Annotated in this window: 55 protein-coding genes and 2 riboswitches (2 of these 57 running past the window's edge); of the genes, 12 read left to right on the top strand and 43 right to left on the bottom strand. The window is 55.3% G+C overall.

The genetic code is table 11. From position 1 onward, the window contains the following. Positions 1-787, bottom strand: the 5' end (the start) of a protein-coding gene (locus WMW72_RS16805; protein WP_341416675.1) for an efflux RND transporter permease subunit. Its footprint begins 2327 nt before the window's first position; 787 of the gene's 3114 nt are visible here — the first part of the coding sequence; it begins with the start codon at positions 785-787; its stop codon lies beyond the left edge, outside the window. 336 nt (positions 788-1123) lie between these two features. On the opposite strand from WMW72_RS16805, the gene WMW72_RS16800 reads away from it, so the two are divergent. Next, positions 1124-1381 (top strand): hypothetical protein, encoded by a 258-nt coding sequence (locus WMW72_RS16800; protein ID WP_341416674.1) that lies wholly within the window; start codon positions 1124-1126, stop codon positions 1379-1381. A 124-nt stretch (positions 1382-1505) separates the two neighbouring features. On the opposite strand, the gene WMW72_RS16795 is transcribed toward WMW72_RS16800, so the two are convergent. The 19 genes from WMW72_RS16795 to WMW72_RS16705 form a co-directional block, all read right to left on the bottom strand. Further along, complete coding sequence (locus WMW72_RS16795) at positions 1506-2753, bottom strand: hypothetical protein (protein ID WP_341416673.1); 1248 nt, start codon at positions 2751-2753, stop codon at positions 1506-1508. Between the two features lie 236 nt (positions 2754-2989). After that, positions 2990-4369 (bottom strand): sensor histidine kinase, encoded by a 1380-nt coding sequence (locus WMW72_RS16790; protein WP_341416672.1) that lies wholly within the window; start codon positions 4367-4369, stop codon positions 2990-2992. Further along, positions 4366-5043: a response regulator transcription factor gene (locus tag WMW72_RS16785; RefSeq protein ID WP_341416671.1), complete on the bottom strand. Its 678-nt coding sequence runs from the start codon at positions 5041-5043 to the stop codon at positions 4366-4368. Before WMW72_RS16785 ends, WMW72_RS16790 begins: the two co-directional genes overlap by 4 nt. An 82-nt stretch (positions 5044-5125) precedes the next feature. Continuing rightward, the gene (locus WMW72_RS16780) at positions 5126-5665 is read right to left on the bottom strand and encodes a chromate transporter (RefSeq protein ID WP_341416670.1); all 540 of its coding nucleotides are present in this window, start codon (positions 5663-5665) and stop codon (positions 5126-5128) included. A gap of 18 nt (positions 5666-5683) precedes the next feature. Next, a complete protein-coding gene (locus WMW72_RS16775; protein WP_341416669.1) occupies positions 5684-6325 on the bottom strand; it encodes a chromate transporter in 642 nt (213 codons plus the stop codon). 344 nt (positions 6326-6669) lie between these two features. Further along, positions 6670-7854 carry an MFS transporter gene (locus WMW72_RS16770; RefSeq protein WP_341416668.1) on the bottom strand — a complete coding sequence of 395 codons (1185 nt, stop codon included), beginning with the start codon at positions 7852-7854 and terminating at the stop codon, positions 6670-6672. Positions 7855-7926: 72 nt separating this feature from the next. Continuing rightward, positions 7927-8415, bottom strand: a complete 489-nt coding sequence (lspA, locus tag WMW72_RS16765) for a signal peptidase II (RefSeq protein WP_341416667.1) — start codon at positions 8413-8415, stop codon at positions 7927-7929. 102 nt (positions 8416-8517) lie between these two features. Next, the gene (locus WMW72_RS16760) at positions 8518-9354 is read right to left on the bottom strand and encodes a carbohydrate ABC transporter permease (RefSeq protein ID WP_341416666.1); all 837 of its coding nucleotides are present in this window, start codon (positions 9352-9354) and stop codon (positions 8518-8520) included. 28 nt (positions 9355-9382) lie between these two features. Next, on the bottom strand, positions 9383-10264 hold the full coding sequence (locus WMW72_RS16755; protein WP_341416665.1) for a carbohydrate ABC transporter permease: 882 nt from the start codon (positions 10262-10264) through the stop codon (positions 9383-9385). A gap of 70 nt (positions 10265-10334) precedes the next feature. Further along, the gene (locus WMW72_RS16750) at positions 10335-11681 is read right to left on the bottom strand and encodes an ABC transporter substrate-binding protein (protein WP_341416664.1); all 1347 of its coding nucleotides are present in this window, start codon (positions 11679-11681) and stop codon (positions 10335-10337) included. 175 nt (positions 11682-11856) lie between these two features. Then, positions 11857-13452: a response regulator gene (locus WMW72_RS16745; RefSeq protein WP_341416663.1), complete on the bottom strand. Its 1596-nt coding sequence runs from the start codon at positions 13450-13452 to the stop codon at positions 11857-11859. Continuing rightward, a complete protein-coding gene (locus WMW72_RS16740; RefSeq protein WP_341416662.1) occupies positions 13445-15256 on the bottom strand; it encodes a cache domain-containing sensor histidine kinase in 1812 nt (603 codons plus the stop codon). The genes WMW72_RS16745 and WMW72_RS16740 overlap by 8 nt, the downstream gene beginning before the upstream one ends. 204 nt (positions 15257-15460) lie before the next feature. Next, positions 15461-15973: an ureidoglycolate lyase gene (locus WMW72_RS16735; protein WP_341416660.1), complete on the bottom strand. Its 513-nt coding sequence runs from the start codon at positions 15971-15973 to the stop codon at positions 15461-15463. A gap of 23 nt (positions 15974-15996) precedes the next feature. Continuing rightward, a complete protein-coding gene (locus WMW72_RS16730) occupies positions 15997-17025 on the bottom strand; it encodes an autoinducer 2 ABC transporter substrate-binding protein (protein WP_341416659.1) in 1029 nt (342 codons plus the stop codon). Between the two features lie 19 nt (positions 17026-17044). Continuing rightward, positions 17045-17986, bottom strand: a complete 942-nt coding sequence (locus tag WMW72_RS16725; RefSeq protein WP_341416658.1) for an ABC transporter permease — start codon at positions 17984-17986, stop codon at positions 17045-17047. Continuing rightward, positions 17983-18945, bottom strand: a complete 963-nt coding sequence (locus WMW72_RS16720; protein WP_341416657.1) for an ABC transporter permease — start codon at positions 18943-18945, stop codon at positions 17983-17985. The genes WMW72_RS16725 and WMW72_RS16720 overlap by 4 nt, the downstream gene beginning before the upstream one ends. Next, positions 18942-20456 carry a sugar ABC transporter ATP-binding protein gene (locus WMW72_RS16715; protein ID WP_341416656.1) on the bottom strand — a complete coding sequence of 505 codons (1515 nt, stop codon included), beginning with the start codon at positions 20454-20456 and terminating at the stop codon, positions 18942-18944. Before WMW72_RS16715 ends, WMW72_RS16720 begins: the two co-directional genes overlap by 4 nt. Further along, positions 20453-21391, bottom strand: coding sequence for a ribokinase (gene rbsK, locus WMW72_RS16710; protein WP_341416655.1), 939 nt, complete (start codon positions 21389-21391; stop codon positions 20453-20455). Before rbsK ends, WMW72_RS16715 begins: the two co-directional genes overlap by 4 nt. A gap of 2 nt (positions 21392-21393) precedes the next feature. Beyond that, complete coding sequence (locus WMW72_RS16705) at positions 21394-22248, bottom strand: BtpA/SgcQ family protein (protein WP_341416654.1); 855 nt, start codon at positions 22246-22248, stop codon at positions 21394-21396. Positions 22249-22510: 262 nt separating this feature from the next. Here WMW72_RS16705 and WMW72_RS16700 point away from each other — a divergent pair, with 262 nt between their 5' ends. Next, positions 22511-23104, top strand: coding sequence for a zinc dependent phospholipase C family protein (locus tag WMW72_RS16700; protein WP_341416653.1), 594 nt, complete (start codon positions 22511-22513; stop codon positions 23102-23104). 95 nt (positions 23105-23199) lie between these two features. Here WMW72_RS16700 and WMW72_RS16695 read toward each other — a convergent pair whose 3' ends face one another. Then, on the bottom strand, positions 23200-23928 hold the full coding sequence (locus WMW72_RS16695) for a GntR family transcriptional regulator (RefSeq protein ID WP_341416652.1): 729 nt from the start codon (positions 23926-23928) through the stop codon (positions 23200-23202). Between the two features lie 231 nt (positions 23929-24159). Continuing rightward, positions 24160-26154: a methyl-accepting chemotaxis protein gene (locus tag WMW72_RS16690; RefSeq protein ID WP_341416651.1), complete on the bottom strand. Its 1995-nt coding sequence runs from the start codon at positions 26152-26154 to the stop codon at positions 24160-24162. A 438-nt stretch (positions 26155-26592) separates the two neighbouring features. Between WMW72_RS16690 and WMW72_RS16685 the strand changes: the two genes are divergently transcribed. Next, complete coding sequence (locus tag WMW72_RS16685; protein ID WP_341416650.1) at positions 26593-27048, top strand: hypothetical protein; 456 nt, start codon at positions 26593-26595, stop codon at positions 27046-27048. 131 nt (positions 27049-27179) lie between these two features. On the opposite strand, the gene WMW72_RS16680 is transcribed toward WMW72_RS16685, so the two are convergent. The 6 genes from WMW72_RS16680 to WMW72_RS16655 form a co-directional block, all read right to left on the bottom strand. After that, entirely contained in the window at positions 27180-28112 is a 933-nt protein-coding gene (locus WMW72_RS16680; RefSeq protein WP_341416649.1) for a manganese-dependent inorganic pyrophosphatase, read from the bottom strand. A gap of 323 nt (positions 28113-28435) precedes the next feature. Next, complete coding sequence (locus tag WMW72_RS16675; protein WP_341416648.1) at positions 28436-29050, bottom strand: ABC transporter ATP-binding protein; 615 nt, start codon at positions 29048-29050, stop codon at positions 28436-28438. Then, positions 29040-29963, bottom strand: coding sequence for an ABC transporter ATP-binding protein (locus WMW72_RS16670; RefSeq protein WP_341416647.1), 924 nt, complete (start codon positions 29961-29963; stop codon positions 29040-29042). Before WMW72_RS16670 ends, WMW72_RS16675 begins: the two co-directional genes overlap by 11 nt. 45 nt (positions 29964-30008) lie before the next feature. Further along, positions 30009-30887, bottom strand: a complete 879-nt coding sequence (locus tag WMW72_RS16665) for an ABC transporter permease (RefSeq protein ID WP_341416646.1) — start codon at positions 30885-30887, stop codon at positions 30009-30011. Positions 30888-30941: 54 nt separating this feature from the next. Continuing rightward, positions 30942-32027: an ABC transporter permease gene (locus WMW72_RS16660; RefSeq protein WP_423227556.1), complete on the bottom strand. Its 1086-nt coding sequence runs from the start codon at positions 32025-32027 to the stop codon at positions 30942-30944. Further along, positions 32015-33631, bottom strand: coding sequence for an ABC transporter substrate-binding protein (locus WMW72_RS16655; protein ID WP_341416645.1), 1617 nt, complete (start codon positions 33629-33631; stop codon positions 32015-32017). Before WMW72_RS16655 ends, WMW72_RS16660 begins: the two co-directional genes overlap by 13 nt. 100 nt (positions 33632-33731) lie before the next feature. Continuing rightward, positions 33732-33925, top strand: a riboswitch (cobalamin riboswitch). A gap of 225 nt (positions 33926-34150) precedes the next feature. On the opposite strand from WMW72_RS16655, the gene WMW72_RS16650 reads away from it, so the two are divergent. The 4 genes from WMW72_RS16650 to WMW72_RS16635 are packed head-to-tail and all read left to right on the top strand — an operon-like array spanning position 34151 to position 36859. Next, positions 34151-34918, top strand: coding sequence for an energy-coupling factor ABC transporter permease (locus tag WMW72_RS16650; RefSeq protein WP_341416644.1), 768 nt, complete (start codon positions 34151-34153; stop codon positions 34916-34918). Further along, positions 34915-35268, top strand: a complete 354-nt coding sequence (locus WMW72_RS16645; protein WP_341416643.1) for an energy-coupling factor ABC transporter substrate-binding protein — start codon at positions 34915-34917, stop codon at positions 35266-35268. Before WMW72_RS16650 ends, WMW72_RS16645 begins: the two co-directional genes overlap by 4 nt. Beyond that, on the top strand, positions 35265-36023 hold the full coding sequence (gene cbiQ / locus WMW72_RS16640) for a cobalt ECF transporter T component CbiQ (protein WP_341416642.1): 759 nt from the start codon (positions 35265-35267) through the stop codon (positions 36021-36023). The genes WMW72_RS16645 and cbiQ overlap by 4 nt, the downstream gene beginning before the upstream one ends. Next, positions 36020-36859: an energy-coupling factor ABC transporter ATP-binding protein gene (locus tag WMW72_RS16635; protein WP_341416641.1), complete on the top strand. Its 840-nt coding sequence runs from the start codon at positions 36020-36022 to the stop codon at positions 36857-36859. The genes cbiQ and WMW72_RS16635 overlap by 4 nt, the downstream gene beginning before the upstream one ends. Before the next feature lie 76 nt (positions 36860-36935). Here WMW72_RS16635 and WMW72_RS16630 read toward each other — a convergent pair whose 3' ends face one another. The 3 genes from WMW72_RS16630 to WMW72_RS16620 form a co-directional block, all read right to left on the bottom strand. Then, positions 36936-38351 (bottom strand): MDR family MFS transporter, encoded by a 1416-nt coding sequence (locus WMW72_RS16630; protein ID WP_341416640.1) that lies wholly within the window; start codon positions 38349-38351, stop codon positions 36936-36938. Between the two features lie 138 nt (positions 38352-38489). Next, the gene (locus WMW72_RS16625) at positions 38490-40871 is read right to left on the bottom strand and encodes an ATP-dependent helicase (RefSeq protein WP_341416765.1); all 2382 of its coding nucleotides are present in this window, start codon (positions 40869-40871) and stop codon (positions 38490-38492) included. A gap of 232 nt (positions 40872-41103) precedes the next feature. Beyond that, positions 41104-41832 (bottom strand): polysaccharide deacetylase family protein, encoded by a 729-nt coding sequence (locus WMW72_RS16620; protein ID WP_341416764.1) that lies wholly within the window; start codon positions 41830-41832, stop codon positions 41104-41106. A gap of 171 nt (positions 41833-42003) precedes the next feature. On the opposite strand from WMW72_RS16620, the gene WMW72_RS16615 reads away from it, so the two are divergent. Then, positions 42004-43167 (top strand): hypothetical protein, encoded by a 1164-nt coding sequence (locus WMW72_RS16615; RefSeq protein WP_341416639.1) that lies wholly within the window; start codon positions 42004-42006, stop codon positions 43165-43167. 172 nt (positions 43168-43339) lie between these two features. Here the strand turns inward: WMW72_RS16615 and WMW72_RS16610 are convergent, their stop codons facing one another. Then, positions 43340-44071 carry an SDR family oxidoreductase gene (locus WMW72_RS16610; protein WP_341416638.1) on the bottom strand — a complete coding sequence of 244 codons (732 nt, stop codon included), beginning with the start codon at positions 44069-44071 and terminating at the stop codon, positions 43340-43342. Between the two features lie 54 nt (positions 44072-44125). Further along, complete coding sequence (locus WMW72_RS16605; protein WP_341416637.1) at positions 44126-44722, bottom strand: TetR/AcrR family transcriptional regulator; 597 nt, start codon at positions 44720-44722, stop codon at positions 44126-44128. Between the two features lie 319 nt (positions 44723-45041). Between WMW72_RS16605 and WMW72_RS16600 the strand changes: the two genes are divergently transcribed. The 3 genes from WMW72_RS16600 to WMW72_RS16590 all read left to right on the top strand — a co-directional run bounded on the left by WMW72_RS16600 (position 45042) and on the right by WMW72_RS16590 (position 46909). After that, positions 45042-45512, top strand: a complete 471-nt coding sequence (locus WMW72_RS16600) for an Lrp/AsnC family transcriptional regulator (RefSeq protein WP_341416636.1) — start codon at positions 45042-45044, stop codon at positions 45510-45512. Positions 45513-45669: 157 nt separating this feature from the next. Then, positions 45670-45903 carry a hypothetical protein gene (locus WMW72_RS16595; protein ID WP_341416635.1) on the top strand — a complete coding sequence of 78 codons (234 nt, stop codon included), beginning with the start codon at positions 45670-45672 and terminating at the stop codon, positions 45901-45903. Positions 45904-46048: 145 nt separating this feature from the next. Further along, positions 46049-46909: a VOC family protein gene (locus WMW72_RS16590; RefSeq protein ID WP_341416634.1), complete on the top strand. Its 861-nt coding sequence runs from the start codon at positions 46049-46051 to the stop codon at positions 46907-46909. Positions 46910-46998: 89 nt separating this feature from the next. Here WMW72_RS16590 and WMW72_RS16585 read toward each other — a convergent pair whose 3' ends face one another. The 7 genes from WMW72_RS16585 to WMW72_RS16555 form a co-directional block, all read right to left on the bottom strand. Next, positions 46999-47244 carry a hypothetical protein gene (locus WMW72_RS16585; protein WP_341416633.1) on the bottom strand — a complete coding sequence of 82 codons (246 nt, stop codon included), beginning with the start codon at positions 47242-47244 and terminating at the stop codon, positions 46999-47001. Positions 47245-47447: 203 nt separating this feature from the next. After that, positions 47448-47585, bottom strand: a riboswitch (cyclic di-AMP (ydaO/yuaA leader). Positions 47586-47679: 94 nt separating this feature from the next. Next, positions 47680-48294 (bottom strand): flavin reductase family protein, encoded by a 615-nt coding sequence (locus tag WMW72_RS16580; protein WP_341416632.1) that lies wholly within the window; start codon positions 48292-48294, stop codon positions 47680-47682. After that, positions 48291-48899 carry an alpha/beta hydrolase gene (locus WMW72_RS16575; RefSeq protein ID WP_341416631.1) on the bottom strand — a complete coding sequence of 203 codons (609 nt, stop codon included), beginning with the start codon at positions 48897-48899 and terminating at the stop codon, positions 48291-48293. Before WMW72_RS16575 ends, WMW72_RS16580 begins: the two co-directional genes overlap by 4 nt. A gap of 2 nt (positions 48900-48901) precedes the next feature. Next, positions 48902-49846 carry a ring-cleaving dioxygenase gene (locus WMW72_RS16570; protein ID WP_341416630.1) on the bottom strand — a complete coding sequence of 315 codons (945 nt, stop codon included), beginning with the start codon at positions 49844-49846 and terminating at the stop codon, positions 48902-48904. A gap of 56 nt (positions 49847-49902) precedes the next feature. Continuing rightward, positions 49903-50301, bottom strand: a complete 399-nt coding sequence (locus WMW72_RS16565; protein WP_341416629.1) for a DoxX family protein — start codon at positions 50299-50301, stop codon at positions 49903-49905. 89 nt (positions 50302-50390) lie between these two features. Continuing rightward, positions 50391-50840 carry a MarR family winged helix-turn-helix transcriptional regulator gene (locus WMW72_RS16560; protein WP_341416628.1) on the bottom strand — a complete coding sequence of 150 codons (450 nt, stop codon included), beginning with the start codon at positions 50838-50840 and terminating at the stop codon, positions 50391-50393. Positions 50841-50943: 103 nt separating this feature from the next. After that, positions 50944-51561 (bottom strand): hypothetical protein, encoded by a 618-nt coding sequence (locus tag WMW72_RS16555; protein WP_341416626.1) that lies wholly within the window; start codon positions 51559-51561, stop codon positions 50944-50946. A 565-nt stretch (positions 51562-52126) separates the two neighbouring features. On the opposite strand from WMW72_RS16555, the gene WMW72_RS16550 reads away from it, so the two are divergent. Next, positions 52127-52279: a hypothetical protein gene (locus WMW72_RS16550; RefSeq protein WP_341416625.1), complete on the top strand. Its 153-nt coding sequence runs from the start codon at positions 52127-52129 to the stop codon at positions 52277-52279. Positions 52280-52505: 226 nt separating this feature from the next. Here the strand turns inward: WMW72_RS16550 and WMW72_RS16545 are convergent, their stop codons facing one another. The 3 genes in view from WMW72_RS16545 to WMW72_RS16535 are tightly spaced (at most 30 nt apart) and all read right to left on the bottom strand, a layout consistent with a single transcriptional unit that may run on beyond the window. Further along, positions 52506-54239: a hypothetical protein gene (locus tag WMW72_RS16545; RefSeq protein WP_341416624.1), complete on the bottom strand. Its 1734-nt coding sequence runs from the start codon at positions 54237-54239 to the stop codon at positions 52506-52508. A 30-nt stretch (positions 54240-54269) separates the two neighbouring features. After that, positions 54270-55523, bottom strand: a complete 1254-nt coding sequence (locus WMW72_RS16540) for an efflux RND transporter periplasmic adaptor subunit (protein ID WP_341416623.1) — start codon at positions 55521-55523, stop codon at positions 54270-54272. Beyond that, on the bottom strand, positions 55510-57671 hold the 3' portion of the coding sequence (locus tag WMW72_RS16535; RefSeq protein WP_341416622.1) for an efflux RND transporter permease subunit. 1030 nt of this gene lie beyond the right edge of the window; the window shows 2162 of its 3192 coding nt (coding positions 1031-3192); its start codon lies beyond the right edge, outside the window — the gene reads right to left on this strand; the stop codon is at positions 55510-55512. Before WMW72_RS16535 ends, WMW72_RS16540 begins: the two co-directional genes overlap by 14 nt.

Genomic DNA, 57671 nt, shown 5'->3' with positions numbered 1-57671 from the left:
TCGACTTGACCTTGGCGATCTGAGACAGCTTGACGATGTCGCCCTTGGACGTCGTAAGCTCCAATTGCTCGAGTTCATACAGGCTGGAGATATCCCCCGTGACGCGGGTCATCTTATCATTGCCACTCAGCTTTACGCTGCCGATCGGGCTCTTGGTAACGGCCGCGCTGATCGCACTATTGACCTGCACCGGGGAGAATCCGAACGAGGCCAGCGCCGCGGCATCCAGCTCGATATCCAAGCTTGTGTCACGGGCACCGACGACATCCATATGGTCAATGCCTTTGATTCCTGTGAGCCCAGGCTCAATTGTATCCTTGAAAACCTTATCCAGCTCGGTCTGGCTCATGCCGTTTTCCGCGTACATCACCAGATAATTGCTGGCCAGCGATGCAGCTCCGAACGTCGAAGCCTTCGGCGCGCTTGCAGACGCAGGGAGCCGGACCTCGGTCAAGGCACTTTCGACATCCCGCTTTTTCTTGTCGGTATCTACGCCCTGCTTGAACATGATGATGACAAAGGAATTATTGTCGCTCGAGGTCGAGGTTAGTGAATCGATGTCCTCCAGATTCGCGAGCTTTTCCTCAATAGGCGCAGTAATTTCGTCCATAACGTCCTTGGGCGCTCCCGCATACTGCGTCGTTACCACAACGACCGGGAACGAGACGTTCGGCATGTTTTCAACCTTTAGCTGCTTCGCCGCATACATGCCGCTGCCGAACAATAGCAGCATAATGATGAACAAGGCCGAGACGTTTTTCATTGAGAATTGTGTTAATCGGTTCATTCCTGCACTCCCCTCATTCCGATAAGTGAACCTTAGGTCCTATCTGTATGCATAGGGACACTATACAGGGTGAATATGAACTTCACATGAACAAGAAAGCGTTTTTATGAAAAAAGGTGTTTTCTTGTTAAACTCGCTGTACGTAGACACAAGAAAGGAGCTATTCCTCAAGTTATCCTAGATAACTAAGGAACGCTCCTTCGACAGGATTAGCGGGTAGCTGGGCGGGAGATGGATTATGACTTTCATCATTAGGAAGTTACAGCTTCAGAGTTAACATGTTCATGCTACAATAAAGGCATAACAAAAACGACGCAGGCGGGGGATGGATTAAACATGGACAAGGTGAAAAAAGCTCTGAAAAAAAGGGAAGCGGTGTTTGAAACAACCGAAGTCTTAACGACGAATGTATACAAGGTTAGCCCGGAGCAGAAAGAAGAACACGATCGTCTGACTACCGGGAGGATCGAAAAGTTACAAGAGGACGCGATACCGAATATTCTCGAGCGGTACGAACAGCGGCTGAAGGAAATACAGCTGCAACGGCAATCGAATGCCGACGGCGGTGAAATGACTACCCGGTCTAAGAAATGACAAGCTGAAGACCGCCCTATCCAGCCAGCTTGGCCATATCGTTGACCGATCTCCTGTCGCAAAGAACGCTGTTAATTCTCTAATTTTCACCTATGCTTCAGCCGAATCCATGAAGTTTTTTATTTCAATCTCCGAGCGGCTTCTCCGGCAGCCATACGATTCCGCTGTACGTGGAAATATGATACCAGTTGACACCCTCCGGAGAGACCCACTTTTCAAAGGAAAGAGCTTCCTGATTGCCGAAGGTGCCGGCTTCGTGGAAAATTTCTCCGGTCAATGGAAAATAGTAGGTTCGGGTGGCCGGAGTCAATTGGACGGTTTCTTGGGTGATCGTGATTCCCTGAGGCCTTTCGAGCGGCGCCCGGTCGAGGTTAACCACCTTCCAGCCGAATGGGGTTTGGATTCGCGCCCATCCTTCATTCACTTTGTCGGCGACATATGAGCCCGGCTGCAGCCAGTTCTGCAGCTCGCGGCCTGCATCACCGTCGATATCGAAGTAACGCGTAGCGGTTCTTAGGGTGATCTTCTCGTTCGATAGATCAAACTGCATCAAGGGCCCGCTCTCCTTTTCAGCGAAAGGGTAAGCCATCGCCCATTTGAAGACCCCATCTTCGAGTTGAATCTTGTACCATACTAGGTTTTGAAGCTTGACCCTGTATCCCGTGACGGCAACCGCCTGAACAACCCCCGGCTTCGCCTGTACTCCCTTGCCAGCCTGCTCGTAAGGATAATCGTAGAGTAACTCGCTACCCGTCAGCCTCATGACCCGATCATTCGGCCTCTCGTTCTTCTGGACGTCTTCCGGAATAAATGGGTCTACGATCCACTTCGGTCCCTGCTCCGTCGAAATTCGATACCAGACCGGTGCCTCGAGCATGGCTCTAGCGGTATGCGCACCTTTGTACAAATTACGGTATACGGCGGAGACTGAAACTTTTTGCGGGGGAAGGGTTTCATGCGGCGGCTCGTCCTTGGCATACACGCCTACATTCGGGTGGTCATAAAGCTTCGTGTCTTCGACAATGGTGATTTGCCGCTCGGTCTCCGAGTAGCCGCCGCCGGTAATGTTGTCGTCATCCTCAATCCATTTTTTCCCCATCCAGGTGTCCACCTGGATATACTCCTTGCCGCCAGCGCTTGCCAGGCACTCCGATTCCATCGTCCTGCAGGTGGTTTTCAGCTCCTGCATGCCAGCAATGGAACCGGCCACCGAAGACGGATTTTTATAGTCATCGAGTAATTTCGTCTCCTTTAAGACAACCAATCGGCTGTTCGCCATCCAATCAATTTTAGCCATGGCTTCCGTAGACATCAAACTCATTCCACTAAGCAATAGGAACATCGCCCATACATATTTAGCCGCTTTTTTCATGATACACCTCTCCCTTGCTTGCCATACTTTGAATGAACCTGCTCGGCCATTCACGTACGGGGCCGTATGCATAGAAGCTGCCTCTAACTGTTTAATGGGCTGCTTAAGCATTCTCACAAATAGTAACATATAAAGGAAAAATATATTATTATTTCTATATTAAGAAAACAGCCTCCATCAGGAGGCTGTTTGTTCTCAGGCCTAGGCTATCTGACGGCGCCCTCTCACCAAGTCAATCAAGGCTTTGGGGCAGGCGTCCATACGCTGGGAAGCGTCACGGCCATCTTAGTCCCTCGCCCAAGCTCGCTTTCGACCTCCACCGTTCCCTGATGCAGATCAACGATTTTGCGGACGATGGCAAGGCCTAGACCGCTCCCGCTTTTCGCCCGCTCGCGGGACTTATCGCCCTTGTAGAACCGCTCGAATATGCGCTCCTGGTCTTCCGGGGCGATGCCAGCCCCCGTATCTTGGATGATGACCCGGACTCGATCCGTCATCGTCTCCAGGCTCAGCTCGATCGAGCCGCCCGCAGGCGTAAATTTAATGGCGTTGGTCAGCAGATTGATCCATACCTGGTTCAACTGGTCGACATCGGCTATCAGTTTGGTACGCGGCAGCTCCAGTTGGAGCTCGATCGACTTGGCCGACCAGAGCGGCTCCAGGGCAACAACTACGCGGCGAAGCTGCTCATCAAGTTCAAGAGGACCAGGATGGAACGGATGATGCTCGCTATCCAGCGAGGCCAGCTTCAGCAGATTCTCACTCAGACGGGACAACCGTTCCGCCTCCGTCTCAATAATATCCAGGTACTGCTGCTTCTCCTCCTCCGGCATCTGCGGATTGCGGACCAGCTTGGAGAAACCCGAGATTGATGTCAGCGGAGACTGGATCTCATGCGATACATTGGACACAAAGTCCTGTCTCATGCTCTCCAGCTGATGCAGCTCCAGAGCCATGTGATCAAAGCTCCGTGCCAGCTCGCCCAGCTCGTCCTTGCGCTTGCGCTGGTTGAGCTGAATATTGAAGTCTCCCTTAGCGATTTGCCGGGTGGCCAAAGTCATCTTCTTGAGCGGATTCACCAGATAACGGGCAGACACCAGAATAAACAAGCTTCCGGAGCCAAGAGCAACCAGCAGCGTTGTAAACAGCATTCTAACTAAGTCAAAAGGCGCTTCCTGCTGAATGGACTGGATAAATACCGCATACGTCCCGCGCTCAGTAAAGATGGGGGTTCCGTAGATGCGATGCTGCGCGGAGGGCTCTTTATTGCTGTAATCGCCTCCGCTTCTCACTTTGTCCACAGCTTCGGGAGGAATTATCGCCTTCCCGCTGTGCTTCATGCCGGAATAAATCGTCTTACCTGTCGGATCCACGATCATGACCTGCAGCGACATCGTGGTCCAGCGCTGTTCTCGCAGCATGGAGTCCCACTCATCGGGATTGACTCGCTTCAATACACCGGCTAGATCATGGGACGCATCGCTGAACTGGCGGCTCAGCATGGTATTGAACGTATCCTTGTACACCCACATCATGGTGAAGAAAGCAACGGTCAGCCCGAGAATGACAGAAGCGATGAAGGTCAATACGACCCTCAGATACAGGGAACGGATCATGGGGACGCCTCCAGCTTGTAACCCAGGCCGCGGATCGTCTTGATCGTGAAGCCCGTCCCCTGCTCCGGAAGCCGTTCCCGCAGCCGCTTGATATGCACATCTACCGTGCGTTCATCCCCATCATAATCAATCCCCCAGATCTGCTCGATCAGCTGGTTGCGTGTAAAAATTTGATTGGGATAGGAAGCCAGCTTGAACAGCAGCTCAAATTCCTTGAGCGGCAGCTCCAGCCTGCTCCCGCAACATACGGCTTCATACCGGCTGCGGTTCATCTCCAGCTCGCCGAGCCGGATCGTCTGCGATGAGCTAATCCGGTAACGCTTGAGCAGCGCCCTCACCCGCATAACCAGCTCCATCGGATCGAACGGCTTAACCAGGTAATCGTCGGCACCCAATTGGAAGCCGCGCACCTTGTCCACCGATTCAGCGCGGGCTGTGACCATCAGCAGCGGTAAATCCGCATTAAACCGGCGGATTTCCTGACAAAGCTGCCATCCATCCATATGCGGCATCATAATATCCATCACGACCAGATCAATGGCCGAGTCTTCCAGCACTTGCAGCGCTTCGCCCCCGTGCTGGGCCTCAGACACGGTGAAGCCTTCTCCGGCCAGTGTCGCCTTGACCAACCGGCGGATAAACGGATCGTCGTCAACGACGAGAATTTGATTCATACTCGTTCTCCTCGCACAAAAAAGGGTATCCGGCCTATAGCCGATACCCTGATCATAATGGACGCACCGAAGCATTTCAACGCTAGCTGAAAAAAGCGATGCCGAGCAGGCCTGACAACACAAGCGCGGCGGCAGGGTGCAGCTTGTAGCGGAGCATACCGATCACCACGCATGCGGTAATCAGGATGCCGCCCAGCACAGGCCAGCTCCACAGCCCAGTACCCATCGATGAGTCCAGACCGTAGCGCAGCGCCGCATAGGCGATCAATCCGGTCACGACCGGCCGCAGCCCATAGAACGCCGCCTTCACCCGCTCATGTCGGTGAAGCTTCAGGAAGAAAGCGGCAATGACGACCACGATCAGCAGCGACGGCAGCACCATGCCGAGCGTAGCGGCGAAGGCTCCCGCGGCTCCCGCGGCCTTGTAACCGACCAAGGTCGCACTGTTGGTCGCGATGGGTCCCGGAGCCATGCCTGCCAATGCGACCGTATCCGTAAACGTCTTGGCGCTCAGCCAGCCATGCTGCTCCACCTCATGCTGAATCACAGGCAGCATCGCATAGCCCCCGCCAAAGGACATTAGGCCGATTTTAAAAAAGGTTAGGAAAAGATTCCACAGCATATCGCCCACACCCCGATTCTAGATGCCGTCCGCGATAAAGTAGTCGGCGTATTTATGCTTGGCTCCCGTAGCATCTGCAGGCTTGCCCTGGAGCTGCACGACCAGTCCCAGCTTCTTCTTGATCAGGACGATGACGATGCCGAGCCAAAGTCCGGCCATGATGATGAACAGCGGATGGACCGGTGCGCTCAGCAGCAGCACCAGTGTGCAGACTGCGGAAGCAAAGGTCGTCTTGTCAAATACTGCCTGCCGGCCCATCCGGTAGGCCGCCACGATGATCAGTCCGAAGATTGCCGCATGAATGCCCTGGAGCGCCGATACGACCTTGGGCAGGTGCCCGACTTGTGCGTAGATCAGACTAAGCGTTACCGCCAGCACGAAGGTCGGCAGTGTAATGCCAAGTACGGCGGAGGCGGCGCCGGGCAGCCCGGCCATCCGGTGGCCGACGAATGCCGCGGCATTCACGCCGATACCGCCGGGAGCCGAGCCTGCCACCGACAGGACGTCGGACATTTCATGCTCCGGAATCCATCGCTTCTTGCTGACCACTTCCGCTTCGATGACGGGAATCATCGCGTAGCCGCCGCCGAATGTAACCGGACCAACCTTCAGAAACGTGACGAACAGCTCTCCCAGCAGCCGCCAATTATAGGCTTTCATGATGCGTCCCCCCTTGATGTGTTCTGCAGTCACTGCTCTTGCATTGGCCGCTCTCTCCTCTTGCTTGATACTTGTATTATACTTTACTTTATTCTTTTTTGGAATAAACTATAGCTGGTTTTGGTATTATTTTTTAAATAAACGCTTATAAATTTCATTTATATAGCTGATTTCATCGGCTTTTCTTTACCTATTTTCCGATAGGACTTGTCATATTATTTTCAAAAAGAAATTAAGATCAGGGTGTAAATGGAAAAAAGCTCTCCCAATGGACAGGAGAGCTTAAAGGCGGATTCACGTCCGCCGTGCAAAGCAAGCTTGATGAATATCCGCACAGCCGAGGCTTACGCCATGGTCCCCCGCTTCAGCAGCCCGGACGATACGAAAGCGTAGTAGATCGCCACGCCTCCCAGCAGGGCCGCACTGCTAAGAATGGCCGCGCGCGCATGGAAGTGGTCGGCGATCCAGCCGCCCAGCACTGGGCCAATCATCACGCCGATACCTTCGACGCTGGAGAATAACCCCCAGCCCATCCCTTTCTGCTCCGGAGGAACGTACTGGGCCAATACGGAGTTCCAGGCGGGTAGCACCGCCGCATAGGACAAGCCCAGCACGGCTGCCACGCATACAGCCGGTCCGAGGCCGGCAATCCGCGTCAGGGCGAACAGGCAGACCGCGAACGAGGCGAAGCCCAGCATCACAAACCAGCGGCGGTCATACCGGTCTGACAAGCGGCCGAACGGGATCAGCCCGGCTACCGTGAGCCCTCCTGCTGCGAGCAGGACGAGCGAATACTGGGAGTATGCAAGACCCAGACTCGACTGGGCGAACGACGGCAGCACCGGCACCAGCATGCCCGCGGCCGTGGTCTGCAGGATCATCGCGGGAAGCAGCACTCGCATGGAGCGCAGCCGCTCCCAGAGCAGGGTGAGCTGCACGCCGAACGGGATCGCCGCCGGCGTCTGGACGGCTGAGCTGCCTTGGCCGCCGATGAAGAGCGACAACACAAGCGCAGCGCCCCACAGTCCGGCCATCAGCCAATACGAGGCCAAGTAGCTGCGGTCCAGGATGAAGTTCAGCACGACCGGCCCCGCTCCAAGTCCCGCCAGCCAGCAGGTGTACATCACGCCCATGTGGGAAGCACGCCGCTCCGTGCCCGCCCGGCTGAGCCCGCCCAGCCAGACCGGGGACATGCCCGCGCCGAACAACGCGGATGCAGCGGCAAGCACCCACAGCGTGTGTGCCTGCTGCACGAGCAGCAGGCCGGCCAGCGACAACGCCAGCCCGACGGGCGCGACGATGCGCAAGGCGAACCGGTCGAGTAAATAGCCCGCAGCGCATTTGACCAGCGTATCCGTCACATAATGAAGCGAGACAGCGATACCGATTCCGGCCGCCGCCAGGCCCAACTGCTGGACGCCATAGGTCGGCAGGAAGGAGACGAGGAAGGCACCTCGGACGAATTCCATCAGGAAGAGAATCGCTCCGTACAAGACCATGGAGCCCGCAGGTTTGGTTAAAGTGAGCACAGACGCTTACCTACCCTTTCCTGTTTTCCCTTAGCGTCCCCTGGCTTTCTCTTCCTTATCCGCGCGGTACGGTCAAGGAGCCGTCTCCGGCTCAGGCTCGGGTTGACTGTTCCGCTTCGCCCGGCGGCTCTGGATATACGCGTATACGGTGCTGCCGATCAACAGCAGCACGCCAGCGTTGATCGCATAGTCAGCGACATTCAGGATGCCACGACCATTGTCGATGAAGTCCGTTACCCAGCCGAATATCGCCCTGTCGAGCGCATTGCCGACAGCGCCGCCGACCAGCAGGCCGGAGCCGAGCTCAGCCGCCGCGCCGCGCATCTCACCCTTCCACCGGGCATAGAGCACATAAGCGACGAACAGCACAGCCGGAATGATAAAGTAGCGGCCATAGCCTTGAAAGGTGCTGCCTGCCGCTCCGCTGTTGCGGTAATACGTGAAGTGATATAAACCGTTCAGTACGGGATACGATTCGCCGAGCGTCATATGCCCGCGAACCCAAACCTTCGTGAGCTGATCGAGAAGCAATGCCAGAGCGGCAGCGATATAGAATCTCATGAAGAGGCCTCCTTGTACCATGACTACTTCCATAGTAGCACATGTCAGGAGGCCTCTTCATCACAAACGCTTTCTTCGAGACTGGAGCAGCCGTCCGGCCTCCTAACCTTTGACCGCGGAACCCACTGTCATCGCACGCTCCACCTGTTCGCTGAAGAATAAATAGATGATGACCATCGGCAAGCTGGCGATCGTCATGACGGCTCCCATGCCGCCCCAGTCGGTGCTGTACTGCCCCTGGAACAAGAGCAAGCCGAGCGGCAGCGTCTTCATCGCTTCATCCGTGATCAGGATATAGGCCATCATAAATTCGTTCCAGGCCCCGAGAAATTGAAAGATGGCTATGGTGGCAATGGCCGGCTTCATGATCGGAATGATGATCTGCATGAAGGACCGGTACACGTTCGCGCCGTCGATGCAAGCGGACTCCTCCAGCTCCACCGGGATGCCCTTCATGAATCCGTAGAAGATCAGCGAAGAAAACGGCAAGCCGAACGCGATATAAGGAAAGATCAGCGCGCCATACGTATTGGTCAGGTGAAAATCCTTCACCAGGATCGCGAGCGGGATCATAATAACCTGCAGCGGCATAAACATGCCGAGGGTCATGTAGATACGGGCGGCATACCGAAGCTTCCACTGCATTCTGGCAATGGCATAGGAGAACGTGACAGCCAGAAGCAAAATACCGAGCGTCGAAACGGTCGAAACGACCGTACTGTTCCATACATATTGCGGAATGTTGAATTGCGACCAGGCGTGAATATAATTGTCGATCCGAAAATTCGGCGGCAACCCGAACGGATGTGTCACGAAAATCTCATCATTGTTCTTAAGCGAATACGAGATCATCCAGAAAAGCGGATAAACCGATACGATAAAATAGATCCACAGCGGCAGCTGGGAAAGGAAGCTCAGCAGTTTCTTCGTCTGGGTCATAGCAGCAGGTTCACCTCTCTTCCTCTCTTTATTGCGCGAGTCTTTCGCTGTCGAAAGCCCGGTTAATGACTACAGTGATCAATAAACTGAGCAGGACGAGAAAGACGGACACTGCGCATGCGTAGCCATACGAATTTTCAATAAAGGCATACCGGTATATCATATACGTCAGCGTATAGTTGGTCGTCCCCGGACCTCCGCTGGTCATAATCAGCATTTGCGCGAACGCTCCGATCCCGGAGGTGATCGCGATGATAAAGCAGAATTTATACGTTTCCTTCATCATCGGCAGCGTAATTTTCCGGTGCGCCGCCCATTTACTGCAGCCGTCGATAATGGCTGCTTCGAAGTATTGCTCAGGGATAGACTTCACGCCAGCGTACAGCAGGCTGAATTGGTACCCCATATACTGCCAGGCATTGACGAACGCGATGGCGATGATCGAGACACTGGCCGAGGTGAGCCAGTTTTGCTGGTAGTCGATTCCCAGCAGCTGAAATAGCTTGTTGATCAGACCGTTGCTCGGGTCATAGATCGCGATCCAGAGCTGACAGACAACCGTTACAGATAGAACCACGGGGATAAAATAGCCCGTCTTCAGTATTTTTCTGCCCTTCACCTTAGGATCGGAGCAGACCAAGGCGAGAATCGTGCCCAGACCGATCTGGAAGATGACCAGCACGAGAGCGAACAGAAACCCGTTTCTAAGCGAGGTAGCCAGCAGCGGGTCCTTCGCTAGCATGATGAAATTATCAAACCCGATAAAGGTAGCATCGCCGAGTCCGTCCCATTCAAAGAAGCTGCGATAGAACGTTTGAAGCACGGGATAGGCCACCACGATGGAATAAAGCAGCAGGGCAGGCAGTACGAAGAGTGCAATCGCTGTTTTATTGGCAAAAAAAGTTTTCATTTGGCTTCACCCTATCCGGTTCGAAAATGCCCGCACCGTGACATGATCACGGTGCGGGAAATCGCCGTTTTTATTTGTTGACTTGGTCCAGCACGCGGTTGACATTTTGCACGAATTGATCGGCGGTAAAGCCCTTAACCAGAATGTTCTGGGTGTTGTCATCCAGGGAATTGTTGATTTTGTTATCAGGCAGCGCCCCGGAGAAGCCCTTGATGTTCGGCAGTGTTTCTTTCACCAGACGCTGCATCATGGCAGGCACATTGGAAGCCAGAGGCTTGTCGACCTTCACGGCCAGGATCGGATTGCCGAGCTGCGTATACTTGTACTCCGCATACTTGCGTGCCATGAATGCCGCTACCTTGATAGCCTCTTCCTTATGCTTGGTCGTAGCGGATACCGCGAAGCCGCCCGGCTCGCCCGCCCCATTCATATAAAACTTCGTTTTCTCGTACGTGGCCTCGTCCTTCGCCGGGAAGTACATCCAGTCTACATTGTCGCCCATGTTTTTCTGCGCGCTGTAGATTTCCCATTGGCCGTTGACGAACATCGCTGCTTTGCCTTGGTAGAACAGCGACGACGCCTGATCATAGTTCGTATTGGTCGCATTGGCGTCGAATAATCCCGCTTCCTGGAGCTGCTGCATCTGCTTGGCTGCAGTTTTGAACGCCTCTGGCAGCTGAGTCGCTCCCTTTTCGTTCAAAACCCCGAAGCCTTTCGGTTCTTCTTTCATCACGAGGCCTTTATAGAACGACTTCGTAATCCATTTTTCTTTGGCGAAAATCGACATCGGAATAATTCCTTTGGCCTTGAACTTCTTGGCCGCGTCGATCAGCTGATCCACCGTCTTGATCGGGACAGGAATGCCCGCTTCCTCGAACAGCTTCTTGTTGTAGTACAGAATCTGGAACTCGACGCCGCTATATGGATAAGAGTAGACATGTCCGTCGGGGGAGATCATTCTCGATTCATTCCCCGGGTTCAAATCCTTCTTAAAGGCGGCCGTTTCCGCTTCATTATCGAGCACTAGTATATTTTTGGAATTGCTGAACGTTTGGAATTCGCTGAGTCCTCCGTCAAAGATATCGGGCATATTCCCCGTCGCCGCGTACGTTCTCAGCTTTTGGCCGTTGTCCTGCACATACGAGTCCAGCTCCAGCTCCACATTCGGCATCGCTTTCTTCAGCTCGGCGGCGGCATAGTCGTAAGGCTTCTTCGTATCGTCGTCAAAGTATCTCGCATAGATGCGCAGCTTCACCGTCTGATTGGAGTTCGATGCGCTTCCGCTTGGCGTCTCTTCCTTCTTCGGCGCGTTCCCCGCTTGTTTGCTGTCATTGCCGCCCGTTCCGCAAGCCGTCAGCCCGAGAGCCAAGGTTAGCGAAAGCGCTATACCTACCGATTTGGACCCTATCTTTTTCATGCTCTACCCCTACTTTCCGTTTAAGTGTTGTTAGCGCTTTCAGTTGTGATCTATCTTTTATTATAAGAATTTCAGCTCTTTTTCAAACGGATAAAACGGGCATAGTAAGGAATAATCGGGCCAAAGCCGATCAAAGCCGAGACAAATAAAAGCGCGCCCGCGGAGGGCGCAAGCGTCATGGGTTATGTTTTCGGCTCTCAAATTCGCTTGGCGTCATGCCGACATGCTTTTTGAAGCATTTGCTGAAATAATTCGCGTCGTTATAGCCTATCTGCTCTGCGATATCCGCCAATCTCACGTTGCCCGTTCCGATCAGCTCCTTCGCTTTCTGCATACGAACCCGGCTCATGTAATCCGAGACGGAGATATTGCCTTCTTTTCTAAATATTTTCCTCAGGTAGCTCGGATCGACGAATACTTCCCCCGCCACCCTTTCTACGGTGAGCTCCGGGTCCTGATAGTTCGAATCGATGAATGCCTTCGCTGCTTCAAACCAATTTTTCGATTTGGATGAATGGCCCTTCTTGTCCGTAGCAAAGGCCGTCCGGTACAGCTCCAGCATCCAGCTGCGGGCCTGCTCGATGCTCGTCATGCTCTGAATAGCCTGGTACGGCATAAAATCCGGGCCGAACAGCTCCGAGGCAGACAAGCCTGACTCCATAGCGAACGATAGGCACAGTGAGACAAGTCCCATCATGACCGTGTAGGCATAATCGACCGATTGCTCACTGCCCTCCATGTCTTGAAATACTTGGCTGATCAGCTTCTCGATGCCGTCCCAGTCCCGTAATCTCAGATGAACGATCAATCGTTCATGAATCTCAGCCGACACGTAATCGAGCGAGGTCTGTCCGGAGGGAACAAGATCATACCGGATCACATTGCCTTGACCTGCCATTATTTTATTGCGCATAGCGGTGAGCGCATCCCGATAGGAGACGTGAATTTGCTCGTACCCGTCGGCGCTGCTGCCGATTCCGACCGTAGCCGTAAATTTGAAATGCCGCTCAACCATCTGGCACAGCCGCCGGTAGGCCTCTATGCCGAATTGTTGCGTATCGGTTCCTTCTTCGAAGGCCGTCAGCGAGACGGTCCGTCCTTCCGCATCATGGAAGAGGATGTGACCGCCCGCTCCTTGTACCAAGTCATTCAGCAAATTAGCTACCGTATGCTTCCACAGGCCGATTTCCTTCGGATCGCTCCATCGCTGGTATAGCCCGTCGATTTCAACCACCGCCACGCGAAACTGCCGAGGCGGGATCGGGATGCGGAACCGTGCCAGCGATTTCTCGATATCCTCCGCATTCATGTTGAATTCCTGACTGATGAGACGGTTAAGAAAGCCCTCGCGCAATATCGTGGAATGGCTGACGGATACCGTTCTCTCTTCGTCCGCTTGCTGCAGCGTGCTTTTGACCTTTTGCAGCGTTACGGTCAATTCCTCTTCATTAAACGGCTTCAGGAGATAATCCGCCACGCCGATCCGGATTGCTTTCCGGGCATACTCAAATTCGTTATGCCCAGTGACCAGCACGATGACCATCTCGGGGTAGGAAGCTGTTAATCGCTCGGCCAGCTCCAAGCCGTCCATAAACGGCATATTGATATCGACCAAGGCGACATCTGGTCTATACTGATGCGCCAGCTCCAGAGCTTCGACACCATGCTTCGCTTCGCAGCAGATGGTAAAGCCGAGAGCATTCCAATTCATTTTACTGCGCATATAAAAACGGAAGATCGGTTCATCGTCCACGATCATCACCTTAAACATAGGCTTTCCTCCTCGAATCATCTATCGGTACCGTAATGCGGACCTCCGTCCCTTTCCCCGGCTCGCTTTGGATCGTAACGCCGAACGGTTCGCCGAAATACAAGCGGATTCGTTCATGTACGCTAAACAGGCCGAAGGAGGATGGAACGTGCGGGCCGGAGCCGAGCCTCAGAATAGCTCCCGCCTTTTCCTCCGATATGCCGATGCCGTCGTCCTTCACCCGAAGCACGATCGCGGCCCCCTCCCTAAAGCCGTCGATGATGATGTGACCGAAGCTTCCCTTCGTTTTCAGCCCGTGGTAAATGGCATTTTCAACGATGGGCTGCAAGGACAGCTTCGGGATTTCTTCGTGCAGCAGCTCACGGGGAACCTGGATGCTGAAATCGAACACATCCGAGTATCTCATGTGCTGAATGGCCAAGTAATCGGCGGCATTCTTGATTTCTTCGCCGACTGTGATGATTTCTTTGCCCTTGCTGAGGGCAATCCGGTAGTAGTCCGCAAGCGCTTTCGTTGTATCCCGCGCTTCTTGAATACGGTTGAGATCATTCAAGACATAGATCAGATCCAGCGTATTGTATAGAAAATGAGGCTTGATCTGGGCATGAATCAAAGCCAGCTCGTATTCCTTCTTCATGCGCTGCTCCGTCTCCACTCTCTGCAGCAAGCCCTGAATCTGCGCGATCATCGTATTGAAGACGGAGGACAACAACCCGATCTCATCCGGTGTTTGTATATCGCTTCGGCTGTCCAGATGGCCGTCCTTGACTTTGCGCATCGCTTTGGTCAACTGGAGGAGCGGCCTTGCGATGATCCGCGATAGCATCCCGGCTCCGACCAAGCCGAATAACAGACATACGGCTCCGATTAGGGCGGTCATCCAGCTATTCTTCTGAATATCGCCAGTCAGCATGTACATAGGAACTACATTGACCAGCATCCATCCCAGTTTATCGTAAGCTACACTCGTGACCAGATTGTTGCCGGCATCCGTACGAACAACTTGGCTGAATGAGCCGCTCGCGGTCAGCAGCCGGTTCAGTCCGTCGTCCTGGAGAGGCTTGAGCAGCCTGGCCGTTTCAGGAGCGGAGATGACCATCCCTTGTTGATCCACAACAAAATAATGACTGGAGCTGCCCTTGCTCATATTCAAGTAAGCGGCCGAGATCGACCTTTCTTTGACGTTCAGCAGCAGCGTGCCAAGCGGCGTTCCTGTATTGAGATCAGCTACAACCTTAGCCAGGGTCACAACGGGCGTTTGCGGGTCCGTAACGAGATAATCGCGCCGCTGCATCGGCAGCCAATGATTTACCCCGAAGCTTTCATCAGGCGGAATCTGTTCCAGCATGCCGCTGCCAAATACCGCTCTGTCCTTGTCTCCCCGGGTTGGATAAGACGTGAAGATATTCAAATTCCGGCTGTCGATGAAAATAGCGGAATCAACATCGGGAAAAATCGTCAAATCCGTCGCGAGCTGCGATTCGATCTGGCCGCGAAATTGCAAGGTTTCATAAGGGTCTGCGCCTCCCGGATTCCGGCTCATAATCCGGTTCAAATCGGTCGTCAGGATGTTGGCGCAGCTTTCCATATTTTGAATGATGGAGTTGACTTGGCTCAAGATCAGATTCGATTCATCGATGCTGTTTCTTTTCGTCTTCTCGATCAGCGAGTCCGTAAACATCCGGTTGGATACCACACCGAGGACAAGCAGCGGAACGATAATCAGCGGAATGTATATCACGATAATTTTATTGCGAATCCATAACCGCTCAAACCAGCCAATCGGATTCCATAGTCTGTTCATAGCCTTCTCCCTCTTTCCGCAGCAGTCGCCCTTCTCGTCTCGTACGCCTATTATAAACGGACATCTCGCCGTCGTGAATGCCATAGCGGAACCATTTTGAACGTTTTTTCGAGCCATTATTGCTATAAAATGCCAGAAACTCCAAGACGTATCGAAGGATACGTCTTGGAGTTTCTGATCACGGCCTTTTTGGATGAACAGGCTTTACATCATCATTCTGATCACAATGCCGTTCCGGAACGGAACCCAGGGGTTAATCATCTCATCGCCGAACGCATCCGGCTTCTTCTCAATCGCGAAGAGATAGGTTGCCTCGTCCCCCGCCGGATACGCCGGGCTGTGCCAGATTCCCCGGTGCAGGATAATCCCCTGCCGCGGCTTGATACGGAAGCAGCGCACGGTCTCCGGATCAGGCACCTCATCCGGGTCCTGCAGATCGCGGCAGGCCGCCACCGGCTGGATAATCTCCCGGTCGAACGCGATGAGCAGCTCCTCGCGGCTCACGTGGCGCTCCATCGAGTCCACGTCCAGCCCCCGGCTCCAGGTGACCACCAGCCCCATGCCGATCGGCACCGATACGTCCATCATCGCGATATAATTCCAGCAGTCCCAGCCCTCGCCCGTCTTGGGCGGCGCATAATCCGGCAGGTCAATCACCTTGCCGTAGGCCTGGAAGGCTCCGCTCGTCAGAGACTCCACCTTAACCGGTCTGTGCATAGACAACTCCTCCACCACCCTGCTCAGAATTTAAACGTATCCACGTTGGCGGCCGTAACCTCGAGCATACCGATAAAGACATCCTTGTCCGCCACCTTCACCTTGCCGACCTGCGGAATGTCCATCCCGTCCGTGATCGTCTTGCCCTGTGCCAGCTGATCCAGAATATACACCGTCGCATAGCCAAGCTTGCCCGGGTCCCAGATGATGTCGGTTTTGATGGTGCCGTTCTTGATGTAATTCTTAACCAGACTCGGAACGGCAATCCCCGTCAGCGCAATCTGCCCCTTCTGCAGGGAACCGGCTTGAACGGCCTGCTCGATCGCTTCGGCCGCGGCCGGCGACTCTCCGCCTGCGAACCCGACGATTCCCTTCAGATCGGGATATGTCTTGATCAGATTCTGAGCATTGGCGAACGATTTCTGCTGATCGTCGTCGCTGGATACGGTGGTCACGACCTCCATATCGGGGTATTTCGCTTTCAGGTATGCTTTGGCGGCATCGGATTTAGCAATCTGGTTCTGCGCGCCGAGTCCGGCTACCATGAAGGCTACCTTGCCCTTGCCTCCGGCTTCCTTGCCGATCGTCTCGGCGAGCTTCTCTCCGACTTCCTTGTCCGTAGCCGGAGCGACATAATATTGGCGATCGGAATCGGGAGCATCGCTGTCCCAGGTCACGATATTGACCTTCTGCCCGGCTGCTTTCTTGAATACGGGACCGACCGCCTTCGCATCATTGGGGGCAACCCCGATCCCGTTCACCTTACGGGTCAGCATGTCCTGAATCATATTGATCTGCTTGGAGGAATCCGCTTCCGTCGGTGCGTTGAAGACAACCTCGACGCCCAGGTCCTTACCGGCTTGCTTGGCTCCGGTTTCGGCTGCAGACCAGTAGGCAGGACCGATCGATTTGGGATTAATGAAATAAGAGCGTGAGGCAGAAGAAGAACCGCTGCTGCTGCCCGGCGCCTCCTTGGTGCCGGCGGCCCCGCAGCCTGCCAGAGATAATGCCACAAGTCCGCTTAATACAAGAACACTCATTGTCTTCTTCATGATGGATGCCTCCCATGTTTTAGCGCTCTTTTTGCTTGCCGACTGCGATCAAAACCAGTATTCCCAATATCACAGATTGATAGAGGACCGATACCCCCATCAGATTCAAGCCATTGCGAAGAAACACGATAAGCAGCAATCCCAGGAACGTTCCGCCGAGGCTCCCCCGGCCGCCGAAGATATGCGTCCCGCCGATCAGAATGGCGGTGATGACATCGAGTTCAATGTTCGTGCCCGAGACGGCTTCTGCGCTGGCGAGGCGGGAGACCATGAACACCCCGGCCAAGGCCGAGAAGAGTCCGCTTAGGAGGAACAGGACAAATCTTAACCGAACCACTGGGATACCGGAGTAACGGACCGCCTCCTCGCTGTTGCCCAGGCCGTAGACATACCGGCCAAACCTCGTCCGCTTCATGATGAGCGTGAACAGGGCGAACATGACGATTAGGAAGATCGCGTTGAAGGGGAGACCGAGCACATACCCTTGGCCCAGGAAGTAGAAGGCGTCGGGATACCCGCTGATCGGCCGTCCTTCATTGAGCACATAGATCAGGCCGCGCAGCATAACGAGCATTCCGATGGTGACGACGATCGCCTGCATCCGGTGCCTGGCGATCAGGTAGCCGTTGACCGCACCGCTCAACGCCCCGACCAGCAGCGCAACGACGATGCTGAGCCAGATGCTCAGACCGCTCTGGTAGGCCATCCCCATGGCCAGCGCAGACAGTCCGAGAATCGAGCCGACGGAGAGATCCATAGCGCCCGAGATGATGACGAGGGTCATCGGAATCGCGATTAGTCCGATCTCGGTCATCTGATTCATCACATTCAGGAAATTATCTACCGACAGGAAGTAAGGGGACTGGAAGCTGAAGAACACCAGGACGGCGACCAGCAAGATCAGCAGGATAAGCTGCTTGTTCAGTTTGTAGGCTGCGGCCATGCGCATGATCCCGTTCATACCAGATCTCCCTCCTTCTTCTTGCTTTCCTTCACCCGCTGGATCGTATTGATGATGACCGCCACGAGAATCAGCAGCCCTGTCGTCGCATTGATCCAGAACGGAGATACCTGCGTCAGCACCAGACCGTTCTTGATCATCCCCATCAGGAGGACTCCGAACATCGTGCCGAGTACCGTGCCCACGCCGCCGAAGATGCTTCCGCCACCGATCAGCACCGCCGCCATGACCTCGAAGCTCAGGTTGTTCCCCGCTGTCGAAGCCTGCACGCTGCCGACCTGCGAGGCGAAAATAACCGCCGCGACTGCGGCCAGAATCCCGCTGTAGATGTACACCGTAAATTTCGTGCGCCGGGTATTCATCCCGGACAGCCGGGCGGCCGAGCGGTTACCTCCAAGTGCATAAACCCTGCGGCCAAACCGCATATATTGCAGGATCAGAGCGAACAGGACCGCCAGCGCCACAGCTACGATCAGAGCAAACGGAATCCCCATAACCGAGCCCTGACCGAAGAATTTGAAGGATGGCGGGAAATTGGTCATCCAGGTTCCCCCGCTGATGCCGACAGCAACTCCTCTGAAAATATACATCGTCGCCAGAGTCGCGATAATATCCGGAATGTTCATATATGCGATAAAGAATCCGTTTACAGCTCCGCATAGGATTCCTATGCCGATGCCCAGCAGTGCAGCTAGCCAGGGTGTAATGCCGTGATTTAGAAAGACGCCGACGGACGTTGCGACGAGCGCCAGCACGGAGCCGACCGACAGGTCGATACCGCCCAGCAGAATCACCATCGTCATGCCGATCGCCACAATCGCATTGGTCGCGATCTGGGTCAGGATCAGCCCGATATTGCCCGGCTCCAGGTAGCTCGCCGACAGCAGCGAGAACACCAGTCCGACGGCCAAGGTGAAGAAAATGATCGGAGCTTCTCTATAGTCGAGTAATTTTTTCATATGCTCTCCGCCTTTTCATGGACACGAGGATGGGAAGCCCGGTACAGCAGGCTTTCCTGAGTCGCTTCCCCGCGGTCGAACTCATGAACGAATTCCCCTTTGTGCATGACAAGAATCCGGTCACTCATCCCGATCACCTCTGGCATTTCGGATGAAATCAGAATGATGCTGAGGCCCCGCTGTGCGAGCTGGCTCATAATCGCGTAGATTTCTGCCTTGGCCCCAACATCTACGCCGCGAGTCGGCTCTTCCAGAATCAACAGCTCCGGCTCAGACGCCAGCCACTTGCCCAGCACGACCTTCTGCTGGTTGCCTCCGCTCAGCAGCTCCACGACCTGATCATCATGAGGCGCTTTAATCTTCAGCTTGTCCATATAGCTGCCGCTGATCTCCTTCTCTCCCGCCGAATCAATCAGGAACCGGGAGGATAGCCGCGGCAGGATCGTCATGGACAGATTGGATCGGATGGACATCGGCTTAATTAGACCTTGCCGGTGGCGGTCAGGCGGCACATAGGCCAGCTTGCGGGCCTTGGCTTCGATAGGACTTCGAATGGTGATGGACTGGCCGTTGATCTCGATGATCCCGGTGCCACGTCTTAGACCGAACAACCGCTCCGCCACCGTATGCGTCCCAGAGCCGACAAGTCCGAACAGGCCGAGAATCTCTCCCTTCTTCAAGTCGAACGAAACGCTATGCTTCGCATCCAGCGACAAGTCACTTACCCGCAGCACGGTGGCCGAATCGGTCACTGTAGAGCGCTCCGGATACAGATGACCGACCTCCTTGCCGACCATCATACGGATCAGATCGTTTTCGCTCACCTCGTCGATCCGCCGGGTGGACACCTTCTTCCCATCCCGCAGCACGGTTACCTTATCGGCGATCTCGAAGATCTCTTTCATGCGGTGCGAGACATAAACAATGCAGACCCGCTGCTCTTTCAGTCTTCGGATCACCTCGAACATCTTCATAACCTCATTCTCGGGCAATGCCGCCGAAGGCTCGTCCATAATCAGCACCTCGGCTTTAAATGACAACGCTTTCGCAATTTCGATTACTTGTTGGCTGTGTACACCCAAATGCTGGACTTCCTTCCGGACATCGAGATCTCCGCCGATGGAACGAATCAGCTTGCCCGCTTCTTCATACATCCGCGACCACTTGATCTGGCCGAACCGTCCGACCATCTCGGGCCGGTCCAGATAGATATTCTCCGCGGCCGACAGATTGGGGAACAGGTTGAATTCCTGATGGATGATTGAGACTCCCTTCAGCTGGGCATCGAGCGGGTTGCCGAACATAACCGGCTCCCCATGCATCCGGATGCTCCCGGACGTCGGCTGATACACGCCGGACAGAATCTTCATCAGCGTGGACTTGCCCGCGCCATTCTCACCCATCAACGCATGAACCTCGCCAGGGTAAAGCTCGAAATCTACATGCTGCAAAGCTTTCACGCCCGGAAATTCCATCGACATCCCGGTCATGGTGAGAATAGGTTCATTCATGGCTGCACCTCCTTGAGCCCTATGAATTGCTCGTACTCGGCCATCGTCGGCAGCGAGGGCTGCGCCCCCTTGCGGGTCACCGACAGCGCGGCGACCTCGACCGCCTGCCGGACCGCTTCCTTCAAGTCGCCGGTGGCGTTGACAAAATGCGTCACCGCAGCGACGAAGCAGTCCCCCGCCGCCGTCGCATCCACGGCCTGCACCCGCGGGGGCTCGTAGTGCTCTATGACGCCGGGGCCGCACAGCAGTGCACCGTCCTTGCCCAGCGTGACGATCACATGGCCCGGCCCCTTGCCTAGCAGCTGCTCCGCCGCTTCCCGGGCGGAAGCGAGGGAAGCCACCGCGACCCCGGTCAGCTGTGACGCTTCCGTCTCGTTGACGATCAGCAACTCGAGCAGCGGATAGATCCCATCGTCCAGCGGCACGACCGGTGCCAGATTCAAGACGATCCTAACGCCTGCCTCATGGGCGGTGCGAATAATATGCTCTCCGACGTGCGTCTCCATCTCCATCTGCAGGATCGCATAGCGGGCCGTCTGCAGCAGTGGAGCCGTCCTGTCGATATCCTCGACCGATACGCTTGCATTCGCTCCTAGATAAGTAACGATCGAGTTCTGCCCGGCCGGATCGACGGCAATCGTCGCAATGCCGGTGTGGTCGCCAGGGGCATCCAGCACATAGCGGCAATCCACACCGTCCTGCGCAAGGAATGCCTTCATCTGCCGGCCCAGCTCATCCTGTCCGACACGGCCCACCATGGCGACGCTGGAGCCAAGCCGGGAGGCGGCAACCGCCTGGTTAGCCGCCTTGCCGCCCGGAGCCATCTGGAATGAAGATGCCGCGATCGTTTCTCCCGCTTGCGGCAAGTGATGCACATAGGTGACAAAGTCCATATTCAAGCTTCCGTAAACCAGAATATCCGCAGGAAGGCTCAAGCTTATCTCCCCTCTTTCTCGCGAAGCGCGATGACGACCTCCATGAGCGCTTTAACCCGGGCCGGATCTACATTATTCCACCAGAGTCCGTCGTATTTGATCGAGCTGCCGACAATACATCCATTGCACAGCGACAGGATCTTCTCTGCATTGTCCTTGGTCATCCCGCTGCCCACGATCACCGGAAGATCCGTATGATTCTTGATGCCCTCGATTTCCTGGGTCGGTGTTTCGTCGCCTGTCCGGTTCCCGGTCGCAATCAGTACATCCGTATCGAAGAAAATATTATCATGTGTTTGCTCGGCCAGGCTGCGGTCCGCGACAATGGAGTGGCTGCCGTGCTTGACGTGAACGTCCGCGAAGATTTTAATAGTATCGCCCTTAATGCTCGAACGATACCTCATAGCCTTGCCTGCAATCCCTTCCATGAAGCCTTCGTTAGCCACGTAGCCATTCACCCACTGGTTGACGCGGACAAACGGAACATCGGCAGATTTCGCAACAGCCAGTGAAGGAATGACGGCGTTGGCCAGACAATTGATCCCGATCGGCAGATCCGTCTGCTGCTTGATGCGGACCGTCAGCGCCGTCAGCGCGGCAACTGTCTCGAGACCGATGTCATCCGGCTTCATGAACGGAATATCCCATGCGTTCTCAATAATTAGGCCGTCAACCTTACCTTCCTCCAGAGCCCGGACATCCTTCATGGCGAAGTCGTAGATCGCGTCCAGATTGCCACCGCCGAAATGCGGAGCTCCAGGTAGCGCTTTCAAATGAACCATACCGATGACCGCTTTATCGGTTTTGAAGATGTCGATAATCGCGTTGCTCTTACCCGGAAAAATAGTGGATGCCATAAGTACCTCCATTAGATGCGATTTATAACAACATATCGTCATGATGTCATGTTGTTATGATGAATTATAGCTCAATAAAAATCAGCCGTCAATCCTCTTTTCGAAGGAGTCAGATTTATGACCATCCCCTGTTCTCAACCGATCCTCCCTATGATAAACTCATATCTATCAAAACTTGCTAAATATGTTAAATTCCAAAAACTACAGAAGGCTGATCTTTAGAGATGGAAGAAGGGTGAGGGATCGTTTGGGATCGAGAATCATGCATCTGATCATTGCGAAACGCATTACGGAACGACTGCCGATAGCAGATAAAGCCTCCTTTTTACTTGGAGGCCTTGCTCCGGATTCAGTTTCGCCTAAAGATTTATCGCATTTCTTTGTCGGGGACTCTGGCGATTACTCAAGAAGTATTGACTACCTGGCTTTTCTGGAGCAGTACCGTGCGCATGCCAAGCATCCGTACGTCTTGGGGTATTTGGCACATTTAATCGCCGATCATCTATGGCTGCACGGCTTTTACCAGCCTTGGCTGAAAAACAGAATGCAAGCCGACCCGGACGTATTGCCGTTATACCATCGTGACTTCCGGCTGCTGAATGGTAAATTATTGGAGGTTTACGGTTACGCGGAGACATGTAGAGAAATGCTTAACGGTCCGACGACCATCTTGGATTTACAAGAAGTGACCGCTCGAGATGTCGAAGCGTTCCTCCCCAGCGTATTCGAAGACATGGAGTATGATCAGGAAGCCATTCATGAACATCTGCATGTCTTTACCTGGCCTCAGATCATAGGCTACATCGAGACCTCCGTGGAGAAGGGGCTGTGGATACTCAAACCTATGCTCACCTAAATAAAAGCCAGCCGCTCTTCTCACAAGAGAAAAACGACTGGCTGCGTGAAGCCTCTTGGGGGAAGCTTAGAGGCCCAAGCCTGCGACGCCCGCGATTACGTCAGCTTGACGGCGTATTTGTACTTGTCGCCCCGGTACACCATATCGGTGCATTCGAACAGGCGGCCGTCCTCCAGCTTGGTGACGCGCGTAATGAGCAGCACCGGGGTACCCGGCTCAATCTTCAATAAGCTGGCCTGCCGCTCGTCGGCGAGCCCGGCTTCGATCGTCTCATCGGCCTCTCCGAGACGAATGCCTTCGGCCAGCAGCGCCTCATATAGCGAATCCTTCGTAAAATCATACCCGGACAGCTCGGCGCCAGACATCAGCTTCGTATTCAGATAAGCCTTATGCATGCCGATCGGCACGCCGTTCACGTAGCGGACCCGCTCCAGTACGGTCAGTATCAGCTCGCGCCCGGTCTCGCCGAATACGCGCTTCAGCCGGTCTCCCGCTGCCTCTTGCCCGAACCACAGCACCTCAGCCCGGATCTCGTTATGCTTATTGCCCATATCCTTCGTAAAGCTCGATAGCCCCGGACGGATCGGCTCCAGCTTCGTCTCGGAGACGAAGGTACCCTTTCCTTGAATCCGTGTCAGGACTCCGTCGGCCACCAGCTCGCCCAGCGCCTGCCGGACCGTAATCCGGCTGATGTCATACAGCTTCTGCAGCTCGCTTTCCGTCGGAATCGCATTCCCCGGCAGCCAGTGGCCCTGCTCGATCTTCTCCACGATCGCTTCCTTCAGCTGAATATATAGGGGCAGCTTATACTCTCGGTTCAACATGGTTCTTATTCACCTTTCTCCCATTGCATGACTCACCTGTATTCATTATGTTGATATGACAAATTATAAAGTAGACAAGGGGAACAGTCAAACGTTAAGAAAGCCCTCTGGGCTATAGAGGAATCCTAAAGAAGATAGGCAGCGCTGCCAACCTTCTTCTTGCGTGCCGGATTGAAGACTTGAATGTTCTGTATGCAAAAAAAAGAGCCTTCGCAGGCTCTTCTTCCCATTCTACCAACTAAACCGTTCTACCGTACGCTGCATATCCTCCGCCATCTTCGACAATGCTGCGGTAGCAGAGCTGATTTCTTCCATCGCAGCCAACTGCTGCTGCGCCGCTGCGCTGACGCTCTGGAAGGAATCCATCGTTCCTTGGGCCATATGCGACATCTCATGTACAGAGGCTGACACTTCCTCAGAGCTAGCCGACATCTGTTCGGTAATAGCGGAAATATCATGAATTTGATTCACGATATGTTGAGTAGAGCTTTGGATGTTCTCGAACGCTCTATACGCTTCAGCTGTGACCTGGATCCCTCTTTCGACATCGGCCGTCACTTTAGATTTCATGACTTCGGTGGCTCGTTGAATCAGCTTCGTCATGTTGGACATGATGTGTTCAATCTGTTCCGCCGTTTGCTTCGATTGGTCGGCGAGCTTGCGGACTTCGCCCGCGACGACGGCGAAGCCCTTTCCATTCTCACCGGCCCGGGCCGCCTCGATAGCAGCATTCAGCGACAGCAGGTTCGTCTGCCCGGCGATATCGCTGATCGCGGTGTTCATTTCAAATACCTTAGCACTAAGTCCGTTCAAGTTCTCGATAATGTCCACGGATTCATCGACAGACTTCCGGATGGCTTCCATTTGTTCGGTTACGAGTTCAACCTTCTCACTGCCTGCTTCCACATCTGCAGCGGTCTTGCCGGAAGATTCCACAATGGCATTGGCAGATTCGGCAATTTTGAGAATACCGGCTGCCATCTCTTCCATGGTACGGGCACTTTCGTCGATGGTTACGGACTGAGACTCCACAGCTTTTGCGGACTCCTGCACCAGTATGTTCACATGCTCGACCGCTTTGGCATTCTCCTCCGTGCTGGCCGCCATTTGCTCGCTCGATGCGGCAACTTGGCCGGAGGTCTCGGACACTTCTTGGACGATCCCACGAAGAGACTCGACCATGGCATTGTAATTGTTCGCCAGCGTCCCGATTTCGTCCACACGGTTCGTGATGACCTTCTCGTTGAGCTTTCCATCACGCACTCGGGTCGCCGATACGGATAACTGCTCGATCGGCTTGGTAATCCGATTGATGATGAACGTGAGAAGCAGCATCCCGAGCAGCGTCGCGACGATTAGTACGACCACCGTTTGCTGCAGAATCGGACGTGCAGCAATTCCGTATTCTTCGGTCATAAGAACGGTGGCGATTTTCCAGCCGGTCAACTCATTCGTTATGTAGAACGCCTTGCGGGATTTACCTTCGAGCGTGTACGATACGGAGCCCGATTTATTTTTTTGCATCGTTTCAAATCGTTCACCGTCAGCCTGCTCACCCGTCTTCTTGGTCGGGTGCGCAAGATACTTATTGGTACGGTCAAGCACAAACGCATAACCTTCTGAGCCGAACTTCACGTCCTTCACCATGTCGGCCATCTTGTTCAGACTCAAATTAATTCCGATCGCACCGTTCCCGTCCGGCAGCGTAATACCAACTGAAGTTACAATGTTATTGGTGGTCGCGGAAACGAACGGATCCGACACGAGCACATCCCCTGGCGACTTCAGCAGACCTTGATACCAATCCCTCTTTCTCGGATCGAATTCCTGTTTCCCAGGGTCAGGCGCCTTCATCCATGCGCCGTTGTTGTTCCCTAGCGTCAGAATCTCAAGCTCGGGATGCTGTTTCATGAAGTCCTCGATCAGCTTTTGGGTCTGAGCGTCCCTCTTATCGATTTGCGCCGATGTGATTTGAAGCGCAAGCTGTTTCACATTAGCAACTTCAAGCTGAATGATTTGATCAATCATCTGATTCAGCAGATTCACATTGGATTCGGCCGTCTCCTCCAGCTTCTTCTGAAGCTCGAGCTTGGCGCTTTCGTAAGAGAAATAGCCAATAACACTGCTAGGAATGATCAATGTAAGAGCAAAGATCGTCAGCAGCCAGCTACGCAGCCGTTTCATGGTAAGTTTCTTGAAAATTTGAGTTTGTAATGTCGCATTCATGTTGTTCTTCCTCACTTCGACGGTAATAACCCCCGGGATTTTTCAAAACCGTACAGCTTGTTTGGCCAGCAGCCCTAGCCCCGCATTTCTAACTTTATGTTTGTCATCATTTCCCCCCATCCCGACTATAACTCAGTTTCAATGCAATATTCGGTGCCTCTTAGAATTTCCCTGCTTGAATGCTAACCACTATGGAAAAATTTACTTCAACTTAAACAATCCGCATAGAAATCATGAGATTGGATCTATTTGACCACAGGGAAACATCAAGGAAATAGGCAGTGCAGCCAACTTCTGATTGGTTTGCCGTATCGGACACTCAAATGTAAGATCAATTTATAGAAGGAATTTATCTAGCCCCGCTTCTGCCGCTTACGTGATTCGTGAAACAACCGGTCTCAACCGCGATCTTCTGCCCGAAAGCATGCCGCTGAGATTTTGACCACCTCTCAGGGGGGCCATTATTCCAGAGATGATGCTGTCCGGTATAGGCTCGGTCACTCGGTCACTCGCTCTCTTCGGGGAAAATCGCGCCGACCAATAGAAGGCTTTGCCGGAGGCGATGCCCTGACCCGGGCGGAGGCCTTTCATTGGGTACGTCAGATCAAGCTAAGCGGGATGCTGTCGCTCAAGATCAAGCCTGAGGAACCGACTTCTCCCTCGCTGCTACCTCCTCCTCTGTCTGTAGGCGATGCTCAAGACAGGCTGCCGGATTTCTCCACGGTCACGTTGACCCCGGAAGACCTCGTCCTGAAGGATACGGACAAGGAGATCACGATCAAGCTTGGGGACACTCGGGAAATTGTCGAGTCGCATTATGGGGAATCTCGAGGGAAGATTTTCGGAAAGTTCGATTCGTACTATGACGCCGAGGGGAGGGTTGACGGCGGTTAAGTGAAAACAATAAGGACGCTGAAAAGAACACAACACTTTAGGCATGCAGCCGACTTGTTGAGCGTGTTGCACGCACGAAAAAAAAGCCGGAACGACCCCAGGTCGTAATCCGGCTGCTTGAGCGTGTAGGCTTACAGTTTGTTGAAAACATCCGTCAGCACAGGGACGATCTGCGACTTGCGCGAGACGACGCCCTTCAGCAATGCTTTGTTGTCGTCCAGCTTAACGTTGTAGGCTTGCTCAACCGCTTCGGTTTTACGACCGAGAGCCAGACCGATGGAATCGTTGTTCAGGATATCCGTGACGACGAAGAGGAACAGGTCGAGGTTTTTGTCGGCGATGATTTGGTTCAAAGCCGCTTCGACTTCCGCTTGGCGGGACAACACGTCATTCGTATCGACCGCGTTCACTTGCGCGATCTCTACCTTGTACGCACCCATTTGGAATTCCTTCGCATCCAGCGTGATCAGCTGAGCGATCGTTTTGTCGCTCAGGTCGGCTCCGGCTTTCAGCATGTCCAAACCGTAGCTGTCAGCATCTACGCCGGCGATGGCTGCCAGCTCGCGGGCTGCCGCTACATCCTGCTCAGTGCAAGTCGGAGACTTGAACAGCAGGGAGTCCGAGATGATCGCGGACAACATCAGACCGGCAATCTCAGGGCTGATGGCTACGTTGTTCTCTTTATACAGCTTGTTCAGGATCGTCGCGGTGCAGCCAACCGGCTCAGCGCGGTAGTACAGCGGGCCGCTGGTCTCGAAGTTAGCGATCCGGTGGTGGTCGATAACCTCGATCACACGAACCTGATCGATATCGGAGACGCTTTGCTGGCGCTCGTTGTGGTCGACAAGAATGACTTCCTTCACTTCGTTCGCAACCGTCTCCACGAGACGTGGCGCTTGCACCTTGAACTTGTCCAGCGCGAATTGCGTTTCGCCGTTCACTTCGCCGAGACGGACAGCCTCTACATCTTGGCCCAGCTTGGTTTTCAGATCCGCGTAAGCAAGTGCGGAACAAATCGTATCCGTATCCGGATTTTTATGACCGAAAATAAGTGCTTTTGCCATGATCAAGCTCCTCGTTCGTAAATTTGGCGCTCATAGCGGCCGTTGATAACTAATCCCAACCCCGATTATATCGTGAAATTTGACTTATTCCAATTCCTTTAATGTGAATATTGATAAAATTTCTTCCAATCTGCGTTTCCTTTGAGCTGGGAATGAAGAGATGACAAGATGCCCGGCTTCTATATAAAAAAAGCTCCGCCCCCTCAAAAGGAACGGAACGATGTATACCTAACTGTGCGGCTTGACCCCTTAAGGCCGGAACCCCCTCGAAACTAACGACTCCCCAGTCGTATAGCTTGCGAAGCCGGGCTCCGGCCAGCCGGCTACCTGCTGCCCAGCTCGATAACGCGGCTGCACAGCCGCTCGACCAGCCGGTGCTCGTGGCTGATGACGACGACGGCCATCTGCCGCTGCCTGGCCCGCTCCAGCACAGCACCCCATAGCTGTGCCTGTGTGATCGCATCCAGCATCGTTGTCATCTCATCGGCGATCAGCACCCGGGTCTGTGGGCCGAGCGCCCGCGCCACACAGAAGCGCTGAAGTTCACCGCCGGACAGCTCATTGGGCCAACGGCTCAGCCAGGACTCCTGGATGCCGAGCGCCTCCAGCAGATCCGGGTCAGCCGCCCCGCCTTCGTGCAGCGTGCGCTTCAAGGTCCAGCGCGGATTGACCGCCTTCTCGGGGTGCTGAAATACGAGCTGCACCGGACGATAGCCCCCTCGCGGCAGCGGCTGTCCGCCGAAGGTCACCCGGCCCTCCTGCGGCGGCTCATACCCGGCCAGCAGCCGGGCCAGCGTGGACTTTCCGCAGCCGCTAGGTCCGACCAGCCCGACCACTTCGCCGGGCTCTACCGCCAAGCTGACCTCACGCAGCAGCCACGGCTGATTCCCACGGCCGCCACCGTAGCGGTAGCCCAGCCCATGCGCCTCAAGAAGCATGGAAGCACCTCACCTTCCCGCCGCGCAGCTCGCGCTCCTCGGGCTGCGTGGCCGTGCAGGACGCATCAGCCCGGTCGCAACGCGGGGCGAATGGACAGCCCTGCGGGAGCGCGCTCGCCGGAGGCTGAGTGCCCCGGATCGGCACGAAGCCGTTCTGCGGCAGCGCCCTCCATAAGGCTTGCGTATATGGATGGCGCAAGCCTTCACCTGAACCCGTGAAGTCGGCCGCAGGGGCGATCTCCACGACAGTGCCCGCATACAGCACGGCCACCCGGTCGGAGACGGTAAGCGCCGATTCGATGTCATGCGAGATCAGCATGACCCCGCAGCCCTCGTCCGCCAGCTCGCGGAACTGGCCCAGTGCCTCCATGACAACCGCCGGATCAAGCCCCGGCGTCGGTTCATCGGCGACGACGAGCCTTGCGCCGCTGACCGTAGCGGTCGAGACCAGCACACGCCGGGCCATCCCGCCTGACAGCTGGAACGGAAACAGCCTTGCCGCCTCGGGCTTCAGGCGGTAGCGGGCGAATACGCTGCGCTGCGCCTCATCGGGGTCTCCAGTCCGCACCGAATCCCGGACCTGGCGGCCGACCCGCATCAGCGGGTCCAGGTACTGCACGGATTGCGGCACCAGCGCAATCTCCCGGCCGCGCAGCGCCTGCTGCCTGGCCGCCGTCAGCTCTTCCCCCGCAAAGCGGAGGCTGCCCGACACGCGGGCATTGCCAGGCAGGATGCCCAGAATGGCATGTGCCAGCAGGCTTTTGCCGGAGCCGCTGGAGCCGACCACCGCAACAATCTCGCCGGCTGCGATCGACAGAGACAGACCGTGCAGCACCTGCACGCGGGTCTGGCGCAGCCTGCGCGTATATTGCGTAAACGATATCGTCAAGCCGTTTACTTCAAGCAAAGTCATGGCCTTGCGTCTCCTTTCCATAGGACGGCTACGGCAACCGCCTTCTCATTCATGTGCCCGCTTCGGATCGATCAGCACACGCAGATTGTCGCCCAGGCGATCGAAGCACCGTACGACGACCAACAGGCAAAGCCCCGGGAATAGCGCCAGCCACCACATCCCAGTGGACAGATAGCGCATCGACTCCGAGAGAATGATCCCGATCGCCGGCTCGTGCGGTGACAGGCCCATCCCAACGAAGGTGACGGCCGCCTCGTGCAGAATTGCATGCGGGATAATCAGCACCAGCCCGACCAGCAGCTGCGGTACCAGATGCGGCAGGATGTGCCGCGTCCCGATCCACAGCCGCGACCGGCCAAGATGCCGGGACACCTGCACGAACTCCGCCGAGCGCAGCTGGAGCACCTCCGTCCGAATCAGACGCGACAGGCTAGGCCAGTGCGTCAGCGCCACGCCGACGATGACCCCTTTGGCCCCGCCGCCGAGGACGAAAGCGATCAGGATCAGCGTCACCAGATGCGGGACGCTGAGAAAGAGATCGATCAGCCAGATGATGATCCGGTCGACCGTCCGCCCCATCGTAGCCGCAACCAAACCCAGTAGTGTCGCGATGATCACGCTGGCCGCTCCTGCAGCCAGACCGACCTTGAGGCTGAGCGTCAGCCCCTTGAGCGTACGCGTCAGCATATCCCGGCCCAGCCAGTCCGTGCCGAATGGATGCTCCACGGATGGCGCCAGATTGCGCAGCTCCAGCCGCGAGTTCAGCTGAGCGCTGTCCATCAGCCCGGCTCCCAGCCAGACGAGCAGCAGCAAGCCGACCGCTGCTCCAGCCGATAGCAGTGCGCGCTGGCGACGGTTCCATCTTCCCAGGACACCGGGCTTATGCACCGCCGTCCCCGCCCCAGGTTCTGTCGTAGCCTTCATGGTTGTACCTCCTCCAAGTGTTCCGTAGGAAAACTGTATTCTGTGTCCATGGCCTCAGATTCTCGGGTCGATCAGACGGTAGGCCACGTCCGCCAGCATATTGCCCACAAACACAAAGACTGAAGTAAACAGCACGATACCCAGCAGCAGCGGCACATCTCCCCGCAGCCCTGCTTCGACGGTAGCCTGGCCGAGACCCGGGTACGAAAACACCTGCTCCGCCAATACCGCTCCGCCAAACAGCTCGGAGAAGGACGTAAATTGCAGCGTCACCGCAGGCAGCGCCACATTGCGCAGACCATGCCGCCAGAACAGCGTGAAGCCCCGCTCACCACGCGCCCGGGCGAATAGCACATAGTCGCTGTCCATGACCTGGATCAGCTTCTGTCTCGTATGCAGCGCGATGCTTGAGACTCCCACCACGCTTAATGTCAGCGCAGGAAGCAGCATATGCTGCACACGATCGGCGAGCGTGACCTGCTCCGCCAGCACTCCGGCCGGAACGCCGAGCCCGACTGGGAACCATCCCAGCCAGACGGCGAACACGAGCAGCAGCAGCAGGCCGAGCCAGAATGTCGGCGTGGAAGCCAGCGTGTAGCAATACCAGCGGATCGCCCGGTCGATCCATGTATCCTTCTTCATAGCCGCAAGCGCTCCGGCTGCAAAGCCGACTACGCCCGACAGCAGCCACGCGGCCAGCATCAGCGCAATCGAGCTGGCAAACCGCTCGCCGATGACCTCGAGCACCGGTCTGCGGAAAATCATCGATTCTCCGAAATCACCGCGCAGCAGTGCCGACACCCACTTGGCATAGCGCTCTGCCGGAGGGCGGTCCAGCCCCCAATGCGCGGCGATCGCCTCCCGCTGCTCCGGTCCGACCTTGAGCATATCCGCGCCGACATAGGCCTGCACCGGATCGATTGGCGAGAACTCCACCAGCGCGAAGGAGATCGCGCTGACAGCCGCCAGCAGCAGCGCTAGCCGGCCGGCTTTGCTCAGCAGATAAGCCAGCACGCGTCCAGGCAGCCCGGATGTGCGAGGGGCCGGATCATAACTGTTCTGCGGACTTCCCCCGCGCTTTCCTTCCTGGCGTTCCTCCGATTCCTCTTCCCTGCTTCCTTGTCCGTTTACTTGGTCCATCGCCATTCCTCAATATTGCTCGTCACCGGCCAGCCGTGGCCGTGCGGATGAATCATCTGCTTGCCGATATCCAGGCCGTCTTTGACGAGATACAGATGGTTGATATTCACCAGCCATGCCCATGCTGCGTCTCCCTTGGCGCTTAGACCCGTCTTTCCGTCCCACTGCGCCTTCTTCCAGAACTCCAACGCATCCTTTTCATTAGTCGCGCGCAGTGCCTTATTCATATAATCTTCTACTGTATCGTTGCTATAGTAGCCTGGATTGTAGTATTCCACGCCTTGATACTTGGCGCTGTAGACATTGTACATTTCCAGCGGGTCATGGCTGCCCCAGCCGAGCATAACCGGATTGGCATGCATCAGCTTCTCCAGCTCATCCCAGCTCTTTCCTTCGGCCTTCACCTGAATACCGAGCGGCTTCAGCATATCCGCCGCTGCGATGGACAGCGATTGACGGGTCACGTCGCTTGCCGGGTACAACAGGTTGAACTGCGCTTTCAGCCCGCCCTTCTCCCGGATACCGTCGCCATCCGTATCCTTCCAGCCGTCCTCCTCGAGCAGCTTCTTGGCGCCTTCCATGTCCGCATCCTTGATCACGGATTCCGGATTGAACCAAGGCAGTCCGTCGTTGACCGTGTAAGCTGGCGTCCCCTGCCCTTCCAGCACACCCTGTACAATCGCTTTGCGGTCCAGCGCGATATTGATCGCCTTGCGGATGGACAGCTCAGCCGTTACATCATTGCCGACCGGGTAGCCCTCTTTCGTCTTTCCTCCGGCTTTCACATAAGGAAACATGATGCCCCGGTTATCGACCGAGTGAGCCGTTTCGATGCGCATCCCGGCTACGGGCTGCTTGCTGAAGGCTGCCGGTATGTAGGAAATATCCACCTTGCCCGCCTTGGCTGTCGCATAAGCTGCATCCTCGTTCAGGAACAGGAATGTCAGCTTCTTAAATACGGGCTTGCTTCCATAATACTCAGGATTCGCTTCCACGATAGCCTGCTGACCTTTGTCCCACTGGACCAGCTTGTACGGGCCGGACCCGATCGGCTTGGATGCATAATCCTTGCCGTGAGCATGCTTCGGCACAATCCCAGTGGCAACCAACGTCTGAACAAAGGTGGATTGCGGCTCCTTCAAATTAAACTTGATCGTATACTCGTCCGGAGTTTCCATGGACTTGAGATTGCTCAGATCGATAGCCGAGCCGCTTCTGGCTGCGGTATCGAATGTATATTGCACGTCGGCCGACGTGACATTTTTCCCGTCGGAGAATTTGGCGTCCTTGCGCAGCTTCACCGTCCACGCCGTGCCATCGGCATTCAACTCGTAGCCTGTTGCCAGATCATAGACGACCTTCATATCATGGTCTCGCTTTAGCAAGGTGCTCTGGAAAAGCGGCGAGCCATAACGACCCCAGCCCGTCGTCGGATCGAAGCCCGCATCCGGTTCTCCCCCTACGGCGAGAATTAGCTCGTCCTTCGGAGCGCCGGATGCGCTCGAAGCCTCCGAAGCCTTCTCTGGCGTCTTGGAGGTACACCCCGCAAGGCCAATCACCAGGATCAAACTGAGTAAAACCCAAACCCGAAATCTCGCTTTCACTCGTTCCCACTCCCTTTTTCTATATCCGTAGCATGAATCAACCAAATAGTAACACAATCGATAGACAAAGTCACTAGACTGTGTTATGTTTCATGTAAATTAGCTTCACACAGAGTCAGGTGCCTTTGCGAGCAGCAAAGGGTAACAGGGAATCGGGTGTAAACCCCGAGCGGTCCCGCCACTGTAACCGGAAAGTTTTCTTCCTCTCATGTCACTCGGATCCGTGTCCGGGGAAGACGGCGAGAAAGCGCTTGATCCGGAAGCCAGGAGACCTACCTCACTCTGCGCACCCGGTAACCTTCGCGGAAAGGAGAGGTGTACGAGCCCACGAGTTGACGATCAGGCAGCAACGGATCGTTATTTGGCGTGTATGTCGTACCTACGGCCAATCCAAGACGGATTTGGCTTATTTGTCGTTTAGTTTAATGCGTGCATTCAGTTCATCAAAGCCTGCTAGATGAAGCATGACCGTAAGATTCAAGATTCCAAGAAAGCGATTATGAGACGGAGGATGTATTCATGAAATCGAAGAAGCTGGCCGGTACGGCGCTTCTCATCGCAGGCTTTGTCCTGTATTTTCTGGTCAACGAGCCCCAAAGCGCTCAAGCGATGCATATTATGGAAGGGTTCCTTCCGCTGGGCTGGGCGATTTTCTGGTGGGTGGCCTTTATTCCCTTCTTCATCCTCGGCTTGCGCGCGCTGAAACGGATCACGAAAGAAACCCCGGAGCTGAAGCTGATGATTGGACTCGCCGGCGCGTTCACCTTCGTCCTATCGGCGCTCAAGATTCCGTCGGTCACGGGCAGCAGCTCGCACCCGACAGGAACCGGCCTCGGCTCGGTCATGTTCGGTCCGCTGCCTATGAGCGTGCTCGGCTCGATCGTCCTGCTGTTCCAGGCCGTGCTGCTCGCCCATGGCGGCTTGACAACGCTCGGCGCCAACGCCTTCTCGATGGCTGTCGCCGGCCCGTTCGTCGGCTACGCGGTCTACCGCTGGCTGATGGCATCGACCGGCAAGCAGAAGCTCGCCATCTTCTCAGCAGCCGCTCTGGCTGATCTGAGCACCTATGTGATGACCTCGCTGCAATTGTCGCTAGCCTTCCCGGCCGAGAGCGGCGGCATTCTTGCTTCATTCGCCAAGTTCGGCGGCATCTTCGCCATTACGCAGGTTCCGCTTGCTATCAGTGAGGGATTGCTGACCGTCCTGATCTGGAATTGGCTGCAGGCGCACAGCACCGAAGAACTGTCCCTGCTGCAGCGTGTCATGAAAGGAGGCCGTTCCCAATGAAGCGAAGCACCCAAAACCTGTTGATTCTGGTCGCTGTCGTGCTGCTTGCCGTGCTGCCTCTACTCTTCGTCAACGGCGAATTCGGCGGAGCCGACGGCGCTGCCGAGGAAATGATCGGCACGCTGGCCCCTGCTTATGAGCCGTGGTTCTCCCCATGGTTCGAGCCTCCGGCTGAGACGGAGAGCATGCTGTTTGCCCTGCAGGCGGCGATCGGCGCAGGCATCATCGGCTATGTCATCGGCCTGCTGAGGGGCAAGTCCACCAAGGCCGAGAAGTCTGCAAGCTCCCGAACAGCCTCCTCCGGCAAGCCCGCCGGGCGGCGCTCGGATTCCGCTGCCGACCCGTCATGATCCGGCGGATCGACGCTTATGCGTATAACAATGGGCTGCGTGCCGTCTCTCCCTTGTGGAAGGCCGGCTTCGCAGCCGTTCTTTTTGTCCTGTCTTATCTGGCGCATCCGCTCGTGCAGGCAGCTGTCTTCGTCTGGATGTTCGTCTGGATCGTCGGCCATGCCCGCATCCCGTTTCGCTTCTATGCCGCCCTGCTCGCCGTCGCGTTGCTGTTCTACGCCGCCAGCCTGCCGGCGCTCGTGCTGGAGCTGGATTCGACGGGGGGCCTGTACATCTCGGAGACCGGGTTAATCCGCGCGGCCGGACTGCTCACCCGGACGGCAGCCTGTTTCGCGACGCTCGCTTTCCTCATCCTGACCACCCCGGTATCCGGACTGTTCCAGGTGTTGGACAAGCTCCGAATGCCGAGGCTCGTCATCGAGCTGATGCTGATCACCTACCGCTTTATTTTCCTGTTCGCAGATACCGCACAGGAGCTGTATCAGGCTCAGCAGGCACGCGGCGGGCAGAGCGGCTTCCGCGGGCGCATCCGGGATACCGCGGTCCTGGTCGGCCGCTTGTTCGCCAAGACGGTGCAGCGCTATCGCGGGCTGGCCCACGGACTGGCCTCACGCGGCTTCACCGGCGACATCCGGCTATCTCCGCTGACAGGAACAGGCCCGGCCATTCCCAGAGCCTATCTATGGGAGGCCATTCTTGTACTTGCCGCCCTGCTGGCGCTGGAGGGCTGGTTCATCTGGAGGGATATGCTATGAACGATATACTGGAAACGAAGCAGCTGCGGCATCATTATCCCGGCGCGGACCATCCGGCATTGGACGGATTGGACCTGAAGCTTCCCCGAGGGAAAAAGACCGCCATCTGCGGACATAACGGGTCCGGCAAGTCGACCTTCTTCCTTCATGCGATCGGCCTGCTGCGCCCTACCGCCGGAGAGGTCTGCTGGCAGGGAGCTCCGCTGACCTACCGCGCTCACGAGCTGAAGCAGCTCCGGCAACAGGTCGGTCTTGTCTTCCAAGACCCGGAGCATCAGATTATCCTGCACACGCCTTATGAGGATATCGGGTACGGCCTGCGCAATGCCGGACTGCCTGAGCCGGAAATCCGCGAACGCACCCTGCGTATGCTGGCCTCGCTCGGTCTGGAGCAGCTGACCGACCGGCCGGTTCATCAGCTCAGCCTCGGGCAGAAGAAACGCGTCTCCCTGGCGGGCGTGCTCGCGCTGGAGCCGGAACTGCTGCTGCTGGACGAGCCGACCGCCTACCTGGACCGCCTGTCCGAGCGGCAGCTCCTCGCCGAGCTGGACCGGGTGCATGGCAGCGGGGTGACGGTCGCGATGGCGACGCATGATATGAATCTGGCCTACGCATGGGCCGATTGGGTGGTCGTACTGGACCAGGGCCGCTGTCTGCTGGCCGGCACGCCGCAGGACGTATTCGTCCAGACGGACCGGCTGCTGGCACTTGGACTGGAGCCGCCCCTGCTGCTCGACGTGTGGCACTCGCTGCCTCCGCTCATCCGCGAGGGAAACCAGCCTCCCCGCGATGCGGAGGAGCTGAAGCGCCTGCTCGCCGCCTGGCCCATATCCTGAATCTATGACAAGAGCCCTTGACCGGATCGAATCGGTCAAGGGCTCTTGTTATAGATAAAATAATAAGGGCAAGCGGTCAGCTCTTCTGCAGCTCCGCGATCTTACGCGCGGACGGCAGGAACACCACAGCGATCATATTCAGCATGGCGATCACGAAAATCGCGACGAATACGGCCTGCATCCCGCCTGCCAGCTCGGCTTTGGTATGCATGATCAGATGGCTGTTGAACAATACACCGAAGATCGCTACGCCGACTGTCTGTCCGAGGGAACGCATCAGCGAGTTCGTGGCGGTTGCGACACCACGCATCTCCCAGCCGACGACGGACTGGATCAATACCGTCTGCGGCGTCGAGAGACAGCCCATCCCGAAGCCGATGACGGTCAGAATTGCCGTGATCGACCAGAACGGTGATTCGATGCGCAGCGACATCAGCCAGAGGCTGCCAAGCAGCACCAGCAGCGACCCGAAGACGATAAAGCGCTTGGCGCCCAGCCTGTACATCAGCTTGCCTGCCAGATTGGAAGCGATGGGCCATGCCAGCGACATCGACATCACCATCAGCCCGGACTTTGTGGCCGTATAGCCGAGCAGCGTCTGAATCCACATCGGGGCATAGATCGTCGTTCCCGTCGATATCGAGAAAGCGAGGAAGCCGCTGAGATTGGACACATTCATAACCCCGCTCTGGAACAGCGCCAGCGGAATCATCGGCTCCTCAGCGCGCTTCTCGATAGCGATAAAGGCCAGCAGCGCTGCCAGTGCTACAACGAACAATATCCAGATGACCGGTGAGCTCCACGGCAGGCTCTCTCCCCCGCTAAGCAGCGCATACAGCATGGCCGAAATCCCGAGTGTGAACGCGATCGCGCCCGCATAATCAATGCGCTTGCGCTTCTTCTCGAAGCGTTCATGAAGAAAGCCGAATACCATGATGAGTGAGACGATGCCGATCGGGATGTTCATATAGAAAATCCAGCGCCACGATAAATAATCCACAAAATATCCGCCGACCAGCGGCCCCAGCAGCCCGGCCACTGACCAGACGGAAGCGAATAATCCCTGCATCTTGCCCCGCTGCTCGCCGGGGTACAAATCCCCGATAATGGTGAACGTGACCGGTGTCAGTGCGCCCGCTCCGATCCCCTGCAGGGCGCGGAACCAGATCAGGCCGGTCATCGATTCGGCCATCCCGCACAGCACGGAAGCCAGTACGAAGACGATCAGCCCGGTTATAAAGACGGATTTCCTGCCGTACAAATCCGTCAGCTTGCCGAAGATCGGCGTCGCCACGCACGTCGTCAGCGTATAAATGGAGAACACCCAGGTGATCATGCCCAGTCCGCTCAGCTCCTCGACCATATGTGGCGTCGCGGTGCTGACGACTGTCACGTCAAGCGCTCCAATAAATAGGGCGGCCAGCAGCCCCAAGGTCACCATCTTGCGGTTGGTTTCCTTCCCTGGTCCAGATCTTACATGAGTACGGTCCATTCCGGTTCTCCTGTCCTTCATCTACCTTTTAGAACATGTAAATAGTGCTATGTCAGGTTTGAATGATAGTCATGCTAACAAACCGCCCGAATATTGTCAATACATCCTTCATTATGTAAGAAGCATACAGGAAGGGCTCTACTTCTTCTCCAGCTCCAGAATCCCCATCTCCAGACATGTTCGGACGGACAAGGTTTTCTCTCCTTCATCAAAGCGGATCCGGACACGGTCCCCATCTGTCTGCATAATCTCACCTTGTCCGAATTTGCGGTGCTTGACCTTCACGCCAGCCCGCAGAGCCGCACTCTCCGCAATCGCATCGGGAGATCGCACGGCCACAGGCTTCACCACCTTGACCGATACCGCAGAGCCGATTGACCCGGATCCGGCCATGCTCCTTTTGCGGTTCGAAGCTCCCGGATCGTCCAAGCTTCTTTTCCGGCTTGCCGCTCCGGGCTTAACCCCTCTCGGCCCACCTGATGCTCCGCTCCGTGTCACAGCCCCCGGTTGCGCCTTCCCCTCCTCGTCTTCGGCATCCGGGTTCACAATCCTGCGCACACCAGTGACGAACGCCGACTCCGTTACCTTGGCCCCATCCCGTTCCCGGTACGTAATCAGCTCCAGCTCAGTCCGCGCCCGGGTCATCCCTACGTAAAATAGCCGGACTGCCTCCTCCATCGCCGCGCTGCCAGCCTCGCCCTTCTTGTCCTTGTCGTCCGAAGAAGGTATGATGCCGTCGATTAGGTCGATCATATACACGCGCTTAAATTCCAGCCCCTTGGAGCTGTGGAAGGTAGAACAGGTTACGGCATTGTGGCTTTTGCGTGCCCTAGACTGCCTGAGTACCGTCTCCAGATGCTTCAAGCGCTTGGCGAAATCCTCCAGCGTGTCCAGCGGCTCCGCAATTTCCTCCAGCGTGTTGAGGATGCCCATCAGATACTCCTTGCGGAAGCCTAGACGCTCGCACATCCGGTCAATTGCCTTCTCATAACCGAGCTTGCCCCGGATCGTCCGGATGGCCTCACGCGGCGGCATCGTATTCAACTCCCGGAAGGTTGTCTTGGCTTCCTCCAGCAGCTTGTGCTGATAGTCCTTGAGCTCCACATGCGCGGTCAGGTTGTCGAACACCGACTCCCCGTTGCCGATCATCTTCAGCGCCGCGATCTGCTGCTTCGTAATGTAGCCTGCCAGCTTCATATGTATTTTCTCCAGCAGATCCGGGCGCTTGTCCGTATAGGACATCCTCATGAAATTCAGCACATCCTCTACGACCCAATGGGAGAAAAAGCGCAGATCCGCATCCTTCATATAAAAAGGAATGCCGGCCCGATCGAACGCATTCATAAGTCCAATTGCCGATGAATTATTGCGGTACAGAATAGCGATCTCGCGCAGCTCTTCCTCGCCGGTAATCGCCCTGACGAGATAGGACGCCTGAAAGGCGTAGCTGCTCAGACTACGGATCGTAACTTCATGGCCCTCCGGATTATGCGTAAACATGTTTTTGTCGTAACGGTTCTGATTGCGCTTGATGAACCGATTCGCCGTGTCAACGATATGCCGGGTCGAGCGGTAATTTTGCTCCATGAACAGCGTCTTCGCGCCGGGATACGCATTGCCGAACTGCAGCAGGTACGACGGGTCCGCTCCGCGCCAGCTGTAGATCGACTGGTCGTCGTCGGCGACGACGCACAGATTCCGGTGTTTTCGTACCAGCTTCTCGATGATCGCATGCTGGACCGCAGACGTATCCTGGCTTTCATCCGTCAGCACATAGTCGTACCTGCACTGGTACTTGGCCAACAGGAACGGCTCCGTCTCCAGCGCCTGATGGGCCACCGTCAGCATATCGTCGTAATCCAGCAGCAGCTTGTCCGCACCGCTGCGCTTGAACGTCTCGTATGCGCGCAAAATAGAGTGCGCCTCCCGCACCTCGCACGGCACGGTAGCCCACTCCTCCTGACGGATCAATTTGTTCTTGATCAGGCTGATGTAGGTCGTTAAATCATCCATCTGCTCCTCCGTGATCGTCCCCCCGACGATGTTCCCGAACAGATGGCGCAAAATCATCTTCTTGTGAAGCGGCGGCTGCTCCTGTCCCGCGAGCTCCTGCTCCTCATCAGGACGCAGCTCCCCCTCGATAATCCGATAGGGGGTTCCCGTACGCCACATATAGTCGCGCACAACTTCGAAGGCGAGGCTGTGGATGGTCGAAAAGTCGACTGGAGGAAGTCCCGGGAAAAAGCGCGCGAAGCGCTCCTTCATATCCGTCGCCGAAGCGCGGCTGAACGTCACCGCTTTGATCCGCGACGGGGCTACCCCCTTCTCCTCCAGCAAATAACCGATGCGCATAATAACGGTGGTCGTCTTGCCCGACCCTGGCGATGCCAGCAGCAGCAGCGGACCTTCCGTCTGCAGCACCGCCTGCTGCTGAACCTTGTTCAGCGTGACGCCGACCTCTGCCGATTTACGGCAAAAAAAACGTTCGCCGCTCGATGCTTGCGCCAGGTTCTCCTCCATGCTCCGCCCGGCGGCAGACGTATACCGGATTTCGGTCTCATGCCGTCTCCCGCTTTCCGCTTCTAACGCGATACCTGCCCCTGCGCCTGAAGCGTCGTAGACTCCCGATTCCCTGCGATTCTCCGGCGCTTTTGATGCCTGTATGTTCATACCTTCGCTTGCCCCTTTACCTGCAACGCACTGTGCTATTCTAGCTCCAGTATAGCACAAGCTGTCCAGCGCCGGTCCGTTCTTACTTTTCCACGGTCGTGGACTTGCGGAAACTAAGCAGTTCGGTGACCGTAACGAACCGGTATCCTCGTTCCTTGAGTTCCGGCAGGATTCGCTTCAGAGCCTCGATCGTCTGGGTCCGGCCCTCCACATGATCGTGGAACAGAACGATATCACCGTTGCGGGCATTATTCAGCACCTTGTTGACGATCTTATTTACCCCCGGCGTGTTCCAATCCTCGGTGTCCTGATGCCAGGACCACATGACGACGAGATAGCCGGCTTTTTTGGCGGCACGGACGACATTTTCGCTGTAATATCCGCCGGGAGGCCGGAACAGCCTGGTTCTCAGCCCGGTCGCATCCGCAATCACCCGTTCGGCCTTGACCAGTTGATCTTCGATTTTACTGTCCGGCATGTTTTTCTTGAAGTACACATGGCTGTACGTATGATTCGCAATTTCATGGCCTTCCGCTATTTCCCGCTTGACGAGCTCGGGATGCTGCTCGACTCGTTTCCCCACAACGAAGAAAGTGGCTTTAGCTTCATATTGCTTGAGCAGATCCAGAATTACAGGTGTATCCGTTTCATCCGGTCCGTCATCGAAGGTCAGTGCAATCACCTTCTCCTCGCTAGGGACCTCCCACACGACCTCACCGCGAGCTTCGTAGTAGGGTCGGCTGTTCGTCTGCTTACGCGGAGCCGCGTAAGCCTGCGGAAAGCCAAGTAAAGCGATCAGGACCAAGGTCATCAATAAGCTTCCCAATAAGCGCAATCGCAATGCCTTCTCCTCCTTCTCTGCAACAAATATAGGATAAGCATGTGACCGTCAAACTATGTTCCCTTTAATATCCTGTTATGAGATCTGCGCTCTTTGCAGACCCTGTCACAGGGAAGCCATCCAACGATCGGAGGAACAACAATGGTCCGCAAGCCTGCCTGGCTGCTCCACATACTCGCTGTTATGACCCTATTGGCCTTATTCTTACCGGACTCTCAGGTCTTGGCAGCGCCCGTCGCCCTCCTGACGGTCAAGTCCTCGTCCGGGGCAGCTTACGAATCCCGGCTGGCTGTCGATGCCTCCCGGCTGGTCAAATCCATCCACGCAGCGCGGGCCCGGCGGACGGAACAAAACCTTAAGGGTTCGGAAACCGGGAATGCTCCCGTATTCGATACGTATCTGAAGCTGTCATCCAGCGGAGCAGGATCGGAAGAGATATATCTGCTAAATCGCAGAGGAGATCTATACGAGGAAGCGACCCACCAGCTGCTGCCGCTCGACGCCAAGACCGGAGCCTATCTGAAGGAGCAGGCCGGGCGTCTCCGAACCATGCATTATGGCGCGATACACCCTTGGCCGCACGCCTCGACTTTACTGCCCAAGATGACCAAGTTCACGATCACCGACCTGGAGACGGGTCTGTCCTTCCAGGCACAGCACCGTGCCGGACGGCAGCATGCGGACGTTCAGCCGCTGACGAAGGCGGATACGGCCGTTATGAAGCAGATCTACAACGGCGTGTGGAGCTGGGAACGCCGGGCCGTTCTGGTGCAAGCGGGAGACGGTCAGCGGCTGGCGGCTTCTATGGCGGGGATGCCACACGGGGGAGACGGGATTCCAGGCAATGACTTTTCCGGGCACTTCTGCCTGCACTTCCTGGGCAGCACCACCCATGGCTCGGCCCAAGTCGATCTGGAGCATCAGCTGATGGTCCGCAAGGCAGGGGGCGCTCTGGACGATTATTTCGGCCGCGCCGGGGCGGAGGAGGTAGCCGCTGCGTATGTAGCCGCCATCCATCTGCGGGATTCCCAGCTGCTCAAGCTGAGCTTTGGCAGCCTCCGGCATCCGCAGCTGGAGGAAACGATGCGATGGATGCACGGCCTGGCCGCGATCCGTCCGTCCAAGAACCAGCCGGTACAGAGCGGCTCTATCAACGGGAACGGGCTGTTGGCCCTTGATTTCCCTATACAGGTGGAGCTGACCCGCAAGGAGCGGAAGCCGGAGCATACCACCCTGATGTTTCGCCTGCGCAGGCTGTCTCCGATCGACTCCTGGCACATCGAGTCTGTCGACAAGCGCTCATAATGGCGAGCAAGTCTGGCAGAATGCTTTTTTACAGTTCTCAATCCATATTCTCAATCAAGGTGGAAATGTCGATACCAAGAAGCTCATCTCCACGCTCACGAACAACGCCTGGAATAATCGGTGGCATTCCGAGTGTTTGCAACGATCTGCATGCCTGCATCTATCGTTTCAACTACACAATGGAATGCCCTCCATCCACATGTAACACGCTGCCCGTGCTAAATCCGTTCCGGATGAGATAGAGCACACTTTCGGCGACATCCTCAGCGGTCCCGATCCGATTGACGGGGAGAACACTGGCTACATGTTCGAAGAACTGATTACGGGTGGTAACATCCATACTGCTGTGAGCCGGTGTGTCGATAATGCCTGGAGAAACCACATTGACCCGAATAGGCGAGAGCTCGAATGCCAGAGCCTGCCCCAAAAAGGTGACCGCTGCATTCACCGAGCCGAGAACCACTGTTTCTTTGGCTGGCTTGAATGCGGCTGCACCCGAAAACAACGTAACCGAGCCTTCGTTCGACAGCCAAGGCGCTGCATGCTTAACTAACTGGTAAGGACCGAAAAATTTGCTGGCGAACAATCCCTTCACGGTCTCCATCTCAGACTCTTTAAAATCGACCAAGGAAGTTTCTGAAGCGCTAATCACGAGATGATCGAACTGCTTGATCCGCTGGTCGAAGAACTGTTTCACCTGCAGTTCATCCATCATATCCAGAGCATAACCCTCTACATTCTCCGCATAAAGAGAGAAGCCTTCTCGTGCAAGGTCTAGCTTTGTCTGGGATCGTCCAACAATAACAACCTTAGCCCCTGCTTCCAGCAGCAGACCGGCGGTTGCCAATCCAATACCGGAGCTGCCTCCAACAATCAACACTTTTTTTCCATGTAGGGATACCATTTTACTTTCTCCTCCTTATTAGTTGGTTGACCAACCAATTTATAAAATAAAGCATTAAGTGAACGAGAGATACATTTCACTTAATGTTTCATAAGCCGCATTCAGATCGAAGCTCTCGTCAGTCAGCTTGCGCAGAGCCAGCCCGTCAAACGCGGCGGTCAAAGTAGCTGCGATCGCTTCGTGATTGACGCCTTCTTTTCGGGCAAGAAGAGTGGAGAGTTCGGCGATTTTCCGCTGTTCCTCCTGTAATAGTGCATTCACATGCGACTTTACAGTAGAATTATTTAGTCCATTCGAATACAGTTCGAACCGCAGGCGGTACATATCTAAATCCGCAAATAACCGTTCCTTACCTAGCTTTAAAACGTGTTCGGTTTGCTGAATGTCCTTCGCCCGACGGAGAATTTCGTCCCAATCCTGAAGGCATTGGCGCTTAGCTTCCTCTAGCACGGCCAAAATAAGCTCTTCCTTGCTTTTGAAATAGTAGTGGATCAAGCCTGGTGCGACACCGGCAGCTTGAGCAACCAGTTTGATCGAAGTAGCTTTGATACCATGCTCGATCAATAAATCATGCGTCTTGGCGATAATAAGATCCCGATTATTTAATGGCTCTGTAATTATGTTTCCCCCTTCACTTGTTTGGTCGTCCAACCAAGACTAACAGCTTCCACCGGACTAGTCAAGTCAGCATGAACATAGATAAAGATCCTTTTTCGAAGAAACTTTTTTGATCATACACACCCAACCACCTTGATTCGCGTCATGTAAATTAACATATTTAATCCCATGAAATCCAACTTGCTACCTTTCATTCCTCCATCTTTTTTCTTTCACATGTCAGGTAAATTCACAATATATTATTGAAAATGAATGATTTTCACGATATATTTAGTACATACGGATATTCAAACAATCATTTCTCATTCGCCTTGTCATATATTTTTCAAATTGTGGAATGGGGCTGGCTATCATGCAAAATGAAACACCATCAGTCGACATTGATGACATTGATCGAAAAATCATTCATGAACTTACTACTAACGGTAGAATATCTTACACAGATCTTGGGAAAGAAATCGGACTGTCGCGTGTTGCCGTTCAAGCTCGCATTCATACGCTTATGGATAGCGGCGTGATTGAGCAGTTTACGGCGGTGCTGAATCCGGCTAAAGTAGGCATAGGTGTGACGGCTATCTTCAATATCGAGGTGGAGCCGCTGCAGATGCAGGAGGTAGCCAGTAAGTTGTCGGCTCAACCGGCCGTAACCAACCTGTACCATACGACCGGTCCGAGCAAGCTTTATATGCACGGTCTATTCGCTACCAATCAGGAGATGGAAGCCTTTCTAAGGGAGAAGCTATATACACTGCCAGGGATTACAAGCGTGGATTGTCAGGTGCTGATCACTCGCTACAAAAGCCGCGTAGGTCTACCGCTCTAGCTTGGAGCCGGACGATTTGCCGTGATTACCCCTACATCTCCTGACGCCTCGCCCATCCAATTGGATGGTCTGATTTTTATCGGAATGGATGGTTACGACAGCTCCGATTGCTGCTATAGTCTAGGGGGAACAAGGACGGCAGAGAGGTGAGGAGCCTGTGCAGCAGCTCTATATATATTACTTGGTATTCGCTACGATCCTGTTGATCGGCGCCGTTTCGACCATTATGGTCGGGGTCTCCAAGAAAAACAAAGAAGGCAATCCTTCTTATGATAGCAAAACCAAAGGAAATTGGTCCCGTTTATCGTGGATTTATATTGTCGTGATCGTGCTCGGTTATGTGGCTTTAGTTGCCTATATCGTGCAGTCCAGCCCGGGCTCGTCCGGCTAAACTTACACCAAATCTCAACAGGACCGCTCCCACAAGGAGCGGTCCTCTTTGGCGTTGTCCAACCCGCTTGGTTTTATTTGACAGAATTCCTTCTCCTGCTATACATTTAACTAGAAATCCTATCTGAATAAGGAGTGTTTATACGATGTCCTCTGTGCTCCCTGATGATTTGAAGCTTGGACCGGTGAAGCTGAAGGTTTCCGACTTGACGCGTTCTCTGGCTTTCTATACGGAAATAGTCGGCTTGCGTCTGCTGCACGAAACGCAAGGCGAAGCCCAGCTGACCGCGGATGGACTCACACCGCTGGTCGTCCTGCGGGAAGTCGCCGATGCGCAGGTAACCGCGCGCAGGTCCGCCGCAGGCTTGTATCACTTCGCGATTCTGCTGCCTACCCGCGAGGCTCTAGGGCTTACCCTTCGTCATCTGATCGGGACGGGAATTCATATCGGCCATTCGGACCATCTGGTCAGCGAAGCTCTATATATTACCGATCCCGACCATAACGGCATAGAAATTTACAGTGACCGCCCTCGCGACACCTGGCGCCGGGACACTCAAGGCCACTATATCATGGCCAGCGATCCGATCGACCGGGATGGCCTCGTGGCGCTAGCGGAAGGCAAGGAGTGGAACGGCCTGCCGCCTGGTACCGTAATCGGCCATATCCATTTTCACGTTCAAAGCCTGGACAGCTCCAGACGCTTCTATTGCAATGTGCTCGGCTTCGATATCGTAGCCGATGCCAGCAGCCGGGGTGCGTTGTTCATCTCTGCTGGCGGGTACCACCATCATATCGGCCTGAATATTTGGGCTGGAGAGCACGCTCCGATTCCGCCGGCTCAGGCAACAGGCCTGGACTATGCAACGGTCGTCTTCCCGGACGAAGCCTCCCTTCGTCAGACCCTGGACCGGCTGGGCAGCGCCGGGATCGCGGTAGCGGAGCAGAACGGGTTCCGGTCGGTGACCGACCCATCAGGCATTACACTCCGCCTGGTAACTGTTTAAGTGCAGCAAAAGACCGCTCCCGGCAGGAGCGGTCTTGATCTCTATCCTTGGCTATGAAATCCGGTCCGTATGTGACATGATCGCCGCTGTTAGCGAAAGCGTTCCACGTCCGGCGCTTTGGACGTGACCGAGCAGCCCCTCTCCGGCTCCAGCGCCCGGCCCGCTATACGTTTGTAGGCCATCCAATGCTGCTGATCGCTGGAGAAAAATCCCTCTCCGACGATCGATTGCAGCGCTTCTCTCAGCCGCTGCACCTCATTTAGCAAATAAATCATATCCTGCTCCCTCAATTGCTGGGCTTCTACGCGTTCCCGAATTTCCCTCACCCTGTTCATATACCGTTCTCCTTCCCCATGAGATACCCCGTCTCTGGCTCTGAAGCTTATGCGGACTTGACCGGCTTGGCATGAAAAAAAGACCCCGGCTATCCGCTGCCTCCGCTCGAGACAATCAAGGACCAGCCCCCAGGGTCTTCCCCATAAAAAAAAGACCCCACCAATCACGGGTCATTGCTGCAACATGTTGGCTTGCATGCCGACTGACCCATCTTCCGCTGACGAGGTTAGCTGTCGGGCTCGGGAAAGATGGTTCCCTACATGAATCATGATTCGCCCCAAATGCAAGTGGTTCCCCCGCTTTCCAGTGACTGGCACCGGAAATTAAGCTAGTTTTATAGTACGGAAATCCTCCGCATTAGTCAATAAGCAAAGCCTTGGGTTTGTCCCGCTGCCCGCAGCACTGGCGGAATTCCAGCCTGCGCTGCTGCCGTGTCAACCCAGCGGACGCTCGACGGCGAACTGCTCCCCGAGCCGGGCATAATAGCTGCCCGCCAGACGGCTCACCGGGCGTAGCTTCTCTGCCAGGATGTGGCCTTGCTCATAGATCTCCTCCGCCAGATGAAAGCGGACGACCCGGCCGATCAGCAGATCGCAGGCGGGCTCGCCGCCCGTCCCGCCCAGCTCCAGACTCTGCTCCAGCACGCATTCCAGCCTTACCTTCGCTTCCATCAGCCTCGGCACCGGTACCGCCTCGCTGGGCACCAGCGAGAAGCCGGCCTGGATTACTTCGCTCTCGTCCGACGGGAGATTCGCAGCCGTTTCATTCATCGGAAGGACGATCGACTCGTCAGGGATATGGATGACAAAGGCCCCCGTATGTATGGCATTTCTCGCCGTATCCTTCATCGCACCCTGCTTCCGCTGGACGGATACCGAGACCAGTGGCGGCTGGCTCGATACGATGGAAAAGTAACTGAACGGAGCCGCATTCACCACGCCATCCGGGGAGAGCGTCGTCACAAGCGCGATGGGCCGCGGGATAATACTGCCCGTCAGCAGCTTATAATTATCTCGCTCGCTTTGCGTCGAAGGATCGATCACGATCATAGCAGCCGCTCCCGGAGCCAAGCTGCGGCCGCCCGAGCCTCCGTCGCCGTCAACTGATGGCCGGATCGCTCCCAGTGAACCGTAACATCCGCCCCCGCTTGCTCCAGCAATCCTTGCAGCTCCTCAGTCTCCAAAGGTGAGCAAATCGGGTCATGGCTTCCTGCGCCGATAAATACCGGCGTACCACTCAGAGCTGGAAGCTCAATGCCCCGTCTGGGTACCATCGGATGGTGCAAAATCGCTCCGCTTACGGCCTGTGGATAATGGAACAGCAGGCTGCCGATCAAATTCGCTCCGTTGGAATAGCCCACGGCAATGACCCGGCTGCGGTCGAATCCATATTGAGCCGCAGCCTCCTCCAGGAAATCGTACACTTCCTTCGTCCGGAAGATCAGATCCTCTTCATCGAATACGCCTTCGGCGAGCCGCCGGAAAAACCGCGGCATGCCGTTCTCCAGCACATTTCCTCGAAGACTCAGCACGGAAGACTCAGGCGACAGAAGGCCGGCCAGCGGGAGCAGATCGCGTTCTGTGCCGCCCGTTCCGTGGAATAAAACCAGCGTCGGGGCGTCAGGATTGGCGCCTTTCTCGAATAGATGCTTCATGATCATTTCCCCTCCACGACGCGGACCTGGATGGGCCGCAAGCCTGCTTGGATCTGTGCGCGATGCGGCTCATACCACTCGGGCAGCATCAAGGTCTCGCCCAATGATTCCGCAGGCTCGTCGTTGGCAAATCCAGGAGGGTCGGTAGCGATCTCGAACAAGATGCCGCCGCCCTCGCGGAAATAGATCGCATTGAAATACTGGCGGTCGATGATGGAGGTCGGACGATAGCCTTTCTCCGCCACGAGAGCCTGCCAGCGGGCATGATCTTCGAAGTCTTGAGCACGCCATGCGATATGATGCACGGTGCCCGCGCCTCCGGTTCCCCATTCCGCCGCTGCCAGCGGAACATCGATCACATTGCCGATATCTCCGGAAGCCTGGAAGCGTGCGTACCCGCTGTCTTCTCCCTCTCTCTCCAAACCCAGGACATGCTGCAGTGCATCCATGGTAGCCGCAGGCTTCACACTATACAAGACCGCTCCGCCAAACCCCTTGATCGCCTGATCCGGCGTCAGACCGTCGAAGGACCACGAGCTCGGCTCTCCCTCCGAACGCTCGACCAGCTCCAGATTCAAGCCTTCATTGTCAGTGAACTGCAGATAGGTTTCTCCGAAGCGTTCCACCTGCTGTGTCTGAATGCCGAAGCCTGCCAGCCGTTGCTCCCAGAAGCTCAGCGAGCCGACAGGTACGGCGTAAGAGGTAATCCCGACCTGCCCGCCTCCGATCCGCCCCTTGGGCGAACCGGGGGAAGGGAAAAAAGTAATAATGGTGCCGGGACTGCCGCTCTCGTTGCCGAAATACAGATGATACACTTCAGGAGCATCGAAGTTGATTGTCTGCTTCACGAGCCGCAGGCCAAGAACTCCTGCATAGAAATCCACATTGGCCTGAGGATCGCGGGCGAAGGCGGTAATATGATGAATGCCGGTTGTTTGCTGAGACATAGTAATTCCTCCTTGGTTTTCTTAACTGTTACCTATTGTTTACTCAGGTTCCCCGATTATTGCAGCAGGGCGTCTAGCGAGATAGCACCCGCGCCAGTCAAGGCGATACCGACGACGACCGCGATCAGCACCAGCGGATATTCGTAGCCGTTAGCGGTGACCCACAAGCCGTTCTTGCCATGTACCTTGACAATCGCGCCAAGCATCGTCAGCGTGATCAGCACCGCAGCAACCGGTGTAAACAACCCCGCGGCGAACAGCGCCCCTCCGATAAGCTCCATCAGACCCGCCATGACAGCCATTGCCACCCCCGGCTTGATGCCGATTGAGTCCATCCAGCCCCCGGTGCCTTTCGGACCGTAGCCGCCGAACCAGCCGAACAGCTTTTGTGCCCCGTGACCTACGAACAACAATCCTACGACCACACGTACAATTAATAATCCCCATGCCATCATGTGAATCATCCTCCATTATTTTTAATTTAATAATCTTTATTTTAAGATATGAGTCAAAAAAAGAGCTAGAACTGCGTATCACCTTGAAGCTAGCCCTCTTCCGCCCCTCTACCAAGCTTCTTCAACAGCCGGATCGTCTCCTGCTTCTCCTGCTGGCTGAGCCCTTGAGTCAACCCGTGGATTGCAGCCGCGTGCGCGGGGAAAATACGATCAAACAGCTCCGTGCCGGCCGCGGTAATTTCGGCAAAGATGATCCTTCGATCTTCTTCGCAAGGTACGCGCTTCAGCAGCTCCTTCTTCTCCAGCTTGTCGATATTGTAAGTGATGCTTCCGCTCGTCATGAGAATTTTCTCGCCGATCTGCTGCAGCGGAATTTTTCCCTTCGTATACAGAACCTCGAGGATCATGAATTCGGGTGGAGCCAGATCATGCTGCTTCATATCTTTAACAGCCTGGTCCATGATCGTCCGGTATGCCTTGGAAAGCACCACGAAGGTTTTCAGGGAAACGGCGTGCTCGTCATCCAATCGAATCGTCATCGCTCTCACCCCCTCTTTATCTTTGATTTAATTATCTTGAATTAAAGATATATGATTTTCCGGCAGATGTCAATAGCTATTAGGTGAAAAAGACGCTTTGGTTTTAGGGAGTGCTGCTGTTGATCTCCGCCTCCAGTTTCTCTATAAATGCTGACGGGTTAAGCATTTGCTTGCCGCCCGGAGCTTCATTAGAATCTTGTTCCATGGAGATCTCATTTAATTGAGCATCAGCCCGAGCTCTCTTTTCAATTCGATGGGGGGTGACATCATACATATTTGTTTCTTCGCCTAGAATCCAGTAAGTGTTTGGTTTAGATTGGGCCTCCATTAAAAATAAAATGATTTCATCACCCTTTCTAAGCAGCTCGTTCTTATTCGATAATGCCTTGTCTGTTCCTGCCTGCATAATATCAATGAAATTCTCTGACAGCTTTTTATTGTCTTTGTAGATTTGCAGTACTTCCGCTTGAAAGATCGTTTTATCGGCAGGAGAATCAAGCTCACTGATTTTGCTATTTATTTTTACTCTTACAATGGCATCCGCTTTATTAACAGATTCATCAAAGGGAAAGGTTTCAATGCTGACATGCATGGAAGGAGTTTGGTTCGAAATTGCCTGCTGGCTCGAGGACAATGGGCTGGGAGCACTTGATGCATAAATCGCTATCCCCGCTGCTAACAGGACAATACCTGCAAGAAGGACAAAATATCTTATTCTCAACGATAGTAACCTCCTGTTCGGCTGTCTATGGGTATCCTCACAGTCAATAAATGTATTAAATATTAATCGCCAAAATATGATGGTTCCATTGAATCCATGATATCTATACAAGAGATTTTAAACGATGTAATAGCAGGTCATGATATAACATTAGATAAATAATGTAAAATAATCTTTATGATGGAAACATATTCACTTTTACCACGTCTATAATGTTAGCTCGGTCAGCTAATAATTTATAGACGTGAAGGAGTTTTAAATTGTTTAAGAAGAAAAAGAAATTGTTAACAAGTGCTGCTATTGTAGGTTTATTGGTTGGTACATTGTCAATGGTATCAAGTGCTACTACCCTTGAAAGTTCATGGATAAGTTTCGATGTGGTAGGTAAAACACATAAGCATAAGTTACTGTTAAGGTAACTCCTCATTACTTTAGGAATACAAAAGGCAAGACCTTTGGTTCAGCCATACATGCTGAAACTCTAGATCAAAGGCCAGATTACATCGAGGCATACGGCGTTGACCGCACGTTGGGATATGTAAAGAAGGAAGACCTAGATGGTGAGATGCCAAAAACACGCGAAGAAGCAGTAGCAATGACTCTAGCGAGTAAAGATCGTCAAATACCGCTGTATGACGTTGATGGTGAAACCGTAATTGGTGTGTTTTTAATTCAAAACGCCAGAACGGAAACTTTCGAGGTTCAAAGTCAAGAGTAAATCATAACTGGTAGGCATCCACCATGCAGTATTAGTATTATTGTATTCATTTTTATAAGACGGATTGTAATATGAAGTGCGACAGCTAAACTGAAAAAATATGAAAATATATGGAAACGATGTGATAAAAAAAAGCTCAAGCCTCTCGAATCAGGCTTGAGCTTCCGGCCGCCTTACGGCTGCTCGGCTTCTTAATATTTATGGTAGAAAGGAAATGATGGCTCGATTACTGGTTGTACTGCGTCAGCAGGCGCTTGCCTTCGCCCGTTGGCGTCTTGAAGGTCTCGTAGATCTTAACTTTATGACGAACATCCAGACTATCCGATGCACCGCTAAGCGAAATCGAATTGTCCCCATTCACCAGTCTGCTCGCTCCGTACAGACTCGCATTGCCCCGGCCTACGAGCCGGTCCTGCGAATCATACAGCTCTACCAGCAGCGTCGGGAAGGAAGCATCGAGCTGTACCTGCTCGTCGCGCGTAATATTCAGATCCAGCTTCAGCCGGTACATGTACTGGTACTGCGTGGCTGGGCCATAATCGGAGGTCAGGTTCCAATTCTTGACCTTCACCTGGAACGGATACAGGCTCCATTCGTCCTTCTTCGCTTCCTGTAGGCCGGTCGATATCGCGGCGATCGTCGTTTTGTACGGAGCCGCCGTGACGGCATCCTGTACCTTGAGCACCAGTCCGTCACCCTTCTCGGATACCGGCAAGGTAAATGAGTAGCTGACGGTCAGCGAAGAGCTCGGCAGCACCGTCGCCGTCTGCGTGGCCTGACGGCTTCCCGTATATTCGTAGCCGTCCCGGCTCACCAGGTCGGCCTGGAATACAGGCACGGACAGAGGCTTCGCCGACTTGTTCGCCAGCTTAAACTTCGCGGTGACGATCTGGTTGCCGTCCTCCTTGTTCTGATGCAGATTGTACTCCACCACTGATACGATGAGGTCCGGGTTGATCAGCTGGCTCCGCTCATCAAACGCAATGCGGTGCCCCAATGTATAAGCCGCGAAGCTTGTACCCGGCGCCTCGCTAGGAAGCAATACATTCAAGCGACCTACCTTGAAGGTCGTTACGTCAACCCCAGCTGCTCCCGCTTCGGCGAAGGTTTCCGGCGTCAGCACATTCAAGCTCTGCAGCACGGTGTCCTGATCCGTCGGGATCGCATAGTGGATATATTTCTCAGCCTTCGGCTCCAGCAAGATCGCGTCTTTCTCCACACGTGTCCCCGTGAATACCTTGCCGCCTCCCTTGCCATCGATGCCGAACGCCGGCAATGTCTCACGCTTATCTGTCGGGTTGTACGCGAGCAATTGTACAACGTATACGGTTCCTTCCGCCGTCGATTCCTTATTGATCGCCACCGGCGTATATTGGATCGGGGAGATGAGCCCCGGGATTTTAAACGATTCAGACCATTTCTTGACCGCCGTGGGATCCGTGATCGTCGTATCACTACCCTTCCAGGCGTCTCCCTGGATGGGCACGCTGATGATTGGCGTCTCTTTCTTCGGGTACACGTAGTAATCAACATCCGTCCAATTGACCTGAGTCAGCGACACTTCATCCGTCCGGTCGATCACAGCCAGATAGCTAAGCTCGGTGGTCGCCTTGGGCTGCAGGGACTTCGCATTGGCCGCGCTCGGCTTCAGCGTGTATTCCACGCCTTCTTTCGTCTGCACACGCACTTCATAATCGGGCACTCGCGTAATCCCTGCCGCATGATTGGTCATCCGGACAATGACGCCGAGGCGGGTGCCTCCGTCTACGCGTTCATTGAGCGCGCCCTTGATTTCCACATCCAGCAGGTCGGTCAATGTGTAGGTGATGACCGCTGGTGCGGCGACCTCCGGCACGGATGCTTCAGACGGAGCATCCGCCGCGTAGACGGACAGTCCGGCACCGAGAAGGGAGACGGAGATGGCAACAGATGCTGTGGTAACTTTCAGTTTGCGGTTCACTTGTGTTCCTCCTGTCAATTCGCCCTGCGCTTACTTCGCGAGCTGTACTTTTTCTTTGTCTTTGAGTTGGTTTTGCCCGGATACGATAAGCTGCTCGCCTTCCTTTACCCCGGAAAGCACTTCTTGAATCGTCTCGTTCAGGCGACCGAGCTGAACCTTGCGCTTCTCCGCCGTATCGCCGCCGTTCAGCACAAACACATACGTGTCGCCGCCCTCACGAACGACGCTAAGCGACGGTACCGTCACGACGACCTGATCCTGCTCTTCGGTGAGCAGGATCTGCGCCTTCGTCCCCGGCTTCAGCTTGCGGTCCGGGTTCGGCACCTCCAGCTCCAGCGCGTATGACTTGGACTGAGCGCCCAGAACATCCGCCAGGTAGCTGACCTTGGCCTTGATCCGATCCGTCACGCCCGGCACATAAAAGTTCAGCTCCGGCTTGCCGCGGACCAGCGCAGCGGCTTCCTCCGTGAGCTCCGCCTTAATCTTAACCGGATCGAGCTGCTGGATTGTCGCCGTATGGCTGCCCGGATTCAAGGTCATGCCGACCTCGACCGGCAGGTCGGTCAGCACGCCGCTGACCGTTGCCTTGACCTCCGTATAGTTCAAGCTGCGGTCGAGCTCGCGCAAGGACACGTTCGCCGTCTCCAGACCTTGCTCCAGTTGAGACAGGGAATTCGTGCTCTCCAGCGTCTGCAGCTTGCGCTTCGCGCCTTCCAGATCCCGCTTGAGGTTATTCACCTGCGTCTCGGTTTGCTCGAGCTGAATCTTGGTCACCAGGCCAAGATCGTAGTCGTTGCGCAGCTTGCTGTAGTTTTTGTCCGTATCGTTCAGCGCGGCCTCCAGCTTGGCGATTCCGTCTCTCACATCCTGCTTGGAGTCGGCCAGATCCTTGCGCGCCTTCTCCATCTGCTGACGGGTGCCGCTAACGGCAATCTGAGCCTTCTCCTTCTGGATCTGTAGGTCTGTCGGATCGATGCGGAACAGCACCTCGTCCTTCTCGACGTAATCGCCCCGCTTCTTCTGAAGCTGCAGCACATCGCCGCTCACCTTGGAGACGACATCCATCTGCACGGAGGCGGACACATCCGCCACCTGCTCCAGAGGGTCGCCGATTTTCTTCTTCTCGATGGAAGCTGTTTTAACAGTTTTCAATTGCGATTCGGCCGCAGCCGCCGGCTGGGCTTCGGGCTGCACGGAGCAGCCAGCCAGCAATGCCGTACTGATAACGAAGGCACTGATCACTACAGAGCTTGCCTTCCACGTATGTTTCCTAGTTGAACTCATGGACCGATTCTCCTTTTCCGTGCTTATGAACATTACCGCCTGCCCGGGCCGCGCGTTTATCCCGCCACTTGGCCAGAATCACGAACAGCGACGGCACGACGATCAGTGTCAGCAGTGTTGAAAACAGCAAGCCTGATATAATGGTGATACCCATTGGGCGCCACAGATTGCCCCCCATGATCGTCATCGGCAGCAGCCCTCCGATCGCTGTCGCCGTCGTCAGCAGAATCGGCCTAAGTCTCGCCTTTCCGGCTTCCGCCACCGCCTCATAGAGGGACAATCCGTGCTCACGCGCCTGCTCGATGAACTCGATGAGAATAATCCCGTTACGCACGACAATCCCCGCGAGGCTCACAAGCCCCATAAGCGCCATAAATCCGATGGGGGAATTGGTCAGGAACAGCCCAATCACCGCTCCGCCTACGGCCAGATACACCGTTGACAAGATCAGCAGCGGAATGGACAGCGAGTAGAACTGCATCGCCATCACGACATAGATCAGCAGAACCACAATAATCGACAGCTTGCCGATCGAGGCGAACGCGTCATTGCGCTCCTCATTCTCTCCCCCGAATGCTAGGGTATAGCCATCAGGCAGCGAATAGGAGGTGAGCTTCGATTGAAGCTCCTTGACGATGTCATCCGCCAGACGATCCTGCGTAAAGCTGCGGACGGTAACCGTGCGGGTCTGATCGCGGTGATGAATCGACTTGATCATCTGGCTGTTCCGCACCTCGCCCAGCTCCTTGACGGCGACCGTCGAATTTTTCTGGGTCATCACTTGCATGCTCTTCATCGTCTCCAGTGGGTCGGATGCGATCTGCTTGGCATAGAGCGTGACGTCCAGCAGCTTCTCGCCCTTCTGTATCTCCGATACCTCGAGACCTTCCGTAGCAATGCGCAGCGTCATCGACAAGTCCTTCTCATTCACACCGAACAGGCTCAGCTTGCCAGGGTCCGGTGCAATCTCAATCGTATTCATATCGGCTCCGACGTCGTCCGAAACACTGACGGTGCCAGGGATTGACTTCAGCATCTCCTGGAGATCCGACGAGATTTGCCGCAGCTCGCCCAGCTCATTGCCGCTGATGCGCACGGCGATCGGGGCGCCTACCGGAGGCCCCTGCTCCAGTTCACGGGGAGTGATCTCCACATCGGACGGGAACAGCTTCTTCAATTCCTCGCGCCAACGGACGACGGCTTCCTTGGAATGAATCTGCTTGGAATCGATCTTGACGAACAGTTGTCCCAGATTAATGCCCGTTTGGTCGGCCTCAGAGTAATAGAAATGCGGAGCCGTCCGTCCCGCGTAGGCGGAGACGAATCTTACCCCCGGCTGCTCCTCCATCCAGGCGGCAGCTTTACGGATCGTGTACTCCGTCTCAGCGAGCTGGCGGCCGGAGGCCGTCAGCTTGAAGTCGATCAGCATCTCGTCCTTCTCGGCGGGAGGAAAATATTGCACGCCTAGCAGCGGCACCAGTCCGAACGCGCTGGTCGCCACGATCAGCGCGACGGAACCGGTCAGCAACGGCTTCCGCAGAAATTTATGGATTTGCCGGCCGTAGAATACGCTCAGCCGTTGAATCGGCCTGCCCAGAAGGCCTGTAACCGACTCCGTCTCGATGCCAGGAGCTTGGCCGGGCCCCGCTGCGGCTCCTGGGGTCTGCACGGCCGATGTCCCAGTCTGAGATCCCTTGCCCTTGCGGCGCAGCCCGCGCTCGCCCATCCACTGGCGGAAGATCGGGATGATCGTCAGCGACATGATCATCGAAGCCGCGAGCGTGAAGGTGATGACGACAGGCAGCGGACGAATGAAGCTGCCGATGTTGCCCTTCAGGAAGAATAGCGGCAGGAACGCCGCGGCTGTCGCAATCGTCGCGGTCAGGATCGAGATTGCCACGTCACGGCTGCCTTCCAGGGAAGCCTTCACCGGATCATCGCCCAGCTGCAGCCGCCGCTGGATATTATCGTTGACGACGATAGCGTCATCGACCAGAATCCCGAGTACGATCACAATCGCTACGATCGTGATTTGGTTTAAGTCCACGCCAACCAGTTCCATGGGGATAAAGCCTACCGTGATCGAGATCGGAATCGCCAGCGCCACGATCAGCGAAGTGCCGAAGGCGAGACCCAGCGAGCAGACGA

The sequence above is a fragment of the Paenibacillus filicis genome (assembly GCF_038070315.1).
GTDB classification, from domain to species: domain Bacteria; phylum Bacillota; class Bacilli; order Paenibacillales; family NBRC-103111; genus Paenibacillus_G; species Paenibacillus_G filicis.
The sequence above is the reverse complement of the archived record's forward strand: the minus strand, read 5'-3'. Positions and strand labels throughout refer to the sequence as shown.

What these genes read in the sequence shown, in the direction of transcription:
- WMW72_RS16800 (WP_341416674.1), top strand. Translation starts at nt 1,124, where the DNA reads ATGGACAAGGTGAAAAAAGCTCTGAAAAAAAGGGAAGCGGTGTTTGAA.
- WMW72_RS16795 (WP_341416673.1), bottom strand. Translation starts at nt 2,753, where the DNA reads ATGAAAAAAGCGGCTAAATATGTATGGGCGATGTTCCTATTGCTTAGT.
- WMW72_RS16790 (WP_341416672.1), bottom strand. Translation starts at nt 4,369, where the DNA reads ATGATCCGTTCCCTGTATCTGAGGGTCGTATTGACCTTCATCGCTTCT.
- WMW72_RS16785 (WP_341416671.1), bottom strand. Translation starts at nt 5,043, where the DNA reads ATGAATCAAATTCTCGTCGTTGACGACGATCCGTTTATCCGCCGGTTG.
- WMW72_RS16780 (WP_341416670.1), bottom strand. Translation starts at nt 5,665, where the DNA reads ATGCTGTGGAATCTTTTCCTAACCTTTTTTAAAATCGGCCTAATGTCC.
- WMW72_RS16775 (WP_341416669.1), bottom strand. Translation starts at nt 6,325, where the DNA reads ATGAAAGCCTATAATTGGCGGCTGCTGGGAGAGCTGTTCGTCACGTTT.
- lspA (WP_341416667.1), bottom strand. Translation starts at nt 8,415, where the DNA reads ATGAGATTCTATATCGCTGCCGCTCTGGCATTGCTTCTCGATCAGCTC.
- WMW72_RS16760 (WP_341416666.1), bottom strand. Translation starts at nt 9,354, where the DNA reads ATGACCCAGACGAAGAAACTGCTGAGCTTCCTTTCCCAGCTGCCGCTG.
- WMW72_RS16755 (WP_341416665.1), bottom strand. Translation starts at nt 10,264, where the DNA reads ATGAAAACTTTTTTTGCCAATAAAACAGCGATTGCACTCTTCGTACTG.
- WMW72_RS16750 (WP_341416664.1), bottom strand. Translation starts at nt 11,681, where the DNA reads ATGAAAAAGATAGGGTCCAAATCGGTAGGTATAGCGCTTTCGCTAACC.
- WMW72_RS16745 (WP_341416663.1), bottom strand. Translation starts at nt 13,452, where the DNA reads ATGTTTAAGGTGATGATCGTGGACGATGAACCGATCTTCCGTTTTTAT.
- WMW72_RS16740 (WP_341416662.1), bottom strand. Translation starts at nt 15,256, where the DNA reads ATGAACAGACTATGGAATCCGATTGGCTGGTTTGAGCGGTTATGGATT.
- WMW72_RS16735 (WP_341416660.1), bottom strand. Translation starts at nt 15,973, where the DNA reads ATGCACAGACCGGTTAAGGTGGAGTCTCTGACGAGCGGAGCCTTCCAG.
- WMW72_RS16730 (WP_341416659.1), bottom strand. Translation starts at nt 17,025, where the DNA reads ATGAAGAAGACAATGAGTGTTCTTGTATTAAGCGGACTTGTGGCATTA.
- WMW72_RS16725 (WP_341416658.1), bottom strand. Translation starts at nt 17,986, where the DNA reads ATGAACGGGATCATGCGCATGGCCGCAGCCTACAAACTGAACAAGCAG.
- WMW72_RS16720 (WP_341416657.1), bottom strand. Translation starts at nt 18,945, where the DNA reads ATGAAAAAATTACTCGACTATAGAGAAGCTCCGATCATTTTCTTCACC.
- WMW72_RS16715 (WP_341416656.1), bottom strand. Translation starts at nt 20,456, where the DNA reads ATGAATGAACCTATTCTCACCATGACCGGGATGTCGATGGAATTTCCG.
- WMW72_RS16705 (WP_341416654.1), bottom strand. Translation starts at nt 22,248, where the DNA reads ATGGCATCCACTATTTTTCCGGGTAAGAGCAACGCGATTATCGACATC.
- WMW72_RS16700 (WP_341416653.1), top strand. Translation starts at nt 22,511, where the DNA reads ATGCATCTGATCATTGCGAAACGCATTACGGAACGACTGCCGATAGCA.
- WMW72_RS16695 (WP_341416652.1), bottom strand. Translation starts at nt 23,928, where the DNA reads ATGTTGAACCGAGAGTATAAGCTGCCCCTATATATTCAGCTGAAGGAA.
- WMW72_RS16690 (WP_341416651.1), bottom strand. Translation starts at nt 26,154, where the DNA reads ATGAATGCGACATTACAAACTCAAATTTTCAAGAAACTTACCATGAAA.
- WMW72_RS16680 (WP_341416649.1), bottom strand. Translation starts at nt 28,112, where the DNA reads ATGGCAAAAGCACTTATTTTCGGTCATAAAAATCCGGATACGGATACG.
- WMW72_RS16675 (WP_341416648.1), bottom strand. Translation starts at nt 29,050, where the DNA reads ATGCTTCTTGAGGCGCATGGGCTGGGCTACCGCTACGGTGGCGGCCGT.
- WMW72_RS16670 (WP_341416647.1), bottom strand. Translation starts at nt 29,963, where the DNA reads ATGACTTTGCTTGAAGTAAACGGCTTGACGATATCGTTTACGCAATAT.
- WMW72_RS16665 (WP_341416646.1), bottom strand. Translation starts at nt 30,887, where the DNA reads ATGAAGGCTACGACAGAACCTGGGGCGGGGACGGCGGTGCATAAGCCC.
- WMW72_RS16660 (WP_423227556.1), bottom strand. Translation starts at nt 32,027, where the DNA reads ATGGACCAAGTAAACGGACAAGGAAGCAGGGAAGAGGAATCGGAGGAA.
- WMW72_RS16650 (WP_341416644.1), top strand. Translation starts at nt 34,151, where the DNA reads ATGAAATCGAAGAAGCTGGCCGGTACGGCGCTTCTCATCGCAGGCTTT.
- WMW72_RS16645 (WP_341416643.1), top strand. Translation starts at nt 34,915, where the DNA reads ATGAAGCGAAGCACCCAAAACCTGTTGATTCTGGTCGCTGTCGTGCTG.
- cbiQ (WP_341416642.1), top strand. Translation starts at nt 35,265, where the DNA reads ATGATCCGGCGGATCGACGCTTATGCGTATAACAATGGGCTGCGTGCC.
- WMW72_RS16635 (WP_341416641.1), top strand. Translation starts at nt 36,020, where the DNA reads ATGAACGATATACTGGAAACGAAGCAGCTGCGGCATCATTATCCCGGC.
- WMW72_RS16630 (WP_341416640.1), bottom strand. Translation starts at nt 38,351, where the DNA reads ATGGACCGTACTCATGTAAGATCTGGACCAGGGAAGGAAACCAACCGC.
- WMW72_RS16625 (WP_341416765.1), bottom strand. Translation starts at nt 40,871, where the DNA reads ATGGAGGAGAACCTGGCGCAAGCATCGAGCGGCGAACGTTTTTTTTGC.
- WMW72_RS16620 (WP_341416764.1), bottom strand. Translation starts at nt 41,832, where the DNA reads ATGACCTTGGTCCTGATCGCTTTACTTGGCTTTCCGCAGGCTTACGCG.
- WMW72_RS16615 (WP_341416639.1), top strand. Translation starts at nt 42,004, where the DNA reads ATGGTCCGCAAGCCTGCCTGGCTGCTCCACATACTCGCTGTTATGACC.
- WMW72_RS16610 (WP_341416638.1), bottom strand. Translation starts at nt 44,071, where the DNA reads ATGGTATCCCTACATGGAAAAAAAGTGTTGATTGTTGGAGGCAGCTCC.
- WMW72_RS16600 (WP_341416636.1), top strand. Translation starts at nt 45,042, where the DNA reads ATGCAAAATGAAACACCATCAGTCGACATTGATGACATTGATCGAAAA.
- WMW72_RS16590 (WP_341416634.1), top strand. Translation starts at nt 46,049, where the DNA reads ATGTCCTCTGTGCTCCCTGATGATTTGAAGCTTGGACCGGTGAAGCTG.
- WMW72_RS16585 (WP_341416633.1), bottom strand. Translation starts at nt 47,244, where the DNA reads ATGAACAGGGTGAGGGAAATTCGGGAACGCGTAGAAGCCCAGCAATTG.
- WMW72_RS16580 (WP_341416632.1), bottom strand. Translation starts at nt 48,294, where the DNA reads ATGATCGTGATCGATCCTTCGACGCAAAGCGAGCGAGATAATTATAAG.
- WMW72_RS16575 (WP_341416631.1), bottom strand. Translation starts at nt 48,899, where the DNA reads ATGAAGCATCTATTCGAGAAAGGCGCCAATCCTGACGCCCCGACGCTG.
- WMW72_RS16570 (WP_341416630.1), bottom strand. Translation starts at nt 49,846, where the DNA reads ATGTCTCAGCAAACAACCGGCATTCATCATATTACCGCCTTCGCCCGC.
- WMW72_RS16565 (WP_341416629.1), bottom strand. Translation starts at nt 50,301, where the DNA reads ATGATGGCATGGGGATTATTAATTGTACGTGTGGTCGTAGGATTGTTG.
- WMW72_RS16560 (WP_341416628.1), bottom strand. Translation starts at nt 50,840, where the DNA reads ATGACGATTCGATTGGATGACGAGCACGCCGTTTCCCTGAAAACCTTC.
- WMW72_RS16550 (WP_341416625.1), top strand. Translation starts at nt 52,127, where the DNA reads ATGCCAAAAACACGCGAAGAAGCAGTAGCAATGACTCTAGCGAGTAAA.
- WMW72_RS16540 (WP_341416623.1), bottom strand. Translation starts at nt 55,523, where the DNA reads ATGAGTTCAACTAGGAAACATACGTGGAAGGCAAGCTCTGTAGTGATC.